Here is a 47,936-nt window from a genome sequence, read left to right as displayed (position 1 = left end):
TATGCCACTTTTGTCTCACAATTATTCTGCTCACTGATTACTGCCTTCTTTGATGAGGGGTAAGACCCCTCATTTATTCGCCAACAGTCTCATGGAATTCGCGGCTACACAGGCAAAGTCCACCTGCGTGGACTAAATTCATACATAATTTTTGGTTTATTTTGGAGTGAGTTCCCAGGTGGGAATAAGTGATTTTTGGCTATGGTGGGTAGCTTGGTTTCTGATGTAATTGGCTATATTATTAATAGCATCGTGACTCACTGTAAAAGCTCCATAGCTGCCTTGCCATTTAAAAAACTCACCTGGCTTGATTTCGTGGGTGATGAAATGGGAAGAACTTCCCTTAATTTGTTTAACTAATTCAGAGATACTGATGGTTGGCGAAAAGCCCGTTAGCAGATGGACATGATCTTCAATACCACCAATAGCAATTACGGTACACTTTAACTGTTCACATTCCCGAATAATTGCCCCGAAAACTTCCTTCTGAATATCAGGTGTAATTATGGGCAATCTATCCCAAGTCGCCCAAACATAATGCACATACAATTGCGTAAAACTTGATCTCATTTTCTTTAACCCACGAAGGTGGGTTTCGTCTGTGTAGCCGCGATTTCCAATCGCCCGGTATTCATCCGGTATTCGCCCGGTATTCTATTATTGTTATGAATCTTTCTTTTTAAATTTCATACTTGCCCAAGTTACCTCTTCATCGCTGTCACCTTCATCGACTTCATTGATTGCTGGAACATCGCCCAAAGTCATCTGCTTGACTTTTGCAACATCACCTTGACTAACTGCTTCGCTTAATTCGCGTTTCAAACGAGCATTTTTAATCGCATCTTCTGGAGAACGGGAACTCGTATTAAAACATTTTTCTAGGGTTTCGTATATCCCTACGCGACGAGTCTTTTTGCGATACTGGCGTTCTGTGTCTAACAATTTCGCCATGAGTTCCAAGTGCATCGCGTCACCATCACAGATTTCTTCTAATACTATCCATTCATCACGGCCTAGTAGGCTATAGTCTGAACCAGGACGAGGGTCTTGAAATTCTTCGCCTGTCACTTCTTGATAAATCCGGGGTAAGCTATCATCAAATTCGTGTTTTTCTTCTAGCCAAATGCGACGAATTTCGCTCATTTCTTCTAGAGTAATTAGGGTGATGTCGCGCATACTTTCTGGCGCTGTACGACGGGTTTTTGTTTGCGCTTCTAATAATCGTCTGAGCCAATGTTCCCGCCAATATTTGGTATAGGGGCCAGGGATTGGTTCAATGGAGGTTTCCCCGTTTTTATTGCGTTCAAATAGTTGGACATCTCCCCAAATTCTTCTAAAATCCCTTTTTTCTCGGTCATCTTTGATATCTAGTTCATTACGGATATCTAATAATGGCTGCATCCATTCTTTTTCTTCATCATTTTGGATCATCGCCTCCATTGATTTATCCTTATTCACTAATGTGCAAACCCAGCAGCCAAATCGGGAATCACCACAGCTAGGAGTAGAAGTATCAACAACTAGTGGACATTCATTATCGGCTGTTGCACCTCGATACATAGCAAATAATTCTTTATTACTTTGTCCCCAAGGATTATCCCACTGATTCAGGTATATCCAGACATCGTTATTACTCCAATCTTCAATAGGGGTATAGATTAAGGAGTTGGGTAGGCTGGCATTAGGACTCAGGCGATCGCGTACTCGATCAATTTGATGCTTTTTCATTGTGGCAGCACGTTTGACGCTTTCTGCTTTGCGAGTACCCAATACAAGAATTGTTTCACCGTTAGCTCTAACTATTTCACGGATGAATTGATTAGCAGGATTAATTTTTAAGCGTGGTGTACACCAGCGAAACTGGTTACGGGGTGCTGGATATCCCTTACCAATAAGATTTACCCAAAATGTGTCTTCAATTACTGGTTGCAGTAGATGTGGATCAATTGGCATCCCCTGTCTTTTAGCAGCTACCTTGAGATTCTGCATGGATTTGCGAACCCAAGCAGACACTACAGGATTTTCCACCAGAGTATCGGTTGTAATTACATAGACTGTTTTAGTTCTTTTTTCTGGAGGAAGAGCAGCGATCGCATTCCATACAAGCTGCAATACTGTACTAGAATCTTTTCCCCAAGACACGCCCAAAACCCAAGGTATCTCATCTAAACAATACAATTCTTGAATTTCAATGTTGAGAGCTTGGATGTAATCCACTAACTCTGCTACAGTACGTGTTTGCTGACCTTTATTTTCTGCTTGTTGTGCTGTAGTCATTTCTCCTTCTCTCTGGAAACACTGGCGTAATATCTGGGCGAATAAAATTCACGTCTAGATAGACAAAACCTACCTCCGTGGGTTGAAGAAAAGTTTTTAAAAACTTCACTACTAATATCCAAATTTTTGGATAATTAAACGACATAATTCTATTCTGTTTTTAAAATTTAACATGAAAGATAGTGCATCTGACCCAACGGCTGACATCGCTAGAGAGTACCTAGAACGAGAAAACAAGGAAAAACAGGTACTAGCTTTACTCCTAGAGAAGTTTTTAGGGAGAAAAGATCAGATTCTCGTTCAGAAAACCGAGATGGGTGGTACTGAGGCTTATGTTAGCTCTGTTACACTGGAATGGTTTGCAGGTCGGGTTCACTTCGCCTCTGGCTTACCTCTGTTTCAAAAAAAGTATAATCCTGAAACTGATAATGTCGAGATTGACGCGGATAGTATTGATGAAATTCAGCAGCGTCCCCTTGATTGGTCACGTCAAGCACCGCTAGTACAGTATTTGGCGGCTAGACAAAATCACAAGTTTCCGCCAGTGCTAGTAGTAATTAATCAACCGTGGGTGGATAATCCTAAAGCTGCTGAGTGGAATAGCGAAGGACGCGCCACAAAGTCTACTACTGATTTTATACCCTTAGATAAAGACGCTAAAGTAGGTCTGCTAAATATTTCTGAAGATGATGTGACTATTTATGCACTAGATGGTCAACACCGATTAATGGGTGTACAGGGGTTGATGGAGTTAATTAAAACTCGCAAACTCCAGCGCTATAAGAAAGATAAAGGTGCTGATGACAGTTTTATTACAGTCAATGATTTGATAGAAAAATACCAAGTAGACCTTGCTTACTTGCAAAATTTACCCAAGGAAAAAATTGGTATTGAGTTCATCTGTGCGGTAGCGGCTGGGGAAACTCGCACCGAGGCGAGGCGGAGGGTGAGATCGATTTTTGTTCATGTCAACCTGATGGCTGCACCGTTGACTAAAGGGCAACTAACACAGTTGAATGAAGATGATGGTTTTGCGATCGTTGCTAGAAAAATTGCAGTTACACATCCACTATTAGAACAACGACAAGAGCGCAATCCTCGTGTTAATTGGAATAGTGCAACAGTCGCTTCCAATTCTACAGTTTTGACGACTTTGCAAGCTCTACAAGATATGTCTGAGCGATATTTAGTTCATAAGTTTCCTCACTGGAAACCTTTAGAAAAAGGTCTAATTCCCATGCGTCCAGAGGATGAAGAAATTGAGCAGGGAATTGAGGAATTTAAAAAGCTATTTGATTCTTTGGCTAGTCTTTCCAGTTATAAAATTTTAGAACACGAGGATACACCAGCTTTACGGCGCTTCAGCTTTGAAAAAGATGGAGGTGAAGGAAATATGCTTTTCCGTCCAGTTGCTCAAGTTGCATTAGCGCAAGCTTTGGGAATTTTGGTTTTTAAAAAAGGTTTTTCCCTGGCAGATATTTTTAAGAAACTGCGGAAGTTTGACCAGCAAGGTGGTTTTAGTGGTATGGAATATCCCCAATCTCTCTGGTATGGGATTTTGTATGACCCAAATAAAAAGCGGGTGCAGGTTGCTGGACGAGATTTAGCGGCGAAATTATTGGTTTACATTCTGGGTGGAATTCAGGAACAGATGGAACGTGCTGAACTTCGTAAGGCTTTGGCGGATGCTAGAACAGTGGAAGATAAAACTATAAGTTTCGATGGTCAGTTTGTTGATCCAAAAGCTGTAGGACTTCCACATATTCTCAACTAGCAAAGTTAAGTAGGGATTTTGCAGTGTGGTTTTTACCGATGCTATAGTCCATAAGGGTTGCATATCATGTTTGCTAACATCTACTAATTTATATTAGGTTTTTATTATATGGCTCAACCGATTGAGGACGACAATAATAGCATTTCTCCTCAGATAAAAGCTCAGTTTAGCTCCTTTATTGAGCCATTCTTTTCACAATATCATCGCGATCGCTGCTATCCGGGGCTGATTTTTCAGCAGGGAAAGCGGACAATGCTGCAAATTAATGTACCTGCGAGTGACTTTTCTGGTCTTCTCCAAGCTAAACCATCCACTGGGAATGATCCTGATTCTGGTAAAAATCGCCCAGTGGTTAAAGGTCATGCTGATGAAATTAAAAAATATATTGTTGAGCGTTCCCGAAAAGAAAAACCTTGGATTGTAGGAACGCTGACTGCTAATGTAGCCCCAAAAGACATAACAATTCTTGAATTGGGGAGGGGCATTTGTCTGGTTGTAATTCCTCGTGGAGTCAAGTTAGATATAACTGATGGACAACATCGTAAACATGCAATTCACCAATTAATAGAAAGTGGTGAAAGCAACTTAATCAGCGATGATGATTTTGGGATCACTCTAGTTTTAGAGGGTAACTTTCAACAGTGTCAGGCAGATTTCAGAGACATGGCTCAAACAAAACAACTAGATAAATCATTATTATTATCATTTGGTGAGTTCTCTGGTCGAGTTGGCATTACTAAAGAGTTAATAAAACGAGTGCCAATGTTTGAGGGTAAGACAGAGAAAATTAAATTGAGTCCTGCTACTAAAGATAAGTTAATCTACACAATTAATTACATAGCTAGGTTTGTAAGTTGCGTTTTTACTAACGATCCAAGTAATCAGCTTCGAGATTATGATGTTTATCAAGCATCTGATGCTTTGGTTATTTGTCTTAATAAATTTTTCTCCGAATGCAGTAATACTGAATATATTTCTGATACGACTGTTGAAGAACTAACACAAGATGAAGTAGGCACATTTAAAGAAGATTGTATTCTAGGTATAAGTGTAGGGCTGGAAGTTTTAGGGCGTTTATTGTACTATATATATGATGCAGAAAACAATTATTTTAATGAAGAAAAAGTTTCACAACTAGCACGGTTAGATTGGTCAAGAGAAAACCAACTTTGGAAGGATAACGTAATTAGAATAGATGCCCAACCTAAAAATCCAGACAAGCCATATAGAATATCTGCTACTGTTAGTGCAGTAACAAATGCAGTCAAAACAGTAAAAAGTACACTGGGGTGGATGTAAAGTTATTGCTTTTAACCATTACTTAAAAATCAAGAGAGGAATTTGGTTAGATCAAATTCCTCATCTTGCTGCTCTGCATTCGTTCTTTCATAACTAAGAATCAATAAAAGTCGCTCTGAATAGTCTACTGCTCCACGCAGTTCATTTTGTATAATCTCTAAACCAGCATTAGCGTACTCTTCAAAAATGTGAATGCGTTGCTCGTCAGCTACATTATCATCATCTATAATTTTAATATTTTCTGTTTCGGTGATAGCCAACAAATTAATTAATAGAGTGAAGCTGCTAGTAAAATAATCTTGTCGCAGTGGAGATAAATCTTTAGAAATTACGTCTAAAGGAATGCGCTTTTTATTTTTAACGCCCAATGCTGCTGCAAACACCATAACTTCTACATAAGTTTGAAAAGGCCCAGTTGTGTCTTTTGATGCGACTAGAGATTTCACTAACTCAGCCTTATCTTTAGCAACCCTGATTCTGTTTGCAGCCATTGTTTTAATATTTACATTGTTGCTATTTTAACCGAAAGTTGGAAGTGATAGTAATTATTATCGCATTATTTTATACTAGTATGTGGGCGATCGCTTAAACAAACAAATTATCCACTAACATAGTCCATCGTGGCACTGCGGGTTCAGCCTCCACCACCTCACCACGGCGATAAACGGTTCTTCAGCATTACTAGCACGATCTAATCTTACCAAAATTAGCGTAGCTTGCCGCCGTAGGCATCGCACCGATATTCCACACTCTGCTAACTTTCTCTTTATAAATCTCGCTACGATGTCCTATTTTAATTACAGTCACTATTAAAACATCATCATTTCATAAACAACTCGATAATCTCCTACTCGAATACGATATGAATTATCATCAGCTTGTAATTTTTTTACCCCGTTTGAACGCGGTTCTATTGCCAAGTCGCTGATTTTAGTTTGTATGCGCTATTGTACGTCTATAGGTAGTTTCCTAAACTGCTTTTTCGCACCCCTTGAAAATTTAACTTCGTAACTCACGCAACATCCTTGTTTATTTCGTTTCTTATTTCGTTTTGAATTTCATCCCAAGACACAGTGCCATTAATGCGTATATCTTCCCTAGCTTCTTTAATGGCTTTTAAGTCTTCTTCATCGTCTATATCATCGATTCTTTTTAATAGTGCGTGAATTTTAACTAAAGTACTGTCATAAGCTTGATGTAGCAGTACGTTGATATCTTTAATTAACTGTTCTCTTTCGTGTGCTTTCATTTTTAATCATCCGAGCGTGGGTTTACTTTTTCTGCCACTGTCTCTAGTTTTCCCTAAACTCAAGTTGGAAACTGAACATCTTCATAAACTAAAGAAATCGGAAAGTTAAAATCAACGCTAGTTAAATTAACCTCATCCCCTTCTTCATAAGGATGTAACTCCCAAATCCCTTTGTCATTGATACGAAAGCAATCTAAACTAATTTTTTCAGCATCAATAAGAACATATTCTTGTAAAGTTTTCATACGGCGGTACTGAATAAATTTACGACCTCTGTCGTAAGCTTCTGTACTGGGGGAGAGAACTTCGACAATTAGACAAGGATACTGAAGAAATTTAATAGCTTGTCTATCTCTTTCATCACAACTCACCACAACATCTGGGTAGTGAAACGGCCCGTTCTCAGTCACTCCTACTTTTGCATCTGCCATAAAAGCCCGACAATAACTTCCTCGGAGGTGACTTTTTAATGCCGAAGCTAAGTTTAAGGCAATACTAGTATGAGGAATTGTCCCCCCAGTCATAGCGAAGACTTCACCATTGATATATTCGTATTTAATATCTTGGTGTTCTTCCCATTCCAGGTATTCCTGGGGAGTCATATACTTTCCGTCTAGACTCGCAACCATAACTTTATCCTTTAAAAATTACGTTCAACCGCAATAATTTCAGTATATTCAAACTCGTTCGGACTTTGTTTCACCAAAGGATATCTTTCTCCACCCAACTCAATATAATCTTGTTCGCAATCTGGCTTAGATGAATAATAAGTAAGTACATATTCTCTACCAATTCTCTGTGTAATCTCTGCTTCTACTTCACCCCGCCACTGAGTCTTAGTAACTAAAACTATCAACTGATTCGCTAATTGGGGAATTGTCTTCGCAATGTGCCGCCGCGAACTTTCATCCAAACTACCAAACGGCGAATCCATGACAATTGGGAAAGTGCTACTGTCGGGAATCATCATCATTTTCCGTTTCTCACTCCATTCCCGCACTTTGTCAATGATGCTGGCAATAAAGGATAAACTGAGAATTTGATTCTCGCCCGTGGATGCTGCAACTGGTGCTTCTATACCTGTAGTATTTTCTATTAATGTAAGTTCATATTTTTCACTAATTTTAGGAATGTATGGAGTTACAGAAATCTCCATGAATATTTCTTGTACTCGCTTTTCTAGTTGCAGACGAAATTGTTGTTCTTGACGATTTCTAACTTCCGTTAAGCGTTCAATTGCATCTTGAGTGGCGTTAATTCGTCGCTGTGCTAAAGTTTGCTTGTCTTCATTCAACTTTTGTTTGGCAATTTGTTTGTTCAAGCCTTCAATTTCAGTTGTGAGTTGAGCAATTTGCTGCTGATTTGCACCCTGTTCTCGATTTAACTCATCAATTTTACTTTCAATTTCATCTAAGCGTTTTTGTAAACTGCTAATTTCTTCATTAGCATCTTTTCTTAACCGTTCTTGAATATTGTCTAAATCGCCTTCAATTTGAGATATGCTTTGCCTTAACTGATTAATCCTAGTTTGTTCTCTATCAACCTCTTCCCAAAAACCTATTGCTTGCTTATCAATTTCATCTACTTGAGCCATCATCCGAATTGCAGTTTCTTCCACTGCCGAGGAACCGGCTTTATTTAACCAAGTACTCACATGAGTATGAGAATGATTACCCTCGTGTAATTCTGCACCACAAATACAGCGCTGAGAATTGAGTAAATCATTCACAAATTCCCGCGAAATTCCTGACGTTAACTCGCCTCTCTGTTTCAAATCATTGATAATTCCTCGAAACTGGGATGTAGTTTCTGAGAGTAAAACGGTATAACCCCGCGCGGAAATAACTTTTTTTAGTGCTTCCTTAGTTTTTTTATATTCTTCTTGATTTGCTGCTTTCTGCGATTCTAAATCCTGCCATCTTTCTTGTAATTCCTTAGCAGCACTCAGTTCTCGCAAACGGTTACTTGTCTCTTTTTTAAAAGTTTGTTGATATTCTAACTCTTCTTTAATTTCAGCTTGCCGTTTGGTAATGCGCTCGCGTTCGCGTTCTATTTTTTCTTGCTGTCGTAATAGTTGTTTAGTTTCAGAATCACCAATCGCTTTTAACTCATTTTCTAGAACTTTTTTAGCATCTCCCAAATGTCTGATGGAACGGTTGATTACTTCTACACCCAAGAAAATCTTTGTAGCTTCGGCAATCTCAGCTTTTTTATCAGAACGGACTATTTCTTCAATTCGCTCGCCGTCAAAGAAAAAATATTGATGTAAAGTAGCAGGTAAAATTTGATTAATTATATCGTCTGGTTGCTGAGTTGGTATATTCCATTTGCCATCATCCGCACCAACCCACATAGTTAATTGAGTTTTGCTAGCGTCAAAATCACCTTCGTTTTTATAACCCCGACAGGCGCGTTTAACTCGATAGCGTTTACCTTCATGTTCCCAGCCAATTTCTACCCAACATTCTACAGCTTGACCTTTTTGAGTTTCTGCGATCGCACGCTTATTCACTAACTGTTCTATCGATGCAAATGCTGCACTAAATTTCTCATATAATACCCAAGTAAAGGCATTCAGTAAACTAGTTTTTCCAGAGCCATTATTGCCATGAATAATCGTCGTGTTGTGAATATCTCCTCCAGCGAGGAGCATCTCTGGTGTTGTACCATAAAAGGAGCGAAAGTTGCATAGCTTGATTGAAGTTAGCTTCATCGCACCTCTTCCTTAATAATGTCCAAAATATTATCATTTATATGGCTGTTAATCTTCTTATCTAGCCTGCCTTTCTCCAGCTTCCATACCCGCTCAATAATTTGCCGCACTTCCGGCGGAGCGCTGGTTATTGGCTCCTGCACATCATCAATATTTGCCTCTTGTGACATATTCGGTTTGAAAATATAGTTTTTTTAAATTTTAACTTTCTCTAGTACTGCATTTACCTCCGTAAAGACACTGTTAGCGTTATCTTTAATTTTGTAAAAACTATTTTTTTAATTTATACTTTATCTTGGAAAAAAGACTTTATTATTAAATTATCTTCTGTTATTATTAATATAATCAATCTAGATGATAATAGGATGTAAGTAAAATTTTTAAACCAACTTACATCCCATTATTATCTAACTCATAATTTTATTATTTCATACTTAATGTTTGTTTTTGCAAAACTCGAAAAATTTTACAAAATCATACAACTATATATAGGACTCCGATTTGATTTCTGAAAACATACTGAGACTGAAAAGCCCGTTTTATCTAGGGTTTTATCTGAAATCTTGTTCAGAAATCAGATATGAGTCCTATAGTTCATCATCAAATATCTAATAAACCATAGCGCTTTTGTAAATCAAGTAACTTCATTCTTGCTTCTCCTGCGTTATCAGCTAAATCAGCAAACTCTACAAAGCGCCGTAATTCCTTTTTCAACAGATTACGCTCAACTTCTATAGTTTCTCTATCTAAATCTGGTGGCAAAACAATCATGTCAAATATAGTGGCGCGTTCCTTACCTGGATGAGGACGTAAAACTCGTCCCCGTCGCTGGATAAACTGGCGGGGATTACCAGAACTTGATAAAATCACCGCAGTTTTAATTGCCGGAATATCGACACCTTCATCTAAACAACGAATTGCGACTAAACCCTGCAACTCACCACTTTCAAATTGATGCCGCAAAATTTCTCTTTCTTGTAAAGTTGTGTGAGCCGTATAGGTACTTACCTTGTACCCTAAATCCACCCCCAGAATTTTAGCAACAGCTTTGAGTTGGCGTAACGATGAACGTTGTCCTAAATCTTGCGAACCATCACTGCAATAAAAAAGAGTGTGAGTAGTGTCGCGGCGAGTTGTCATTAATTCATGCAAAGCGGTTAATTTATTTTCCGCTGCACCAATTAATCTTGCTCTTTTCATCAACAACGACTTTAAGTCTTCATTGTCTTCAAATCCCGCTTCGCCATTTTCTCGTTCTCTATATAGTAGCGATCGCCCAATTCTTTTAGTTAACTTTAAATAGGCAATACTTTCTGCTTCAGTTAACTCCACCAGCACCGGATAATACAAATAATGTACCAAAGCACCTTGAGCGATCGCATCCCTTAAAGTAAACTCTGGCTGGAGAACTGGGCCAAAATAATCAAATAAAGATTGCGTACCAAAATCATCAAAGTACCTCTCCGGTGTGGCAGATAAAGCCAATCTCAACCCAACACTGCGCGGTAAACTTTCTCCTAACTTGGGTGCGCCTAAATTATGCGCCTCATCCCCAATAATTAAAGTTTTGGCGGGAAAATATTTGAGTTGAGACTGAAACCCATCTCCAATTAAAGTGGAGTTTGTAGTAATTACAGTAACAAACCGTTGAGAACCAGAACGCAGATTATAAATTTGCGTAGAAAGTTGACTTTGCCAAGTGCGTAAATTCTCGAAAGCTAAAATGGGTTGCAAATTAAATTTTTCACATTCTCGCGCCCATTGGGTAACGAGATGGCGGTAGGGACATACCACCACCAAAACTTGTAAATTAATCTGTTGGTAGAGTTCACAAGCGATCGCTAATGCGGTAATCGTTTTACCACTACCAGTAGCCATTTTCAGCGTCCCTCTGCCATTGTTGGTAAACCAGCTAGCGATCGCTTGCCGCTGATATTGCCGCAATTGCAGAGACACAGGCATTCTTGGGCATCCTGGTAATGGTTGCGGAGTGTAATAACTGCCCTTACTTTCCCTTGCAAATGGTAATTTCAACCGGAAAGTGGGCAGTTGCTGCACTGAATTTTTCGTCAGGTACATATGTTAAGCACAAAGATGGTAACGAACCCTAATTAATGGGCATTGGGTATTGGGCATTGGTTATTTCTCACTCATCTCCTCCACCCCCTACTCCCTATTCCCCATTCCCCATTACTCAGTTGTAACCGCGCCAAACACCAATGAGTGAACCTTGCACCTGTACTTGCATAGCGCTGACTTCAATGGGATTGTACTTAGGATTTGCTGGTTTGAGGGTAACGCGATCGCCTTGGCGATAAAAACGTTTTAATGTCGTACCAAATCCATCAACTCTGGCGGCGACGATAGTGCCATTTTTTAAATGATTTGGTTCTGCTACTGGACGCAGAAATACCACATCGCCATCAGTAATTAAATCTTCAATCATACTATCGCCAGCTACCCGCAAAGCATAGGTTTGGGGAGGTAAATCGAAATTAGAAAAGTCTAAATGATCTACAGCATCAGTAAACGGTTCTATTAAACCACCAGCAGCGATCGTGCCCAAAATTGGTACACCTTGCTTAACAGGACGCAAAATCCGAATCGTTCGCGCTTGTCCTTCAGTCCATTCTATATATCCTTTAGTGCGTAAATGCTCTAAACGACTTTGAATTGGTGCTGGTGACTTCAGGTTCATCGCTTGCATCATTTGCCGAATAGAAGGCGAATGCTGATGCGATCTGATGTATTCTGCTAACCATTCGTAAAGTTCTTGTTGAGCTTCTGTTAGACGTTCCATAAATTTCCGAGAAGTAATTATAAATGTCTCTAGAACATTAGTACTACAAAAAACTCCCTATAACAAGAGAAAAGTAAAAATATGAAAGGCAAAAGCAAAATTATTTTCTTCTCTTTTGCCTTTTGACAAATAAAGAATATTACAGGTTACAGGTTAGAGCTTACAGGTTATAAGGAAGAAAACTATACCCTATCCCCTGTGCCCTATTCCCTTACTCTGCCCCTAAAAGACTTGCAAGTAAAGCTTTTTGAGCGTGGAGACGATTTTCTGCCTGTTCCCAAACTCGTGATTGGGAACCTTCAATAACTGCCTCGGTAATTTCTTCACCGCGATGGGCTGGTAAGCAGTGTAAAACAATTGCCTCTGGCTCGGCAAGGCTTAACATCTGATCTGAAATTTGGTAAGGCTGGAAAATTGGCATCCGATTATCAGCTTCTGCTTCTTGCCCCATACTTGCCCAAACATCAGTGTAAAGTACAGCAGCTCCCTTAGCCGCTAATTCTGGATCGTGAGTCAGGAGGACTTCAGTTTTGTGATTAGCGATCGCTCTTGCTTGCTCTACAATCCTAGAATCTGGCTCATATCCCGTAGGAGTAGCAATTCTGACATTCATCCCTACCAAAGCACAGCCTAACATCAGAGAATTAGCCACATTATTCCCATCGCCCACGTAGGTTAAAGTTAACCCAGCTAGAGTGCCAAAGCTTTCTTGAATCGTCAATAAATCAGCTAATACCTGACAAGGATGTTCTGCATCGGTAAGTGCATTAATCACCGGAATCTTGGCATAGTGAGCAAAAGTTTCCAAATCCTGCTGGGCAAAAGTGCGAATTGCCAAAATATCCAGATATCGATCTAACACCCGCGCCGTATCCTGCAAAGGTTCCCCACGACTAACTTGAGTGACATTAGGGTTGAGATCGATTACCTGTCCACCCAGTTGGTACATCGCTACTGTAAAACTTACCCGTGTACGAGTTGAAGCTTTGGAGAACAACAACCCCAAAACTTTATTACACTGTAACTTCAACTGCTGTGATTTAAGTTGAGTTGCCAATTGCAGGAGTTCTTGAAGTTCCGTAGAACTGATGTCCGCTAGACTTAATAAATCTCGTCCGAGCAATGCTGCCATGCTTGTAATCTGTAAAAAATAATTATATATTTCTGTTCCTTTATTCAGCTGTGCCAAGAAAATATAGTTTTAGAACTGACTAGATATTTTTGGGTTCAGCCCAGGATTTAAGTTAGCTTTTGCTATAAATTGCTATAAATATTAATTTATCAACCCGATCGGTGATTCAAAATCCCTGATTGTTTCTGGTTGATCGCAATGGCAACGCCAGAACAACCATCTAGGCGTACAAAAGCAGCGATATTGCTAAAATTTCTGGTCTTTTAGCCTAATTTTATGATGAAGCAGATATTTTTTAGAATTTACAGCTAGACAAATAAATGGATTATGGTACAATGATAAATCGTGGTTGCTAATTAAGAGCAATCGTCAAACTTGCCAGCATAGCACAGTGGTAGTGCATCCGACTTGTAATCGGAAGGTCGCGAGTTCAAATCCCGCTGCTGGCTTTTGTAGATTCGCAAATTAGTGTTGCCGAATTGTTTGGAATTAATTTTTCAACATAATATTAACCCAAGTTGCGGATTATAAAATTCTGGATGCTTCGTAACCGTTGATTTAGATAAATGCACATAAAAAGTTTACGATCGCGCTAGAATGCAACCGTAATTTGGAGTGAATTATAAAAGTACAAAAATTAACTGATGAGATCAATGCTTGTTGGAGAGTAAATGCAATCAATTCATGCTTGCAGTTTCAGTAAAAACCCTTTTCAGCTATAAGCATGAATTGATTGCGATCGCCCCGTACTGATATTAATTAAGTGGACGGAGAAGTGTAATTTTGCCCATGCCCGTCTCTTGACTGAGTTGCGCCACGTAGAGATTTCCATTCGTGGGATTCTCTACCAAATCCAATGGACTTGGGTTAAAACCAGTGAAGCCACTAATACCCGTTTGGGAATTTACAATATCCAAGTTTGCGCCACCTGGTGTTAGCACAATGATGTCTTTCCCTAAACTGAAGCGTGTCACCAGCAGTTTGCCTTGCAGCTGACCACCTAAAGCATTACTACGATATTCAATGATGCCATTAGGTGAAAAATGCTCTCCGAAATCGAAGGCAATTCCCTTCCAATTCCGGTCAGGTAGAGTACCAATGGGATATTCATCGATCTGAACTGGGTCTTTACCATCTGTGGGATTTCCTCCACCCAACACCCACTCACAACGCTTCGGATTGGGATGACCATAATAACCATTTTTAACAACGCGAAACAGAAAGTCTCGCTGCGTGCCTAGACTGCTAAGAGCAGGCACAGGTGGAGTAGTATAAGCCCCATTAGTACTCTTATCAATCCGGTTTTGGCAGGCAAGAGGTAAAGGGATAGGTGTATTTGGCGTATTGCCACCAGCCGCCGAACCATTCGTTGGCACATACAACTGACCATTGGTATGCCAAACCAGATCGTAGCCATTACGTATACCACTAGCAAAGATAGTTACAGCTGCTCCCGGATTAAAGGGGTTATAAGTACCCCCATCCTCCGTCTTAACGCTTAAAGGAGGTGAGGTGATTTTGGACAGGTCAACTCGTAATACAGCAGCAGTTAACAACTGCTCAAGACGATTACTCCAGGCAGTGTTTGGTGCGCCCGTACTATTATTACTACCCTGCAACACATACAGCACGTTTGGCTCGTTGGGCTTAAACTCAATGCTATTGGTTAGATGATCCCGACTCGATCGCGGTAAATCAATCACATAGTCTTTTACTGTCTCTAGATTGGTGCCGCTTAAACGAGTAATTTTACCACTCCATTCTGGTGCATCAATAGTTGCATTCCAGTAGTAGTTATTTGTTACCCAGAGAATTAGGTTGTTGGCATTGGTTGATGAGGGATCGAAGTGCATACCAATAATCGTTCGATTACCACCATTTGCAGTCTGCAATGAGGAAATCGTTTGTGGCGTACCCAGAGTACCATCAGCATCGATCGGGAAACGTAAAATCTCACCTAGTAGGGTGGCAGCATAGAGTTTATTGTCAGGCCCAATCAAGACTGTGGTGTAAGATTTGGTAGGTACATTCGCTAGTGAGATTTGCTCGAAACTAATATTGCTTACTGAGTTCACAAAAGTTCCTGTTGTGAAACTGATGCTATAGGGTAAGAATGCAGCACCATTGCTATCTTTAACCCCGTCGGTGATTTGTAACAAATATTTGGTATTGTTCTTGAGACGATTTATCGGAGACACTACAATCACATCTCCACCACCGGAAGTGTTGTAAGTAGCATTGATTTGCGTGTTAGTGCTGCTATCGATCAGCTTGATAGTGGAGGCAGAAATAGTATTAACCGCAATCCCACTGTTGGGGAGATTTAGGTCTGCTGTAATCGAGATATCTGGCGAGAGATTTGTCTGACCATCATTGGGATTGGTCGTTCTGATCGAGGGACGATTACCTGGTGCGATCGCAATATAGTTGAGCTTGGTATTCTTACCACCTTTCGCATCAATTGTGAGCTTGCCATCGGCAACATTAACAATCCGAGTAATTGCGGCAAATTTTTTGGTTGCCGTTGGTACAAAGCCAGAAATAGCAGTCGTCCCTTCTATATTAATCTGGTGCTTACTATTTACAGTATTAGTAGCATCACCGACGCTAACAGTCACATTGTAGGAACCATTAGATAGGGCATATTCCCAAGCCGCAGGTATCTTAACTGCTGTTCCCGAACTGCTAGGAGGATATTGCAGATGAATCAGTCTATTGAGTCGTCGATCGATGCCACTTTGGTTGCGATCGCGTGTATTGAGTTGGATATCAAGGGGAGTGGGTGTACTATTGCCTAAGCTATCTTCACGCACCCAACCAAAGCCTCTAGTATCATTGTAGGCTTGACCGATATCTTTAATATACCCAGATGGTACAGGCGCGTCATTTGGTTGAAAAGCAATCCCTTGAACAATTGCTAATACCAGTATTTTGGGTTTGATCTTGTAAATCATAGTATGCCTTGCCGTTGTGTTCGTAGTTGATACGTGAGTAGTCCATTAACATTGACCAAGTATCTGCAATGATGATTTCTGGCAATCCTTCACTGACTAGAAACGAACGTAATGACCGCAAGTCTCAGGGAACCATTTCTCTAGACTGTATAAAAAATATTTAGTGAATACTTGAAATTACATAAATACTGAACTTCTTTTTAAGAGAATTATAAAGGAACTTTCTAATTCCTCAACTAGCCACAGTATGATTACGGAAAAAGCAATAAATCTTCAAAATTATTACCGGAAACCAATCTTTAATTGGTACTGACAGAGTTCAGTTTTTAATGTGCTGTTAATATACAGTTAAGATAAGTTTTCATAATTAGCTATGATTTCCACGGTCATTGCACCCCACCCACAGCCCCTCCCGAAGAGCGGGGAACTCGGGGCCCCCTCTGGGGATTAGGGGCAGGGAGACAAAGCGTAGCTTTGGCGGGGTGGGGTTCTTGAGGTTTAATAAGTAACCAAGCGGACATGATATAATTTACGATCACATAATATTTAATGGATCTACATCAATAGTTAAACTTACAGAGGAAGGACAAAGCGATCGCACTTCTTCCCAATCTGGTAATCGCGGTAAGGCATCGGGGGCAAATTTAATCAATATCTGCCAGCGATAACGATTAGCTACTCGTAAAATACTCGCTGGTGCTGGGCCCAATATCTCGAATTCTTCTTCCGTACTCAAGGCTGTAGCAATAATTTGCGCCGTATTTTGTACTTGAATCGGGTCGAGACTACTTAAGCGCAACAAAATTAACCGCCCATAAGGAGGATAATTGAGTGCTTGGCGTTGTTCCAATTCAGCTTGAGAGAAAGACTGATAATCGTGCGATCGCACTGCTGCAATTACCTGATGCTCTGTAGTATAAGTCTGCACAATCACTCTACCCGGATCTTCACCTCTACCAGCACGTCCAGCGACTTGAGTCAAGGTTTGAAACGCTCGTTCGCTGGCGCGATAATCTGATAAATTTAGCAATCCATCGGCGGCGACAACGCCCACAAGTGTCACCTGTGGTAAATCCAAACCTTTGGTGAGCATTTGCGTACCGACTAATAAATGCGCTTCGCCGTTGGCAAACTGAGTGAGTAAGGTACGATGTGAGCCTTTATTGCGGGTGGTATCGCTATCAAAACGAATAAATTTTAAGTCACGAAACTGTCGCGCTAGTTCTTGCGTGACTCGTTGAGTACCGCTACCGAAAAATTTCAAGTAAGGGGAACTACAATCAGGGCAAAATTTGGGGTGCGATCGCGCATAATTACAATAATGACACCGCAATAATTCCGGCGCTTTTTCTTCAGTGTGGTGATACGCCAGCGACACATCACAGTGCGGACATTCCAACACATATCCACAACTGCGGCAAGATACAAAAGTACTGTGTCCCCGGCGATGGATAAATAAAATTCCCTGTTGTTTTCTTTCTTGCAACTCTTGCAAAGCTGCTTGCAGCGATCTACTAAATATAGAACGATTTCCCTGTTGCAACTCTTGCCGCATATCAACAATTTCCACCGGCGGTAAAGGGCGAGAGTTGATGCGCTCAGGCAAACTTAAGTAATGATAAGTACTGAGTGAGGAGTTATGAGTTACGAATTCTCCCCCTGCTCCCCTGCCCCTCTGCTCCCCAGCTCCCCTGCCCCCCCGCTCCCCTGCCCCTCTGCTCCCCACGCTTACCCAAGTTTCCAACGAAGGCGTAGCAGAACCCAACACCAAGGGGCAATTTTCTAATTCGGCTCGCCACAGGGCGACGGTGCGGGCGTGGTAAGTCGGTATGGGGGAATCTTGTTTAAAGCTGCTATCGTGTTCTTCATCTAAAATAATTAAACCTAAGTTGGGCAAAGGGGCGAAAACGGCGCTACGAGTCCCAATGACAACTTGAGGTTCTCCGGTGAGCATTTGCCGCCAAGTGTCGTAACGTTCACCATCTGAGAGGGCGCTGTGATAAACGCTGACTTTATTACCAAAACGGGCGCGAAAACGATCGGTTAGCTGCGGTGTAAGTCCAATTTCTGGGACTAACACCAGAGCAGATTTACCTTGATTGAGGAGAGGTGCGATCGCTTGCAAATATACTTCGGTTTTTCCTGAACCTGTCACCCCATGCAATAAAACTTGAGCAAATTCATCTAGTGTCTGGATTGTCTCTAAAGCGCTAGCTTGAGCTGTAGTTAAAGATTTAGCACTATCACCTACTAAAGTCGGGCCTTGTTCAGTTCGCAATACTTCCCGTTCTTCGATGACGATGTAGCCTTTTTCCTCTAGCCCTTTCAGGGTAGAGGTAGTTGTTTTACAAATCTGTAAGAACTCATTTAACCACAACTCCCCACTGTGTCGCCGCAACACTTCTAAAATCTCTCGTTGGCGAGTAGTTAACTCTTGGTCAATTGTACCTGTGAGCGTAACTGCTTTTTGCAACTTTGGTCGAGTTAATCGCGGTGGTTCTAAGTAGCTTTCTACTAAACCAAATCGCAATAACTCCCGAATTCCCCGATAAGCAGATTTGACTTTTTGTTGAAGGTAAACAAAACTGTAGTCCCCCGCCGGCTGCCCTTGCAAAAGTTCCCAAACTTGCCGCGCAGTTGGAGTCAAAAAAGCCAAAGGATCGGCAGATCCCAGTAAATAACGACTCCCCCCTGCCCCCCTGCTCCTCTGCCCCTCCGCTCCTCTGCCCCCCTGCCCCCCTGCCCCTCTCCCTCCAACCAGGCGGATACGACGCTGCGATCGCCCCAGTAACCCTGGTGGCAGAGCAACCCGGATTACTTGAATCAGCGGCGTATAGTAATATGCAGCAACTCGGTTGAGTAATTCCCAATAAGCACTTGGGAAAAATCCAACGCTGACTATATCTTCTACTTCCCGGATTTTTTCTGGTGGTAAATCGATATTTGGTTGTGCCAGTAATCGAATCGCGATCGCTCCTAATTGTTGCGCCCCAAATGGCACACTCAAAATATCCCCTGGTTTTATTTCTAACTGGGCTGGCAATCGATAAGTAAATAGTCCTGTACTTCCTGGACAGTCTACCAATACTTCAACCCACCGATTAACAGTTTCACCTGACTTATATGATTCACTCGGTTCACTCACCACTAAACGAGATAAATTTATGTCATTAATATACATACTTGCTGATTTTATAATTAATTAAATATTTTCCTCACATAGCTGGTCAAAATCAACCTAGCTAACTAAACTTTAGTTTTTTGCTTTCTTAAATTTAAATGGTATTTCTCAATACTGTTATTCTTCATAATACTTGATAATTTTCCTCTTATGTAATCTACTAGACAAATTCGTATCAACTATATATGCAATAAATATTTGGTGCCCACTATACAAATAAAAGCATGTCGGCTATTGCTGCAACAGTTACTCTATCTACTAAATATGGAGTAGCCTTTTTCCGCCTATCGGTAGATATTCAACCCTTTCTGTATATGAGATGCTTTTATACAAAGTAATATCAGATCGAAATTAAGCTCTTACTCTTGTAATTTAGATCGTGTAGGTAACTGTAAATCAAATCAGGAATGCGTAAACCCATTAGTAGGTCTTCCTTTTATACAACAGTTGACTCCAGCGCCTAAAATATTATAAATATTTAGAAAAATATATGAAAGTTTAAGGGATTTGGATGATTAGCTGGAATTTTTATATTTGTTAAGGTTGAGAAAGTTTGAGGGGGTTTGACATATTTGATAATTCAGAAAAAAATGAAGAATATATCTGTTGGGAATCTAAAAAAAAGCTTTATTGGGTGCTAAGGTCAGTTTCGTTATAGGTTGTATATAACTGTAACCTATAGATACTAGGTAGATGCCGATTTTTATTTCTGTAGATAAATTAGCATCAGCCTATATTTCGCTATTCTTTACGGGTGCATCGTCCATTAGGGAAAACTACCAAGCCTCAAACGAGTAGGTGTAAATGAATTATGTACCAAACAAAGCAACAATCCCTAAAGGAAAATATGAATATTGTTGAATTGGGAAAAATGGAAATACTGGAGAATGCTGTTGATATCGAAGAACCATCACTCGATAGTTTAAATGCAGTGGCAGAAGAAGAATCTCCAATTGTAGTAGAAAATCTGGAATCAGACGAACGCGATGGCGATAACATGGCGGCGGCTCGTCCTTCGGGATACAACAAAACCGAACACGATGATGCTGTTGGTGCATTTTTTAAGGAAATGGCGCGTTATCCGCTTTTAAAAGCTGATGAAGAAGTAGAGTTAGCGCGGCGAGTCAGGTTTCTAGAGGAATTTAGAGAAATACAAGCGGCTTTAGGGTTAAAACTGGAACATGAAGCCAGCAAATTAGAAGTGGCTTCCGAGCTAGGAATGACGGAAAAGCAACTAGAAAGTCGCTTGTATCAAGGGAGAGTAGCGAAACGCAAAATGATTCGCTCGAACTTGAGATTGGTAGTTTCTATTGCTAAACGATACTTGAATCGGGGAGTGCCTTTTCTGGATTTAATTCAGGAAGGAGCAATGGGTTTAAATCGCGCTACAGAAAAATTCGATCCCGATAAAGGATATAAGTTTTCTACTTACGCCTATTGGTGGATTAGACAAGCGATTACCAGAGCGATCGCTAATGATGCGCGAACAATTCGACTACCGATTCATATTGTTGAAAAGCTTAACAAGCTAAAAAAAGCTCAACGGGAACTCAAACAAAAACTCTGTCGTAATCCTACCGAAGGAGAAATGGCAGAATATTTAGAGATTAGCGTGCAACAACTACGCCAGCTACAACAGTTACGGCGACAAGCCCTTTCTCTCAACCACCGCGTCGGTAAAGAAGAAGACACGGAATTGATGGATTTGCTAGAAGATGAGGATAACTTGTCTCCAGAAGCAAAAATGAATGAAAACATGATGCGTCAGGAGATTTGGGAAGTCTTGGGTGATGTGTTAACTCCACGAGAGAAAGATGTGATTTCTCTGCGTTATGGTTTGACAACCAGCGAACCATGCACCTTAGAAGAGGTTGGCAATATGTTCAATCTTTCTCGCGAGCGAGTGCGTCAAATTCAAAGCAAAGCCATGCGGAAATTACGCCGTCCTCACATAGCCAAACGCTTAAAAGGTTGGTTGATTTAATTACATTGCTGAAGATAGAGATGCAATCTGGAACTTAATTAGCTTTGCAATTCGCAAAAATCGGGCGTTTTGTAGCTTTTTTTGGCTCTTATTTAGTCAATACTGAAAATAAATTGCCCAGTTGCCTATAGACTATGGACTATGGACTATAAACTATGGACTATAGACTAATGACTTCGGGTAGCAATTTGATTGTACGTTTTGCCCAAGCAGACGATTGCAGCGTACTGTTTAAATTAATTGAGGGACTTGCAGAATATGAAAAATTATCTCACGCTGTTACTGGCAATGCTCTAGCACTTCAGGAGCATTTATTTGGTTCGCGGAGGTATGTAGAGGCAATATTAGCAGAATCTGCGGGACAAGCTGTTGGTTTTGCGCTATTTTTTCATAATTATTCAACATTTCTGACTAAGCCGGGAATTTATCTGGAAGATTTATTTGTTTTACCAGAATATCGCAGGCAAGGTATTGGTAAGGCTCTCCTAACTAAAGTAGCTCAGATAGCTGTAGAACGTGATTGTGGGCGATTAGAGTGGAGTGTCTTAGATTGGAATGAGTCAGCCCAAGCATTCTACCGTAGTATGGGAGCCTCTATATTAGATGATTGGCGTATTTGTCGTGTTACAGAAGATGCGCTTACTCAGTTAGGGTCTGTTAAATTTTGATTGGGGAAAACTGTCAAGCTTGATTGAGATGCTCTTACCTTGACGCCCTAACCCTAATCATAGAACTTTTCACTTTACTGAATTTAACGGTATAGAGAGGGAAAACTCTGCTCCTTTTCCTAGCTCCGATATTACACTTATTCGTCCCCGATGTTTTTCTACAATAGAGTAGCTAATCGATAATCCTAAGCCTGTTCCTGTGCCAATAGGTTTTGTTGTAAAAAATGGGTCAAATAAATGCTGCTTTACCTTTTCAGACATACCAGACCCATTATCTGCAATTTGAATGGTTATTGTATCAGCCTCAGTCATTTTGGTACGAATTTCGATGGTAGGGATTTTTGTTTGTGTATGTTCAGTTGTGAATAATGAATCTAATGCATCAATAGCATTGCTAAGAATATTCATAAATACTTGATTGATCTGACTAGCGTAGCAATTTACTTCCGGCAGTTGGGCATATTCCTTAATCACATTAATTGCGGGGCGGTATGTTTTCTCTTCTATACGGTGCTGTAAAATTAATAAGGTGCTGTCAATACCTTCATGAAGATTGACAGGTTTCATTTCAGCCTCATCCAGGCGCGAGAAATTGCGGAGAGAAAGAACAATCTGGCGGATGCGATCTGCTCCTAATTTCATTGATTGCAGTAATTTTTGGAGGTCAGATTTGAGGAAGTTTAAATCTATACTCTCTAGTTCTTCTTGAATCTCAGCAAATGGTTGAGGATAGTAGTGTTGATATAGATCGACCAAGTGCAGCAAATTTTGACAATATTCATTGGTATAGGTGACGTTGCCATAGATAAAGTTAATCGGGTTGTTAATTTCGTGGGCGATACCTGCCACCATTTGCCCCAATGAAGACATTTTTTCAGTTTGAATTAGTTGGCTTTGGGTGTGTTGCAGTTGTTCTAAAGTTTCCGAGAGATGCTGATTTTTATCATTCAACTCAAAAGTTCTCTGCTCTACCTTTTGCTCCAACGTATGGCTGTAATCCTCTAGTTGGGCTTTTGCTACAGCGAGATTGTTATAAAACATGGCATTTTGCAGCGAGATGGCAGCTTGTGCTGTGAGCAGCCGCAAAACCTCAAGACGGTTTTGGGTAAAGGCTCCAGTCGTCAAACTGTTTTCTAGGTATAGGATGCCAACGATCTGGCCGCGATTGTGAATAGGCGTACATAGTAAGCTTTTAGGTTGCCATTGAATAATGTAGGGATCGTTGGCAAAGGTGGTTTCTTTGCGAGCATCATCTAGCACTAGGGTTTCGGAGGTACGCGAGACATAGTTCACCACCGTTTTAGGAATATCCTGACTGGCTGAAAGAGGTAAGGAGTGCAGATTTACCCCAAGGCTTTCATGCAAAGGCATAGATCGCTCCTTTTCGACGATCGCTTTGCTGCTTCTTTGAGCTGCAACCACCCAATTATCCTCTTGAAGCAGCAAGAGTACTGATTTTTCAGCGCCGGCGTTTTCGCTTACAACCCGCATCAGGGTTGTCAACAGCTTTTCTAACTCAATTTCTTCAGCCAGTGCATGAGAGGCTTTGATCGCCGTTAATAAATCTAACGCTTCAGTCCCACTGGAACTAGTGTGTGTGAATCCGATTGTAGTGGTGAGGCTAAGATTTGCAGAAGCATTTTCCTCCTGCTGAAGGCTCGTAGCCAAGAATTGAGGATATTGGCTCTCCAACTGCTTGACTTTGGCTACAGCTCCCCATTTTAGGTAACTGTAATAGGCATTCATCAAGTAAATTTGAGCCATACCTTCCGTGTGCTTTCCTGGGGAACGGTGTGCGTAGCTTGCTTCTACAAAGTGGTACGCCAACGTTTCTCTGTTCCATTCCAAGTAAAATCGGGCAGCCAATTCATTGGCGAGGGCAACTTCTTGAATGTATCCATTGACTTTTGCCCCAGCGATCGCGCGATCGTAAAGATCCACTGCCTGCGCCATCAATCCCAACACTCGGCATTCTTCGGCTTTCACTAGCTCAAATTTGTGTAAATAATTCATGGGTGCGTGGTACGCCCATATCTTCATTTTTTCCTGGTTTTCTGTCACCCGCTCCAGTAATATTTCTCGGCGAGCGGCCGTAGCTGTAGAATACTCTGCCAGAGCCGTCAGTGAATCATAAAAATAAAATATCTGCACAGTAGCATAGCCCGTGCCTGCAACTAGATAAACTCTAGCTTGAATGGCTGTCTCCACTGCTTGCGAGATGTTTTCAAACAAATAACAGAGAATCAACTTGTGCAGCCAGAAGTAGTGAGGCCCCATCAAGTCATTCGCATTATGCATTTGAGTCAAAAATTTTGCTTCATCAAGTACCTCACCTGTTAAAATACAGGGATTTTCAGCCTTGCCGAGCAAATTCAAAACTGTTTGCCAGAAGACACGGCAGTAGTTGAGAATCATGTCTTGCCTAAAATTTTCTAAAACATGACAGTAAGCTCGGATATCTTCCTCTAAGGATTTCAGTTCTCGTCCCAAAAAATAAGAATACTGACAGATGTCTTTTGTATTGAAGGCAACGTAGTAGACATTTCTAGTTTCCAGAGCAATTTTGTAGCCCTCCTGTATCAGCTGTAAAGATTTTTGTAGTGGAGACTTCAAATAGGTGATAAAAGCACCCGTAACATAAAACACATTAGGTTTAATGTCGGTAATATTAAATTTGTCAGTTAGTGCCAAAGCCAGGTTGCCAAAGAGATAGGCTTTTTCAATATCTTGGAGAATTCCGTTTAATAGAATGCCATAGGCGGCATAACATAAGGCAGAAAATGGAGCATTGCCATACTGAATTGATGCTTTGACTTGTGACAGGATGACTAGGGGAAACAGATTTGGCTCGGCGGTGTAAACGGCTGGAGCAACGTTTGCCACAATTCGGTTAATAGCCAGCTTGTCTTTTGCTGTCATCAGGGGTAAGTCAACCAAGGAAGCAATATCACGTCCGTTAATTAAGGCAGCAGTTTCCTGAAGGGCTTGCTGAATATCTTCGAGGGTGGATGTTTCGGGAAAAACCACGTCGAACAAACTCATTCCCTGGCGAGCGATCGCGATCGCGCCCAGTACATTATTTTGAGTTGTATACGCCTGGATTTTGATTTCGTAAATACTGATTTGATCTAGTGGAGTTTTGGCTTCCTGCATTACTGTTTGAGCCAATTGCTCCATCTGTTCATGGGCACCACAAAGGTAAGCAGCCTCGGCGGCTAATTCGTGCAGTGCTAGAGCCAATTCATACTGAGTGTGCCAACAATCGGATTTCAATAAACGAATCCCGGTAGTTAAATACTCAATTGCTACCTGGTAAGATGTCGAAGACTTAGCTTTTTTCCCTGCCATCAGGTTAAGTTGTGCCAGTCGATCGCGATCGGGCACAGATACAATCAGTTCTCTACCAAGATTCAATTGGTTGACAATTTCAAAAATCAGCAATTCTTGCTCAGTCTCCGGGGTATTACTCAACAGCAATTGCCCAATCTTCAGGTGAGTTGCTGGTTTCTGATTGGCCGGAATTAGTGAATAAGCGGCTTGTTGAACGCGATCGTGGAGAAATTTGTAGGTAATATTTATCGATCCGCGGTCATTTGTCAAATCATCTATGACAACAGACTCATCCTGAAAGAATGTATATCCTTCACCACTGGGCAAAATTAATCCATCCTTGAGAGCTGGCCACAAATCTGCTGCGGTTTGGGCTGGAGATTTTTCATAGACAACCGATAGGGTTTCTAAATCAAACTGATTGCCAACACAGGCAGCCAGTTTGAGAACATCTTGAGTCTGCGATCGCAATTTTTGGAGTTGCAGCACCACAAACTCCACAATATCTTCTGTAAAAGAAAGCGCCCGGATTTGAGCAAGATTGCACTGCCAATCGCCTGTTCTGCTGGCAAAAGCGATCAGCCCATCTTCATGCAGCGATTTGAGAAACTGGTTAGTGAAAAATGGATTACCTTTGGTCTTTTGATACACCAGATTGGCGATCGCAATTGCTTGTTCTGCTGAATATTTCAGCGTATCTGCAATCAGTTGATTTAGGTCGGCTTCGGTCAGGGTAGAAAGGACAATACTGCTAACTGTAATCGCCTCTTGACGCATCTCCTCAATGGTCAACATCAAGGGATGTGCAGAAGAAACCTCATTATCTCGATATGCTCCAATCACTAGCAAATAAGAGTTATTGGCTTCACTCATCAACAGATGCATCAGTTTTAAAGAAGCCAAGTCTGCCCACTGTAAATCATCGAGGAAAATGACCAGGGGATGCTCTTGGGTTGTGAATACTTGAATGAATTTCTGAAATAGCGAATTGAAGCGGCTTTGGACAGCAGTACCCGATAATTCCGGCGCAGAGGGCTGTTTGCCAATGATTCGTTCGAGTTCTGGAATCACCTCAATAATCACTTGACCACTTTCACCCAATGTAGATAAAATTTGGGTCTTCCACTGGTCAATTTGAGCATTACTCTCTGTCAGCAGTTGTGCTATTAAGTCCCGGAATGCTTGCACCAAAGCAAAAAAGGGAATATTACGATTAAATTGATCGAATTTGCCCTTGATAAAGTATCCGCGCTGACGGGCGATCGGTTTGTGAACTTCGTTGACAATTGCCGTTTTTCCAATGCCAGAGGAACCTGCCACCAGGATGATTTCAGAAGTTCCCTGGCGCACCCGTTCAAAGGTTGCTAGTAGCATTGCCACTTCTGCTTCCCGGCCATAGAGTTTTTCGGGAATTGTAAAGCGATCGCAAACGTCCCTATGCCCTAGCTGAAATGGGATAATATTTCCACTCTCCCGCAATTGATCTAAACAAATTTGCAGATCGTGCTTTAGCCCTAATGCATTCTGATAGCGGTCTTCAGCATTCTTCGCCATCAGTTTCATGACGATATCACAGAGAATTTGGGGAATCTCTTTTCTATTCCCTAAAGGTGGTGGTTGTTTCGCTATGTGACAATGCACCAATTCCATCAAATCATCGGATTGAAATGGTAATCGCCCAGTTAAGAGTTCATAGAAAGTGACTCCGAGAGAATAGAAGTCAGTGCGGTAATCAATTCCCCGATTCATTCGTCCGGTTTGTTCGGGGGAGATATAGGCGAGGGTTCCTTCTAAAACAGTCGGGCTGGTTGAAAGTTGGTTAACTCTTGGTAGCAGTGAAGCAATGCTAAAGTCAATGAGTTTAACTTCCTTGGTGGTCGGATTTATCAGGATATTGGCGGGTTTGATATCCTTGTGGATAATTTGGTGATGGTAGAGATCGGCCAGGATATCAGCAAGTGCGATCGCAATCTCTAAAAACTCGCTCAAAAACTCAGGACAAAAGCGTGAGATATTTTCCTCACTTGCTACATTTCTGAATCCCTGTGTCCAAGTGTCAGCATACTCCTTCAAAGAAATTCCGCCAAAGTCTTCTAAGATCAGGGCGGGTCGATTATGGCAATTTTCCAGGCTATAGATCCGAACAACCCCAGGAACATTTAAGATTTTTGTAATGGTGTACTGATTCTTGAATTGAGCCAACTCAATCAGACTGGGATAAGAACTTGTAAGAAGTTTGATCGCAACAGCAGTTTGATCGATCTCTCGCAAAGCTCGATAAACCAGAGTGCGACTGCTGGTGTAAATTCTCTCACCAATTTGGTAGCCGGGAACATCGACTCGATTCTCTAGCATAAAAGTTGCTATTGGATAACCTAAGTTCAGTTTTCCCTAATTAACTCGAATTATCACAATTTATTAGTAAAAAATTGAGAAACCCGATCGAGCTAAATCAACCGACTATACTTGAATCTATCCCATTAATTTCAGAGGATGTTTGAAAAGTATTTTTGGTAACTTCTAAGCCTCGGAAACCTAACCTCCCTACCCCATTCCCTACAAGTAAATGGGGATTTCAAAGCCTCTCTTTGCTTGTCTGACGACAGGCTGATGCCAATGGGCAAAGGTTTGGAGAGGGTTTTCTGGTATACTTTACGACTTTTTAAACATCCTCTAAGGCATCTGCACGAAAAATAAATTTGGGTTCTTGCGGTAGTTTTATGGTAATCAGTATTTACTAATTTCTCATAACTATAATTTAGTGGTATCAATGCGTAAGGCATAAGTTTTTTAAACATTTAATTGTTATAAAATATACTTAAATAACCCCAAAATTATAATCTCTATTATCACATCGGGAAGTTTTAAAAACACTTTCTGCAAACTATTGGAAGTGGCAGTTGGTTGCGGATATCTTAATCATGGAGCGGTGAATCAACGCAGAATTCTTCATGATGCAATTACAGACGTAATTGAAAATTTTTATTAAACAAAACTTAAAAAATTTTTGGGCGAAGTTTGACAGCTTGTCATTTGACTATGGCAGCGGCTCAACTCACAATTATGGAGGATATTGCACCGAATAAGCCGTTATTGCAGAGAGAACACGAAATGAAAAAAATGATTACAGTCATACTGTTAGGCATAGCAATCTTCACATTTGCCTTCAGTAGTCCAGCATTAGCAGCAGATACTGCTAGTGGAGCTAAAGTATTTAGTGCCAATTGTGCCTCTTGTCACGCAGGAGGAAAGAATCTGGTTCAAGCTGACAAAAACCTGAAGAAGGAGGCTTTGCAAAAGAATGGTTTGTACTCAGCAGAGGCAATTATTTCCCAGGTTACAAAAGGTAAAAATGCCATGCCCGCTTTCGGCAAACGTTTGAAATCTAACCAAATTGAAGATGTAGCGGCTTATGTGCTTTCACAAGCAGATAATGGTTGGAAGTAGACTAAAATCTAACTTCAAAAATTAGCAATTAGCGGGGCTTTTTGTCCCGCTAATTTTAGAGTTGCCGCAATTATCAAACAGGATGCATATACCAATTTAGGATTTTGGATTAATAGTCTTTATAAAAAGACTGTTCCAAAAATATCAAACAATACTACCTATCCTCATTTGGTATTATGAGTAATTTCTGGCGCTTATTTTTCAGTATAATTATTGCTTTTCCTCTCACTTTTTTGACTTTATCTGCACATTCTTCACCCATTTTAATTACCCAAATTACAGCGGGTGATTTCTTAGAGTTGGGTGTAGATAAGATGCGGCGCGGTGATTATCAGGAAGCAATAGAAAATTTCAACCAGGCGATGCCTACGGCGGTAAACTACGCACTTGAGAAAGATTTGGCTGTCGCTTATAGCGATCGCTGTCTTGCTTATCTCCAACTACAAGATTACCATCAAGCTGTTACAGATTGTACTCAAGCGATAAATTTTGCACCGGATAACTTTGAGGCTTATCTGTACCGGGGAGTAGCACACTACAGACAAGGGGATTATCCTGCTGCCATTGTCGATCATAACCGAGCGATCGCACTTAAACCCTCCGATTTTCGAGCTTACTACAACCGAGCGCTAGCCCGTGCTGGGGATGGGAAAGACTCGGAGGCAATTCTTGACTTTAATTTAGCCCTAACTCAAATTCCCCGAATCAGTAGCTTACTGCTTGCAGATATCTATAATGACCGAGGTTTAGCGCATTTTATCTTAGAAGATACCCAAGCTGCGATGCTCGACTTTAATTTAGCAATTCGTCTCAATGCTAACGATTATAGAGCTTACTTTAACCGGGGTTGTGCTTGCGGACGAAACGGAGATGACTTTGGTGCAGTGCGTGATTTTTCTCAAGTCATCAGACTTAACCCTAGTAATGCTCAGGCTTACGTTAATCGGGGAGTAGCTCAGTATAGTTTAGGATATCATTTAGCTGCGATCGCTGATCTGCAAAAAGCATCTGAGTACTATGAACAGCAAGGAAAAAAAGTTGCTTACGAAAAAACTCTAGATTTACTGAAGAGTTTGCGACAACAAATTTCATTTGCAACGGAAATCGCTCTTTTCTAACAGTGTAATAACTATACAGGGTATGCACCAGCTTGAAAAATCTGTTCGGCAGTTAAATTTAATTCGGGGAAAAGAGGTGAGATAATGCGTTGTTTACCGCCGCAGGCATCGCTACCTCGAAACTGGCTGACTTGGTATTCTCCCTCAATTAAAGTGTAGAGCGAGACAGTTGGTTGTTTAGGGTTGCCAATAAATCGCCTACCGCCTAAAGCAGCATAGTCTACAATCCAGTATTCCGGGATACCTACAGCCTCATAATCAGCAGCTTTTTTTAAATAATCATCACGCCAATTGCTACTCACTACCTCAACTACTAAAGGTATTGATTCCGCTTGACTTACAGTAGATTCTTTTTTAGCTTATTATCCCTGAAGATATCATCTAAGTGCATTAGATGTAGGTTGGGTGGAGCAACGCGAAACCCAACATTGATCGGAGTGTTGGGTTTTGTTCCTCAACCCAACCTACAAATTTTTTTGCAACTGAAAGTTACTAGTTGGGAATCACTGGCTAATAAATTAAATGCTGCATCTTCCCAAACAAGCATCATACAGAACCAACCTCAATCAAATCAGGGTTTGGCAGACACCAATATAATAAATGGTGAAGATCATTTTAATAATATTGAAAAATTGACGGTTTTTTTAGAACCTGATGTTGCCAAAATGTTTCCCAATTCGCAAGCTGTAAATGAAGCTCTGCGTTTTCTAATTAGAGTTACGAGTAAAAATCGTTGAAGCATTTTATCAAGTTTATAGAAAAATATATTTTTCTATAAACTTGAGTATCTTTTTCTTCTTTTATTGCTAACCGATCAGGCGTAACACCATCAAAGAGCGATCTGTAACTGGTAAAGTTTGAGAACCTGAAACTAATTTCCCTCGATCTAAAAAGCGAGGTTCATTAGTGTCAATTACTATCTCCCATACCTTTTCTTGAAATTCATTGGGTAAAGCAAAGTCAATTAACTCATAGTGAGCGTTAAAAAATATTAGAAAACTTTCATCAATAATCCGCTCACCACGATCGCCTGGAGTAGCAATTCCCTGCCCATTTAAAAAAATCTCCATTACTTTGGCATAACTAACTAGCCACTGCTGCTCAGTCATTTCACTGCCATCAGAATTAAACCAAGCAATATCATTAATACCTAAACCGTGAATGGGGCGACCTTGAAACCACTTACGTCGTCGGAATACTGGATGCTGATGGCGAAAATTAATGAGTTCGCGTGTAAAGTCTAATAAATCCGAGTTCGCTTTATGCAAATCCCAATGCCGCCAAGAAATTTCATTGTCTTGGCAGTAGACATTATTATTTCCCTTTTGACTACAGCCAATTTCATCCCCTTCTAATAGCATTGGGACACCTTGAGATAGCATTAGGGTTGCTAAAAAGTTTCGTCGTTGCCGTTCGCGCAAACGCATTACTTCTGGATCGTCGGTTTCGCCTTCTACACCACAATTCCAGGATCTATTATGGCTTTCACCATCTCTACTGTCTTCCCCGTTTGCCTCGTTATGTTTTTCGTTGTAGCTGACCAAATCATTTAACGTAAAACCATCATGAGCAGTTATGAAATTAATACTTGCATTTGGGTTGCGCCCGTTGGTTTGATACAAGTCAGGGCTACCGGTAAAACAGTAAGCAAATTGTCCTAAACTATCATCTACACCACGCCAAAAATCTCGTACTGTATCCCGATATCTACCATTCCACTCAGACCAACGCAGTGGAAAATTCCCAACTTGATAGCCGCCTTCTCCTAAGTCCCAAGGTTCAGCAATCAGCTTCACATCTGCCAAAATTGGGTCTTGATGAATAATATCAAAGAAAGCTGATAGGTTATCTACTTCATATAATTCCCGCGCCAGCGCCGAGGCCAAATCAAACCGGAAGCCATCTACATGCATTTCTGTCACCCAATAGCGCAGACTATCCATGATTAACTTCAGAACTTGAGCATGACGCACATTCAGAGAGTTACCGCAGCCTGTAAAGTCCATGTAGTAGCGAGGATCTTCCTTTACCAAACGGTAATATACAGAATTATCAATACCTCGCAAAGATAGCGTTGGCCCGAAATGATTTCCTTCGCCGGTGTGGTTATAGACTACATCTAAGATCACTTCAATTCCAGCAAAATGTAGTGCTTTGACCATTTGCTTGAATTCATTGACTTGTTCTCCCCCAGTCCCACTAGCACTGTAACTAGAATAGGGAGCAAAATAATTGATGGAATCGTAGCCCCAGTAATTGCTTAATCCTTTATCTTCTAAATGTCCCGGATGAGATAGAAAGTGATGTACTGGCATCAACTCAACTGCTGTAATTCCTAATTGTAGTAAGTGTTGAATTGCAGCCGGATGTGCTAATCCGGCATAAGTACCGCGCAACTCTTCTGGAATAGCTGGGTGTAGTTTAGTAAAACCTTTGACGTGAGTTTCATAAATAACAGTTTTATACCAAGGTGTAGCAAGCAGTTGATCGCCTTCCCAATCAAAAGATTGATCGACCACAACACACTTGGGCATTATTTTGGCATCATCTAGTTCGGAAAAAACTAGGTCTTTTTCCTCAGCGTCTAGAGAGTAGCCAAATACAGAGGGATCGTTACTAAACTCACCGTCAATTGCCTTAGCGTAGGGGTCAATTAATAATTTATTGGGATTAAATCGATGACCTACCTCCGGTGCCCATATCCCATGCACTCTAAACCCATACTTTTGACCTGGGGCAACTCCTGGTAAGTAACCATGCCAAACAAAATTGTTTTTTTCTGTCAAAGGCACGCGAATTTCTTCGTCATCGTTATCAAATAAACAAAGCTCTACCCCTGTTGCATTTTCCGAAAATAAAGCAAAGTTTGTTCCTTTCCCATCCCAAGTTGCACCTAAAGGATATACATTTCCCGGCCATAAAGCTACATACATAAGTAAATATTGAATAATTAGTTTTTCGGTAGATAATTGATTTCGACGTTTTTGAATAATTAGTTAAACTTTAAAGTTACTAATAATTCCTTACAACTATCAACATTAAAATCTAACTTAATAAATAATGTTATTTACTCTATCATTAGTAATATAAATCTCTATTCCTTTAGTTGGAAGTCCCTAATGCAGAGGGTAACAGGCTGAAAGAAAATCTCTCTCCTAAGAGGCTATGCCTGGATTTCTCACAAGAGAGAAATCCAAAGGGTGTGGGAGGTGTGGGAGGATGGAGAAGAAGTCTTACCCCCCACACTCCCCACACTCCCCACACTCCCCACACTCCCCACACCCCTCTTCCCCTGAAGCCTACACTATGCGTGAGAAATCCGGGTGTACACACATGTCGAATTACCCCCCTTAATCCCCCCGATGCATTGGGGGGAAAAAAGAAATCTTGTTCCCTCCCCAATACATAGGGGGAGGGTTAGGGTGGGGTAAAATCCCGGTTAATCAGCTATTTCATACATGTGTATACACCGTAGCCTAAGAGGAGAGAGACTTTGAATTTTCCGCCTTAGAGCGCCAGGAAGGGGGGGAAGGGGGTTAGGTGAATCGTTAGCTTTTCCACATAACCTGAAAAGTCAGATTGTGTTATGAGGCTCTTTATATGCCTCCAAATCATCCGCGATCAAATTCTCTCCCACCTCCTGACTTCTTTAAATGCGATCGCTCTGCGGTTTAACCCATAGTAAATCGACCAACAGTCGCATCTGAACTGGGGAAATATGACAGCGTGTCTTTTGACACGATTTTACTATTACAGCAACAATACTACGTAGTGACTGTTTTGACTTGGTGTGAAAGAGAACGTGAAAAAGGATTTTTTGTTGCTAACAGTTGCTTTACCTTTACTGATAGCATCTCCTAGTTATGCGGTTGAAAGTGAAATTGAGCAGAGAAATACTAATAAATCAACGGAAGTCATTTCAGATATTCCGAGTTTGAGTGAGATTGAGCTACCCGCTACTAATGCCGAATTATTAACTCAAGAATCTGTACCGATTCAAGTTAATCCAGAAGAAACTCAGCCAGAAACAGAGCCAGATTCTACAGATGATGCAGACATTAATATAGAAGCGATCGCAGAACCAGACAACCTACCTCAATCTACGCCAACTTACGTAATCGATCGAGAAGAAATTAAAAAGCAGGGTGCTGCAAGTTTAGCCGATATTTTGAAAAGAATGCCTGGTTTTGCAATCAATGATGCAGGTCATGGTGCAGATATTCACACAGGTACGTACTACCGGGGAGCCTCAATTAATCAATCTGTATTTTTGATTAATGGTAGACAAATTAATACTAATGTCAACATTTATCATGGTGGAACTGATTTAAATAGCATTCCTGTAGAGGCAATTGAACGAGTGGAATTATATAGCGGCACAGCCTCCGCTTTATTTGGTTCATCAGCTTTTGGAGGAGTTGTCAATATCATCACTAAAGAAGGTTATGGCAAACCTAAATTGAGCGCTAGTGCAGAATTTGGCTCATTGAGTTTAAATAATCAACAAGTAACTTATGGTGGTTCATCTGATAAGGTCAAGTACAACTTTAGCTTTGAAAGATTCTTTACAGATAACCGTTACCGCGTCCCTGTAGGTGCTGCTAATCGTGATAGTCAGGGATTTTTATCGAATGCAGACACAGCGACAAGTACATACTTTGGCAGCATTGGACTAGATTTAGATAAGAAAAATTCTCTAAATTTAGATGTTACTGCACTCAGCAGTCGTCGCGGCTTAATTTATTTTGGGTTCCCTCTGCAAAGAGATAGATTAGACCACGATGGTTTAAATGTTGGCTTATCTTGGAAAACTCGGCTAGGTAATGGCGAAAGCTCTAATATTACAACTTCAATTGGTTATAACCAAGATTATTTCAGCACTTATGGGCCTACAGGATCGTTTTACCGTACAGGAGCTTTAGATACACAACAACTTACAGCCAGGGTAGATCATGAGTGGAAAATTACTGCCAATAATAAATTGCGTTGGGGATTAGATTTGAAAAACACCGACTTAACTGGTGATGTTTTGAGTACAAATCCTATTGCTATTGCCAATAACGAAACTGAAAATAGGAGTTTGTTCAATACAGCTTTATTTGCTGTCAATACTTGGAATATTAGCGATAATTTTCTGATAGATTTAGGGCTAAGACAAAGCTTTGACAGCCAATTTGGAAATTATCTCAACCCTAGTGTTGGGTTACGTTATGCCGTCACACCAATAGTAGCAGTGCGTGGAAGTTGGGCAGGGGGACAACGCAATCCTGGGTTGGATCAGTTGTATGTTTATGATACAGTTCATGGTTGGGCACCTAATCCTGATTTAAGCCCAGAAATTGGCTCAACTTGGACTGCGGGAGTCGATGTTAATTTTTCGGAGAATCTGATTGGACAGTTTACTTACTTTGGTAGTAGTATAGGCGATCGCTTGGGAGTCATCGCCGGAAAATGGGCAAACATTGGATTAGTAGATACCAATGGTTTAGAGGCTGCATTGCAATTCAAAATTGCCACTGGCTGGTCAACTTTCCTCAACTATACTTATACAGATGCCCAAATAAAAACAGGGACAGAGAAAGGTTTACAATTAGGTTTGATTCCCTACTCTGTACTGCAAACTGGTGTGGGTTATCAAAATTCAGGTTGGCAAGCTAACTTGTATGTTACCTACAATAGTGGCGCTCGCAGATCCATATTCGCTAACCCTACTGACAAGCCTACAGATTTTGCACCGTCTTTCGTCAATTTAGATTTGAGTGGGCGTATACCTCTAACTAGCAATTTAGGACTAACAGTTTACTTAGAAAATCTACTGGGTGAGCAATATGAGCGAGTTAATCGCATATATAGCCCTGGATTTACTTTTCGTCTGGGTTTAAGCGCCAATTTTTAGGTATTCAATGTAGAGATTTTCTCATTGCAAAGTCTCTACATTCTTATGTCTTGTCACATGATTTGGAAAACCTCACTTTCCTACCAGGCTAGAATGTTAGGTTTGATAGCATTTTTTTAGTAAAGGCAACGCACTACGATACAACACAGTGCGTTAAGCTAAAGCCATTATGGCCCTACTTAAAATTTATTTTTAATCTAAAATCTAAAATTGTTATGAGAGCCAGAATTGAAAATAAAATACTTTTCATACACCACGAAGATTTACCAGAGTTTAAGAAGGGTGGTTCGGTGGTAAGAAACTCTTATTTTTGGGCACTACGTTCAATTGCTGGTCAAGCTTCACGTTATCGTGATTGGGAATACGAACCAGAGGTTTGGCTAGCGCTTTCACGAATGCTTTTGTCGTTTGCGGAATCTGGATATTTGGGTACTAGAGAAACTTTGCTAGAGTTTCCATTATCTCAAGGAGAAATTCCTAATTTATTGCGAGATATTTCCACTTGGGAGTAGGGATGTATAGCTGTCATTGTTATTAACAAATACTTTACCAACTTCTGGTTAAAATTGATTAAAATTAGAGATATTAAGCTATTGCTAGAAACATTTGTATCTTCTAATTTGTAACCACCGATTTTAATATCTCGAAACATGGCTTCTACATAGATGCGTAGCTGCTGATTGCAGAGTGCGAGCGATCGCTATATATTTCTATTAAGGATTCAAACAAAGAAATGCAAAAAGTGGGAAAAAGGTGGGCTGCTGCCCACCCTAAACCATTATTTACTTAGCAATACTTTAAACAGGTGCTTCAGTCGCAGACTTACCAACTAGCATTGCGGTATTTTCGTCGCTTTCCAGAATACCGAATTCAATCAACAATTCTTCCAGCTCTTCCATCTCAATAGGGGTGGGGACAGTCAGATTCTTGTTGTTGATGATCTTTGTACCTAATGTCCGATATTCATTAGCTTGATTGCTGTCAGGTGCGTACTCGTTAACAGTCATCCGGCGCAATTCTGCGTGTTGAACAATGTTGTCACGAGGTACGTAGTGAATCATTTGGGTGTTCAAACGTTTTGCCAAGGTTTCGATTAAATCGATTTCTCGGTCAACGTTACGGCTGTTACAAATCAGACCACCCAAGCGCACGCCGCCTGTGTGAGCATATTTGAGAACACCACGAGCAATGTTGTTAGCTGCATACATTGCCATCATTTCACCAGAGGTAACGATGTAGATTTCTTGTGCCTTACCTTCACGGATAGGCATAGCGAAACCACCGCATACAACGTCACCCAAAACGTCGTAACTTACAAAATCAACATCTTTGTAAGCACCGTTTTCTTCTAAGAAGTTGATAGCGGTGATAATACCACGACCAGCGCAACCCACACCAGGTTCAGGACCACCAGACTCCACACAACGTACATCGCGGAAACCGGTCAGCATTACTTCTTCGAGTTCAATATCTTCTACAGCACCGCGTTCAGCAGCCAATTGAAGAACACTTGTTTGAGCTTTACTGTGTAGCATCAAACGGGTGGAGTCAGCTTTGGGGTCGCAACCGACAATAAGGACGCGCTGACCCATTTCAGCCATTGCTGCAAGGGTATTTTGAGAAGTGGTAGATTTACCAATACCGCCTTTACCATAGAAAGCTATTTGTCTAATCTTTGGGTCAGTCATGGTTGTGTTTCCTACAATGATTTAGTTAATGGGTCGTAAGCTTGATGTGAAATATTCACCCTTGGTGTCGTAGGGAAGTAGAGCCTGTTGGCAATCGCACCCTGGCAAAAACAACAGTTAAAATCAGAACATATTTACCCACCAAGCGTAGACGCAGAGCGGCTTGTCGTCAGACATGGCTTAAGAGATAGAGAAATCTAATCTCCTAATAACAAAGCCTTTGAAACTATGACTTCAGCATTATTAGTTGTTGTAATGAATCCCAAATGGTTGCTCAAGCCTCAAGAGTGGTTGCAGCAGGAATTCAAATGAACGCAGATTTGTTCCTTGAACCACACAACCAACCAAATTGCAATCCACTCTTAAATGGTCGTTACAACTTTTCTGATTTTGCTGATGTCAAGTAACCAAGAAAATCTATAGCGCTTCTCGTTTCGTGATTGATGCAGCGATAATTCCAGCCTAAAAAGTAGTAGCTACCAGTGCAGTAATATAATAACTGCACAGACAACATCTGATACTTTGGCTTAGATAATATCTTGGTGACTTTTGACAGTTTGGCTAAATTCCTAGAAATTATGGAACGACACCATTCTGCTTGAAGTTTTCGTTCCAAAAGTCAGCAACTGCTTCAACTTAGTTCGCGGTTGGAAATGTTTACTCCCACAAGACTAAGTTAGTAAATATTCTGTATTTCTATTGAATTGTCAGGCTGTACTAAGAGTCTTTCTTCCCAGACTCCAAGAGTAATTGCCTTTGGCGGGTAATGCTCTAGCTAGGTTAGCCAACTCTTATTGGCTCATACCCAGATAAATTTTGATTGACTTCAAGTTGTTACAAAGGCTACTATCCTACTCAATCTAGTTTTAGATTTTCGTTAAAAAAAGATGTAGCGAATTGAAGGGGACTTACCAGAGCAAAAAAAACTTTCTTGAGCTTGCCTCAAACTTGTCTTGAAGTCTTTTTGTGCTTTCACTCGTTTTGATTCCTATAAAAACCATAACATACATCTCACTAATTAATTTGCCGAATCTCAAATTATTTATCTATTTAATAAAAAATTATCCTTAGAACCTTTAATAGTCATAGGTTACACCCTCGCTATTAGCTAGTTAATGAAATTATTTATTATAGCCAATATGTGCATTTAGATACTTTGGAAATTTGATAAAAGTATTTAAAAATAATGTTTGATAAAGAAAAGAGAAATTCTTATTTTTGCAGTCAAAATTATTGTAAATAAAGTAGATTAAATAACTCACAAAATTTCACACAGTAATAAGTAGAAGGGCTTATGTCGAAACCGGCCTTTCTTTTAAAAAACGCTCAAACACTTGATCTAGAAACAGCCTAGTACAACATGGCGGAAATAAACCAATCATTCCAAATCAACGAAACCCTTATGCTGGATTCATTTTTAATTTTTAATTTTTAATTTTTAATTCCGCCTTGCGGTACTAGCTGTTCCCTATCTAGCAACTATATTTTTTCAACTAACTATAACTTGAGGGAAATTACAAGACCTTGAAAGGGCCGATCATATAGAACTAACAGTCTCCCTAGCAGCTTCTCGCAGGCGCTCCACATCGCGCATCGGTGGCGCACCAAAAAGCCGCTTGTACTCTCGGTTGAAGTGCGAGGCATCTTCGTACCCCACTCGATAGGCAGCACTGGTAGCATCAAGCTTTTCCCCCAGCATAAGACGGCGAGCCTCCTGGAGCCGCAGTTGCTTTTGGTACTGCAAGGGACTCATGGCAGTGACAGACTTGAAGTGATGGTGAAAGCCCGAAACACTCATTCCCATTTCTCGTGCGATGTTTTCAATCTTGATCGGCTCGTTAAAGTCTTTACGAAGTCGCTCGACGGCTCTGGCGATGTGGTAGGTGTAGCCACCCAGAACTGCAATATGACGGAGCCGATTACCTTGCTCTCCCATCAGGAGTCGGTAAATGATTTCCCGCTTAATCAGTGGTGCGAGAACATGAGCTTCAGCAGGGGAATCTAAAAGTCTGACAAGTCGCACCACAGCGTCCAACAGATTTGCATTCAATGGACTTACGTCAATCGCTTTCACGTCAGCACCGCTGCGCGATGAGGGATACCCTGCTTCGACCATGACTGAGCCAACGAGGGTGGGGTCGAGATCGAGGCGAAGACTAAGGTACGGTTGCGCCTGGGACGCTTCCAGAATTTGGCTGATAATTGGCAGTTCGACCGTAGCCAGCAGATAATGCATCGGGTCGTACTGATAGCGATCGCTACCCAAAAGAACTTCTTTGCTGCCCTGAGCGATCGCACAAAAGGCAGGAATAGAAACACTATGAAGGCATTCCGAAGGCGAGGAGGCGCGGTTGAAGTGCAAACCTTTGAGCGGCTCAATTGTCCCATCATGAGGAATTGCGTGTGCGATACGCTCTTTCAGTTCGTCTCTGTTGGCTTGCGCTCTGTCTGCCTCGCGCTTTGCCTGCGGGTCGTTCATTAAATCGCGATCGGACTTTTCACTCGTTTTGGCAGGGTTCATTTCTAATTTTGCAGAATTGTACAACGATCTTAGACGATTGTTCTATTACTTGTTCTTCAATCTTCCTAGAATGAAGCTAAAGCAATGAAAAAAGATTTCGGCTTCTTATAAGCATTCTGGATTTTTATTCAAGAGAAAAATCAGTTTTGATTGGGCAAGAGACTCACCTTCTAGCCACCAAAATTGCATCAAGTGAAGGAATTAAAAAAATGGATATCAAAAGAAGTGGCTCACAGCCTTCTGCCAAAGGGCCGGCTGATTATTTTACCGGCACTGTCCGCATCGATCCCCTATTCGAGGCGCACGATCCAGCACGCACGTCTGGAGCCAGTGTCACGTTTGAGCCTGGCGCTCGGACAGCATGGCACACCCACCCATTGGGACAAACTCTGATTGTCACCGCTGGTTGCGGTCTCGTACAACGCTGGGGCGGCGCGATCGAGGAAATTCGACCGGGGGATGTCGTCTGGATCTCGCCAGGTGAGAAGCATTGGCACGGTGCCACACCAACCACGGCGATGACGCACACCGCCATTCAGGAATGGCTCGATGGCAAGCCCGTGGACTGGATGGAACAGATCAGCGACGAACAATACAGCATTTGATTAAGTCCGAGTCAAAGGAAAATAATTATGAACAAAGTCTGGTTTATTACAGGTGCCGGCAGCGGCATTGGCACCGGAATCGCCAAGGCGGCATTGCAGGCTGGCGATCGTGTAGTCGCGACCGGCCGAAACCTCGACAAAGTGCGTAATGCCTTGCGCGATGTTGCAAGCGAGAATCTGGCATTTGTCCAGTTGGACGTTGCGGACGAGGTACAGGCGAAAACAGCCGTCGAGGAGGCGGTGAAGCGGTTCGGTCGGATCGACGTTTTGGTTAACAATGCGGGCTACAGCCTGCTTGGTAATTTTGAAGAGATGACCACAGCCGAGATCGAACGCCAGTTCGCTACGAACTTCTATGGTGTGGTGTATGTCATGCGCGCGGTGCTGCCGGTTATGCGTCAGCAGCGGTCGGGCCACATCATCAACATCAGCTCCGTTGCTGGCGTTGTCGGGTTTAAGCACTGTGCCGCCTACGCCGCATCGAAGTTCGCGGTCGAGGGCATCTCGCTGTCGGTCGCAGTCGAGGTCGAGGGGTTCGGCATCAAGATGACGGTCGTCGAACCTGGCTTCTTCCGCACGGATCTGCTGAACGACCAGAATGTCAGATGGCCCAGCAACGCCATCGAAGACTATGCCGCCGAGGGCAATGTCCAAGAAACGTGGTCGGTCTACAACGGTACGCAGCAGGGCGATCCGGCAAAGTTGGGCGATGCTCTGGTCAAAATCGCCAGAATGGATAATCCGCCGAAGCTGTTCGTTGCCGGCAGCGACGCCCTCGCGGCGATCGCGCCGGCTGTCGAGGAACGCTTGCAGGCGACGCGCGCCCATGAAGAGCTATCGAAATCAACAGACGGTTCCTTCTAGCGATCGCGCAAGAAGCATCTTCATCAAATCTACGGATCTGCAACACTTCACAAATTTGCACTGTCAGAAAAATCCTACATGCAAAACAAAGGTTTTAAGGAGAAAAATAGTGACGACGAACGAGAATGCAAAGTACACAGGAAAAGTTGCGTTTGTAACCGGGGCAGCGAACGGCATCGGTCGAGCTACGGCGCTGGCATTTGCCCGCGAGGGCGCTAATGTAGTGGTCGCCGACGTTTCAGAACAGGGCAATCAAGAAACGGTTCGCACGATCGAAGAACTCGGCGGACGAGCGATCGCCGTCAAGTGCAACGTAACGCAAGCCGAGGACGTGAAGGCAGCTCTTTCCAAGACCATCGAGACCTTCGGGCGGTTGGACTTTGCTTTTAATAACGCTGGTGTGGAGCAGAAAAAGGCAGCAACAGCGGAAATCGAAGAGGAAGAGTGGGATCGGATCGTAGACATCGACCTGCGCGGCGTTTTTCTGTGCATGAAGTATGAAATTCCACTGCTACTCAAACAAGGCGGCGGCGCGATCGTGAACACATCATCAGGTGCCGGGGTCATAGGCATCAAGGGCGGAGCCGCATACACCGCCGCAAAACACGGCGTAATCGGACTCACCAAGTCGGCGGCTCTCGACTATGCCTCGCAGAACATCCGCGTCAACGCCGTTGCCCCCGGTTACATTGACACACCGATGATGGATCGCTTCACTGGCGGCACTGCTGAAGGACGCAAGCAGGTAATCTCGGAGGAGCCGGTCGGACGGATGGGCCAGCCCGAAGAGATTGCCAATGCCGTTGTCTGGCTGTGTTCAGACGCGGCTGCCTTCATCATCGGACACACCTTGGTCGTCGATGGCGGTCAAACGGTGCAGTGATTGTTAGTCGCCAACCGTGACACCGTTGCAGTGAGTGGAGATCCCGCTAGGCAGACGCGTCGAACCGTCGGCGTGCCCTTAGCCGCTGATTGGCAAGTCCGCTGTTGCGGAACTCAATAGTTACTCAACAAAAAGAGGAAAAAGATGATTAAAGACAAAGTTGTGATTATTACCGGCGCATCATCAGGCATTGGTGAAGCAACTGCGAAATTGCTTGCAAGCAAAGGCGCTAAAGTCGTATTGGGCGCGCGGCGCGATCGCCAATTGAAACAACTGGTTGATGAAATTCAAAAAGCAGGCGGACAGGCAGTCTATCAAGTGATGGATGTGGCTAACCCATCTGATAACGCTGCGATCGTCAAGCTTGCCAAGGAAACATTTGGAGGTGTCGATGTTATTTTCTTGAACGCTGGCATCATGCCAAATTCTCCACTCTCTGCATTGAAAACGGATGAATGGAATCAAACAGTTGATATCAATATCAAGGGTGTACTCAATGGTATCGCTGCTGTGTTGCCAACGTTTATTAGCCAAAAGTCTGGGCATGTTATCACAACTTCATCGGTTGCTGGGTTAAAAGCTTATCCAGGTGGTGCAGTGTATGGTGGGACGAAATGGTTCGTGCGCGATTTCATGGAAGTTCTACGCATGGAGTCTGCTCAAGAGGGGACTAACATTCGTACTGCGACAATTTATCCTGCGGCAATTAACACTGAGTTGTTAAATCAGATTACCAGCCAAGATATGGCTGAAAAAATGACCCAGTTGTATGAGCAATATGGCATCTCACCCGATCGAGTAGCCAATATTGTGGCGTTTGCAATTGACCAGCCAGAAGACACAAACGTGAACGAATTTACGATTGGCCCAACCACGCAGCCTTGGTAAAAATAGTGCTGGTGGTAGTGTTACGTTCGAGCTTGGTGCGCTACAACAAAGCATTATCGCCATCGCCACCTTCACCGTCAACAGCGATGACTCATATCGCCACTCAGGAGGTACTCGACGGCAAGCCCGTGGACTGGATAAAAAAGGTCAGCGAGGAACAATACCAGACGTGACCGTGAAGTAAGACAGATTTAACCTTTAAATCAAAGACAGGAGTTCAAAAAATGCAGAAACGCAAACTTGGAAACAGTAATTTGGAAGTCTCGACTATTGGTCTGGGCTGTATGGGAATGAGCTTTTCTTATGGCCCGCCCAAAGACACGCAAGAGATGACCGCTCTTCTGGGGGCCGCTATCGATCGCGGCATTACATTCTTTGACACCGCCGAGGTCTACGGCCCGTTCCTAAACGAAGAGCTTGTAGGTGAAGCCCTCGCTCCCTTCCGCGATCGAGTGGTCATCGCTACCAAATTCGGATTCGATATCAGTCCGAATTCCGATCCCCGTGGCATGAAGGGTTCACCCGGACTGAATAGCCGACCGGAGCATATTAAGGAAGCCGTGGAGGGTTCGCTCAAGCGACTCAAGGTGGAGGCGATCGACTTGCTCTATCAGCACCGGGTTGACGCGAATGTGCCGATCGAAGACGTGGCAGGAGCGGTGAAGGAACTGATTCAGTCAGGTAAGGTGAAGCACTTTGGACTCTCGGAAGCAGGAGTGCAAACGATCCGTCGCGCCCACGCCGTTCAGCCGATCGCTGCTCTCCAGAGCGAGTACTCACTGTGGTGGAGAAAGCCTGAAGCGGAAGTGATACCGACCCTGGAGGAACTTGGCATCGGCTTTGTGCCCTACAGCCCGTTGGGCAAGGGGTTTCTTACGGGCAAGATCGACGAAAGCACAACCTTTGACAGTTCCGACTTCCGCAGCACCCTGCCTCGCTTTACACCGGAGGCTCTCAAGGTGAATCAAGCCCTGATCGATCTGCTCGGCAGCATCGCCGAACGGAAGCAGGCGACACCTGCTCAAATTGCGATCGCCTGGCTGCTGGTCCAGAAGCCGTGGATTGTTCCGATCCCAGGCACCACAAAGTTGCATCGTTTGGACGAAAACATCGGCGCAGTCTCAGTCGAACTCACGCCCGACGATCTGCGTGACATCGATGATGCCGCGTCCAAGATTGCAGTACAAGGCGCTCGTTATCCCGAAAAACTGGAGCAAATGACCGGTCGTTAAACTGGTACTAAGTTAAGCCGTATAGTAGGCAGCGTAAGGGTTGCAGTAAGAGTTTGCAACAAAGCACTTTACTCAAAAGTTCCTCATCCTCTTATTTGCTCCCCTGCTCCCCTGCTCCTCTGCTCCCTTGCTGCCCCGACACATTTACCTTTTCCTAGTGCCATTCTGTGCTGACACCTCTGCAACTAGCGCTTGTGATGATTTCGCATGGATTTATGAATCTTCTTCCATCGTTCTTTCTCAGCTAATTGTGCCCTTTGGTCTTGTTTGCGGTTAAGGTAGTCGAGTTCTTTTTGTAACTTTTGGTAGCTAAGAAATCTAGAATAATCAAGTTCTCCCTCAGCCAAAGCCTGCTGCACGACACAACCCGGTTCGTTATTGTGCTGACAATTGCGGAAATGGCATTCTTGCGCCAAGGTTTCGATGTCTGCAAAAGTTTCTTGCAAACCTTCATCACCTGCCCAAATTTGGATTTCCCGCATTCCTGGAGTATCAATAATTAATCCGCCAGTAGAGAGCAAAATCAACTCACGATTAGTTGTTGTGTGTCTACCTCGGTCATCACCTTGCCGCACTGGTTGAACAACTTGCACAGATGCACCTTGCAGTTGGTTGGTGATGGTGGATTTACCAACACCAGAAGACCCTAACAAAGCAACTGTTTGTCCTGGTTGCAAGTAAGGTTTTAAGGCATCCAATCCTTGATGATTGGTGGCACTTAAAACTACAATTGGTACACCCAAAGCAACTGCTTCTACTTGGGTTAAATACTCTTCTAGAGAATTGCACAAATCTGCTTTGTTTAACACAATTACCGGATTTGCACCACTTTCCCAAGCCAGAATCAGATAACGCTCAACTCTTCTTGGGTTAAAATCGCCATCCAATCCTGAGACTAAGAAGACTGTATCAATATTCGCTGCAACAATTTGTTCTTCTGTTTTACTACCCACCGTCTTGCGAGAAAATTTGCTTTTCCTGGGTAAAATCTCGTTGATAGTGGCTCGTTTTTCAGATTCTCTGACACTAATCGCAACCCAATCTCCAACGGCGGGAAAATCTTGTGCTTGAGAAGCACGATGCCGCAATTTACCTGAAACTTCTGCTGAAAGTTCCCCTTGTTCGCTATAGAGGGTGTAAGTATTTCTGTATTCAATAGCAACCCTACCAACGCTAAATCCTTGTAAGCGATAGGATTCAAAGCTGCGAGCAAAAAAGTCACTCCAGCCTAAATAATCCAAATTCATTGATGTTTCCTCGATGTGTGCTACTTGTTTTGCACAAGGTTCCACAGAGGAAGACACTTCTATGCAGGAGAACTCCCCACACCAGAATGTCTGTGAATTCTAGTTTTCATTCCTGTAAAAAAGAGGACTGAACAGAATCTCTGCGCCTTGTGTTCTTTGAGTTGGGATGGTCAAAGTAACCCGGACTGCTAGCAACTCAGTCATAGTTCGTCCTCCTTATGTACTACAGTAAATAATCTACATTACTACATTAGCCTATTCCAGAAAATTCGTTTAATTTATGCAATTTTAACTTTGATATTTATCGCCTATTGAAAAACCAATGCACAAATTTGTACATTATAAAAACAATTTTGGTAAAAAATATCTGTTCATCTTTCAGCAACCTCTAGCGAAAGAAAGAGTTTGAGGGTGACTATCTCTGTAATCATGAATGCGGATAAGTGTTTACCTGCTAAATAACTGATATGCCGCAATATTTCGGAAAATTACCCACCACAAACCAAGCTTGGACAACTATTAGCAATGTAAAAGCTGTAAGTTGGGAAAACAATATTGTTAATTTTGACTGTGGCGATTCACGCCTGATTATCAGCATACTTACTCCGAATTTAATCCGCGTGCGTTTTGCACCAACTGGGGAATTTATGCCTCGCCGCTCTTGGGCAGTGACGCCAGATGATGCAGAATGGGCAATAACACCTTTTGCAGTGCGGGAAACTGAAGCAACGGTCGAAATTGAAACAGCACAGATTCGTGTGTGCGTTCAGCGGGAAAAATGTCGCATCGCCTGTTTTGACAAAGCTAATCGTCCCTTCGCCCAAGATGCGGATATGGGGATGGGTTGGCGGATGGGTGCAGTTGCAGGGTGGAAGGAAATTGCAGCCGATGAACATTTCTATGGCTTTGGTGAACGTACAGGCTTTCTGGATAAACTCAGCGAAGTAAAAACTAACTGGACAACGGATGCCTTAGATTATGATTCACTCACTGATGAAATGTACCAGGCAATTCCATTTTTTATGGCTTTGCGTCCGCAGGTAGGCTATGGCATCTTTTTCAATACCACTTTTTGGAGTCAGTTCGATATCGGTGCTGAACAACCAGGTATTTGGAAGATGGAAACTCGTGGCGGTGAATTGGATTATTACATTATCTACGGTCCCGAACCAGCCCAAATCCTGGAGACTTACACTCAGCTAACTGGGAGAATGCCATTACCGCCAAAATGGGCGCTAGGTTATCATCAATGCCGTTGGAGTTACGAATCAGAAAACGTTGTGCGGGAACTAGCAAAGGAATTCCGTCAGCGCCGCATTCCTTGCGATGTTATTCACTTGGATATTGACTATATGCGGGGCTATCGAGTGTTTACTTGGAGTCCTCAACGCTTCGCAAATGCGGCAAAACTCATTAGTGATTTAGCACAAGATGGTTTCAAAACAGTCACAATTATCGATCCTGGTGTGAAGTATGAACCAGAAGGTAATTATCATGTTTTTGACGAAGGAGTAGAAAACGACTATTTTGTGCGTAAAGCTGATGGTACGTTGTTTCACGGCTACGTTTGGCCTGAAAAAGCTGTTTTTCCTGATTTTTTACGTCCTGATGTGAGCAACTGGTGGGCTGATTTACACAAAAGCTTAACTGATATTGGTGTGGCAGGAATTTGGAATGATATGAATGAACCTGCCATAAACGATCGCCCTTTCGGCGATGATGGTGAAAAGATTTGGTTTCCTCTAGATGCACCGCAGGGGAGCAGGGGAGCAGGGGAGCAGGGGAGCAGGGGAGCAAAGGGGCAGGGGAGCAGAGGGGCAGAGGAGAATTTAACTACGTCCACTCATATAGAAGTGCATAATTTGTATGGGTTGATGATGGCTAAAGCTTGTTATGAAGGGTTAGGACGGCATCGAAGTTCACAGCGATCTTTTGTGTTAACGCGATCGGGTTATGCTGGTGTGCAACGCTGGTCTTCTGTGTGGATGGGGGATAACCAATCGTTGTGGGAGCATTTAGAAATGTCTCTGCCGATGCTTTGTAACATGGGACTTTCGGGTGTGGGGTTTGTGGGTTGCGATATTGGCGGGTTTGCTGGTAACGCGACAGCTGAATTATTTGCTCGGTGGATGCAGGTAGGAATGCTTTACCCATTGATGCGCGGTCACTCGGCAATGTCTACTGCT

33 protein-coding genes, 1 tRNA gene and 1 pseudogene (1 of these 35 running past the window's edge) are annotated in these 47,936 nt (G+C 42.2%); 16 read left to right on the top strand and 19 right to left on the bottom strand.

Translation table 11 applies throughout. The features are described from left to right. Positions 1–156: 156 nt before the first annotated feature. Together tnpA and dndC are read right to left on the bottom strand one after the other, a co-directional pair. Complete coding sequence (gene tnpA / locus V7K84_RS19280) at positions 157–570, bottom strand: IS200/IS605 family transposase (RefSeq protein WP_334840346.1); 414 nt, start codon at positions 568–570, stop codon at positions 157–159. Between the two features lie 93 nt (positions 571–663). Then, positions 664–2,277 carry a DNA phosphorothioation system sulfurtransferase DndC gene (gene dndC, locus V7K84_RS19275; protein ID WP_334840345.1) on the bottom strand — a complete coding sequence of 538 codons (1,614 nt, stop codon included), beginning with the start codon at positions 2,275–2,277 and terminating at the stop codon, positions 664–666. Positions 2,278–2,449: 172 nt separating this feature from the next. Between dndC and V7K84_RS19270 the strand changes: the two genes are divergently transcribed. Together V7K84_RS19270 and V7K84_RS19265 are read left to right on the top strand one after the other, a co-directional pair. Beyond that, positions 2,450–4,051, top strand: coding sequence for a DGQHR domain-containing protein (locus V7K84_RS19270; protein ID WP_334840343.1), 1,602 nt, complete (start codon positions 2,450–2,452; stop codon positions 4,049–4,051). Positions 4,052–4,159: 108 nt separating this feature from the next. Continuing rightward, complete coding sequence (locus tag V7K84_RS19265; protein ID WP_334840341.1) at positions 4,160–5,350, top strand: DNA sulfur modification protein DndB; 1,191 nt, start codon at positions 4,160–4,162, stop codon at positions 5,348–5,350. 29 nt (positions 5,351–5,379) lie between these two features. On the opposite strand, the gene V7K84_RS19260 is transcribed toward V7K84_RS19265, so the two are convergent. The 8 genes from V7K84_RS19260 to argF all read right to left on the bottom strand — a co-directional run bounded on the left by V7K84_RS19260 (position 5,380) and on the right by argF (position 13,244). Beyond that, positions 5,380–5,841: a DNA phosphorothioation-associated protein 4 gene (locus V7K84_RS19260; RefSeq protein WP_334840340.1), complete on the bottom strand. Its 462-nt coding sequence runs from the start codon at positions 5,839–5,841 to the stop codon at positions 5,380–5,382. Between the two features lie 521 nt (positions 5,842–6,362). After that, positions 6,363–6,599 (bottom strand): hypothetical protein, encoded by a 237-nt coding sequence (locus tag V7K84_RS19255; RefSeq protein WP_334840338.1) that lies wholly within the window; start codon positions 6,597–6,599, stop codon positions 6,363–6,365. Positions 6,600–6,658: 59 nt separating this feature from the next. Next, the gene (locus V7K84_RS19250; protein ID WP_334840336.1) at positions 6,659–7,228 is read right to left on the bottom strand and encodes a Uma2 family endonuclease; all 570 of its coding nucleotides are present in this window, start codon (positions 7,226–7,228) and stop codon (positions 6,659–6,661) included. Between the two features lie 11 nt (positions 7,229–7,239). Beyond that, positions 7,240–9,312 carry an AAA family ATPase gene (locus V7K84_RS19245; RefSeq protein WP_334840334.1) on the bottom strand — a complete coding sequence of 691 codons (2,073 nt, stop codon included), beginning with the start codon at positions 9,310–9,312 and terminating at the stop codon, positions 7,240–7,242. Further along, a complete protein-coding gene (locus V7K84_RS19240) occupies positions 9,309–9,482 on the bottom strand; it encodes a hypothetical protein (RefSeq protein ID WP_180277607.1) in 174 nt (57 codons plus the stop codon). Before V7K84_RS19240 ends, V7K84_RS19245 begins: the two co-directional genes overlap by 4 nt. A 430-nt stretch (positions 9,483–9,912) precedes the next feature. After that, the gene (locus V7K84_RS19235) at positions 9,913–11,391 is read right to left on the bottom strand and encodes a DNA phosphorothioation system restriction enzyme (RefSeq protein WP_334840332.1); all 1,479 of its coding nucleotides are present in this window, start codon (positions 11,389–11,391) and stop codon (positions 9,913–9,915) included. A gap of 115 nt (positions 11,392–11,506) precedes the next feature. Next, on the bottom strand, positions 11,507–12,112 hold the full coding sequence (gene lexA / locus V7K84_RS19230; RefSeq protein ID WP_163929533.1) for a transcriptional repressor LexA: 606 nt from the start codon (positions 12,110–12,112) through the stop codon (positions 11,507–11,509). A gap of 211 nt (positions 12,113–12,323) precedes the next feature. Further along, positions 12,324–13,244, bottom strand: coding sequence for an ornithine carbamoyltransferase (gene argF / locus V7K84_RS19225; RefSeq protein WP_334840330.1), 921 nt, complete (start codon positions 13,242–13,244; stop codon positions 12,324–12,326). Positions 13,245–13,621: 377 nt separating this feature from the next. On the opposite strand from argF, the gene V7K84_RS19220 reads away from it, so the two are divergent. Beyond that, positions 13,622–13,693: transfer RNA gene (locus V7K84_RS19220), tRNA-Thr, on the top strand. 306 nt (positions 13,694–13,999) lie between these two features. Here the strand turns inward: V7K84_RS19220 and V7K84_RS19215 are convergent. Together V7K84_RS19215 and priA are read right to left on the bottom strand one after the other, a co-directional pair. Further along, positions 14,000–16,198 carry an Ig-like domain-containing protein gene (locus V7K84_RS19215; protein WP_334840329.1) on the bottom strand — a complete coding sequence of 733 codons (2,199 nt, stop codon included), beginning with the start codon at positions 16,196–16,198 and terminating at the stop codon, positions 14,000–14,002. A 535-nt stretch (positions 16,199–16,733) separates the two neighbouring features. Further along, on the bottom strand, positions 16,734–19,379 hold the full coding sequence (gene priA, locus V7K84_RS19210; RefSeq protein ID WP_334840327.1) for a primosomal protein N': 2,646 nt from the start codon (positions 19,377–19,379) through the stop codon (positions 16,734–16,736). Between the two features lie 811 nt (positions 19,380–20,190). Between priA and V7K84_RS19205 the strand changes: the two genes are divergently transcribed. Together V7K84_RS19205 and V7K84_RS19200 are read left to right on the top strand one after the other, a co-directional pair. After that, entirely contained in the window at positions 20,191–21,363 is a 1,173-nt protein-coding gene (locus V7K84_RS19205; protein WP_334840326.1) for an RpoD/SigA family RNA polymerase sigma factor, read from the top strand. Positions 21,364–21,533: 170 nt separating this feature from the next. Beyond that, the gene (locus tag V7K84_RS19200) at positions 21,534–22,031 is read left to right on the top strand and encodes a GNAT family N-acetyltransferase (protein WP_334840357.1); all 498 of its coding nucleotides are present in this window, start codon (positions 21,534–21,536) and stop codon (positions 22,029–22,031) included. 69 nt (positions 22,032–22,100) lie between these two features. Here the strand turns inward: V7K84_RS19200 and V7K84_RS19195 are convergent, their stop codons facing one another. Continuing rightward, entirely contained in the window at positions 22,101–27,716 is a 5,616-nt protein-coding gene (locus V7K84_RS19195) for a trifunctional serine/threonine-protein kinase/ATP-binding protein/sensor histidine kinase (protein WP_334840324.1), read from the bottom strand. A 756-nt stretch (positions 27,717–28,472) separates the two neighbouring features. Between V7K84_RS19195 and petJ the strand changes: the two genes are divergently transcribed. Next, positions 28,473–28,808, top strand: a complete 336-nt coding sequence (gene petJ, locus V7K84_RS19190; RefSeq protein ID WP_334840356.1) for a cytochrome c6 PetJ — start codon at positions 28,473–28,475, stop codon at positions 28,806–28,808. A gap of 176 nt (positions 28,809–28,984) precedes the next feature. Further along, complete coding sequence (locus tag V7K84_RS19185; RefSeq protein ID WP_334840322.1) at positions 28,985–29,926, top strand: tetratricopeptide repeat protein; 942 nt, start codon at positions 28,985–28,987, stop codon at positions 29,924–29,926. Positions 29,927–29,937: 11 nt separating this feature from the next. On the opposite strand, the pseudogene V7K84_RS19180 reads toward V7K84_RS19185, so the two are convergent. Next, positions 29,938–30,282, bottom strand: a pseudogene (locus V7K84_RS19180) (Uma2 family endonuclease); the annotation flags it as partial. A gap of 84 nt (positions 30,283–30,366) precedes the next feature. Here V7K84_RS19180 and V7K84_RS19175 point away from each other — a divergent pair. Next, complete coding sequence (locus V7K84_RS19175; RefSeq protein WP_334840321.1) at positions 30,367–30,663, top strand: hypothetical protein; 297 nt, start codon at positions 30,367–30,369, stop codon at positions 30,661–30,663. Between the two features lie 69 nt (positions 30,664–30,732). On the opposite strand, the gene glgX is transcribed toward V7K84_RS19175, so the two are convergent. Then, the gene (gene glgX, locus V7K84_RS19170; protein WP_334840320.1) at positions 30,733–32,859 is read right to left on the bottom strand and encodes a glycogen debranching protein GlgX; all 2,127 of its coding nucleotides are present in this window, start codon (positions 32,857–32,859) and stop codon (positions 30,733–30,735) included. A gap of 869 nt (positions 32,860–33,728) precedes the next feature. Between glgX and V7K84_RS19165 the strand changes: the two genes are divergently transcribed. Continuing rightward, positions 33,729–35,822: a TonB-dependent receptor plug domain-containing protein gene (locus V7K84_RS19165; RefSeq protein WP_334840319.1), complete on the top strand. Its 2,094-nt coding sequence runs from the start codon at positions 33,729–33,731 to the stop codon at positions 35,820–35,822. Between the two features lie 215 nt (positions 35,823–36,037). After that, entirely contained in the window at positions 36,038–36,334 is a 297-nt protein-coding gene (locus V7K84_RS19160; protein WP_334840317.1) for a hypothetical protein, read from the top strand. Positions 36,335–36,619: 285 nt separating this feature from the next. On the opposite strand, the gene nifH is transcribed toward V7K84_RS19160, so the two are convergent. From nifH to V7K84_RS19145, 3 genes are all read right to left on the bottom strand, one after another. Further along, positions 36,620–37,510 (bottom strand): nitrogenase iron protein, encoded by an 891-nt coding sequence (nifH, locus tag V7K84_RS19155; protein WP_292813859.1) that lies wholly within the window; start codon positions 37,508–37,510, stop codon positions 36,620–36,622. Between the two features lie 373 nt (positions 37,511–37,883). Then, positions 37,884–38,126, bottom strand: a complete 243-nt coding sequence (locus tag V7K84_RS19150) for a hypothetical protein (protein ID WP_334840314.1) — start codon at positions 38,124–38,126, stop codon at positions 37,884–37,886. 921 nt (positions 38,127–39,047) lie between these two features. After that, positions 39,048–40,031, bottom strand: coding sequence for an AraC family transcriptional regulator (locus V7K84_RS19145; protein WP_334840312.1), 984 nt, complete (start codon positions 40,029–40,031; stop codon positions 39,048–39,050). A gap of 209 nt (positions 40,032–40,240) precedes the next feature. On the opposite strand from V7K84_RS19145, the gene V7K84_RS19140 reads away from it, so the two are divergent. The 5 genes from V7K84_RS19140 (at position 40,241) to V7K84_RS19120 (ending at position 44,503) form a co-directional block, all read left to right on the top strand. After that, complete coding sequence (locus V7K84_RS19140; RefSeq protein WP_334840310.1) at positions 40,241–40,636, top strand: (R)-mandelonitrile lyase; 396 nt, start codon at positions 40,241–40,243, stop codon at positions 40,634–40,636. Positions 40,637–40,663: 27 nt separating this feature from the next. Then, positions 40,664–41,500: an SDR family NAD(P)-dependent oxidoreductase gene (locus V7K84_RS19135; RefSeq protein ID WP_334840309.1), complete on the top strand. Its 837-nt coding sequence runs from the start codon at positions 40,664–40,666 to the stop codon at positions 41,498–41,500. A gap of 109 nt (positions 41,501–41,609) precedes the next feature. Beyond that, on the top strand, positions 41,610–42,383 hold the full coding sequence (locus V7K84_RS19130) for an SDR family oxidoreductase (RefSeq protein WP_334840307.1): 774 nt from the start codon (positions 41,610–41,612) through the stop codon (positions 42,381–42,383). Between the two features lie 144 nt (positions 42,384–42,527). Then, positions 42,528–43,271: an SDR family oxidoreductase gene (locus V7K84_RS19125; protein WP_334840305.1), complete on the top strand. Its 744-nt coding sequence runs from the start codon at positions 42,528–42,530 to the stop codon at positions 43,269–43,271. Between the two features lie 224 nt (positions 43,272–43,495). Then, positions 43,496–44,503, top strand: coding sequence for an aldo/keto reductase (locus V7K84_RS19120; protein WP_334840304.1), 1,008 nt, complete (start codon positions 43,496–43,498; stop codon positions 44,501–44,503). Between the two features lie 185 nt (positions 44,504–44,688). Here V7K84_RS19120 and rsgA read toward each other — a convergent pair whose 3' ends face one another. Further along, positions 44,689–45,750 carry a ribosome small subunit-dependent GTPase A gene (gene rsgA / locus V7K84_RS19115; RefSeq protein WP_334840303.1) on the bottom strand — a complete coding sequence of 354 codons (1,062 nt, stop codon included), beginning with the start codon at positions 45,748–45,750 and terminating at the stop codon, positions 44,689–44,691. Between the two features lie 467 nt (positions 45,751–46,217). Between rsgA and V7K84_RS19110 the strand changes: the two genes are divergently transcribed. After that, positions 46,218–47,936 carry the 5' portion of a glycoside hydrolase family 31 protein gene (locus tag V7K84_RS19110; protein ID WP_334840302.1) on the top strand. Its footprint extends 681 nt past the window's final position, so the window shows 1,719 of its 2,400 coding nt (coding positions 1–1,719); the start codon lies at positions 46,218–46,220; its stop codon lies beyond the right edge, outside the window.

This window comes from Nostoc sp. (assembly GCF_036917315.1).
In the GTDB taxonomy this organism is placed as follows: domain Bacteria; phylum Cyanobacteriota; class Cyanobacteriia; order Cyanobacteriales; family Nostocaceae; genus Nostoc.
Note: the sequence above shows the minus strand (reverse complement) of the source record. Positions and strands in the feature narration are given on the sequence as shown.

Coding starts and splice junctions, on each gene's coding strand:
- tnpA (WP_334840346.1), bottom strand. CDS start 570: ATGAGATCAAGTTTTACGCAATTGTATGTGCATTATGTTTGGGCGACT.
- dndC (WP_334840345.1), bottom strand. CDS start 2,277: ATGACTACAGCACAACAAGCAGAAAATAAAGGTCAGCAAACACGTACT.
- V7K84_RS19270 (WP_334840343.1), top strand. CDS start 2,450: ATGAAAGATAGTGCATCTGACCCAACGGCTGACATCGCTAGAGAGTAC.
- V7K84_RS19265 (WP_334840341.1), top strand. CDS start 4,160: ATGGCTCAACCGATTGAGGACGACAATAATAGCATTTCTCCTCAGATA.
- V7K84_RS19260 (WP_334840340.1), bottom strand. CDS start 5,841: ATGGCTGCAAACAGAATCAGGGTTGCTAAAGATAAGGCTGAGTTAGTG.
- V7K84_RS19255 (WP_334840338.1), bottom strand. CDS start 6,599: ATGAAAGCACACGAAAGAGAACAGTTAATTAAAGATATCAACGTACTG.
- V7K84_RS19250 (WP_334840336.1), bottom strand. CDS start 7,228: ATGGTTGCGAGTCTAGACGGAAAGTATATGACTCCCCAGGAATACCTG.
- V7K84_RS19245 (WP_334840334.1), bottom strand. CDS start 9,312: ATGAAGCTAACTTCAATCAAGCTATGCAACTTTCGCTCCTTTTATGGT.
- V7K84_RS19240 (WP_180277607.1), bottom strand. CDS start 9,482: ATGTCACAAGAGGCAAATATTGATGATGTGCAGGAGCCAATAACCAGC.
- V7K84_RS19235 (WP_334840332.1), bottom strand. CDS start 11,391: ATGTACCTGACGAAAAATTCAGTGCAGCAACTGCCCACTTTCCGGTTG.
- lexA (WP_163929533.1), bottom strand. CDS start 12,112: ATGGAACGTCTAACAGAAGCTCAACAAGAACTTTACGAATGGTTAGCA.
- argF (WP_334840330.1), bottom strand. CDS start 13,244: ATGGCAGCATTGCTCGGACGAGATTTATTAAGTCTAGCGGACATCAGT.
- V7K84_RS19215 (WP_334840329.1), bottom strand. CDS start 16,198: ATGATTTACAAGATCAAACCCAAAATACTGGTATTAGCAATTGTTCAA.
- priA (WP_334840327.1), bottom strand. CDS start 19,379: ATGTATATTAATGACATAAATTTATCTCGTTTAGTGGTGAGTGAACCG.
- V7K84_RS19205 (WP_334840326.1), top strand. CDS start 20,191: ATGTACCAAACAAAGCAACAATCCCTAAAGGAAAATATGAATATTGTT.
- V7K84_RS19200 (WP_334840357.1), top strand. CDS start 21,534: ATGACTTCGGGTAGCAATTTGATTGTACGTTTTGCCCAAGCAGACGAT.
- V7K84_RS19195 (WP_334840324.1), bottom strand. CDS start 27,716: ATGCTAGAGAATCGAGTCGATGTTCCCGGCTACCAAATTGGTGAGAGA.
- petJ (WP_334840356.1), top strand. CDS start 28,473: ATGAAAAAAATGATTACAGTCATACTGTTAGGCATAGCAATCTTCACA.
- V7K84_RS19185 (WP_334840322.1), top strand. CDS start 28,985: ATGAGTAATTTCTGGCGCTTATTTTTCAGTATAATTATTGCTTTTCCT.
- glgX (WP_334840320.1), bottom strand. CDS start 32,859: ATGTATGTAGCTTTATGGCCGGGAAATGTATATCCTTTAGGTGCAACT.
- V7K84_RS19160 (WP_334840317.1), top strand. CDS start 36,038: ATGAGAGCCAGAATTGAAAATAAAATACTTTTCATACACCACGAAGAT.
- nifH (WP_292813859.1), bottom strand. CDS start 37,510: ATGACTGACCCAAAGATTAGACAAATAGCTTTCTATGGTAAAGGCGGT.
- V7K84_RS19145 (WP_334840312.1), bottom strand. CDS start 40,031: ATGAACCCTGCCAAAACGAGTGAAAAGTCCGATCGCGATTTAATGAAC.
- V7K84_RS19140 (WP_334840310.1), top strand. CDS start 40,241: ATGGATATCAAAAGAAGTGGCTCACAGCCTTCTGCCAAAGGGCCGGCT.
- V7K84_RS19135 (WP_334840309.1), top strand. CDS start 40,664: ATGAACAAAGTCTGGTTTATTACAGGTGCCGGCAGCGGCATTGGCACC.
- V7K84_RS19125 (WP_334840305.1), top strand. CDS start 42,528: ATGATTAAAGACAAAGTTGTGATTATTACCGGCGCATCATCAGGCATT.
- V7K84_RS19120 (WP_334840304.1), top strand. CDS start 43,496: ATGCAGAAACGCAAACTTGGAAACAGTAATTTGGAAGTCTCGACTATT.
- rsgA (WP_334840303.1), bottom strand. CDS start 45,750: ATGAATTTGGATTATTTAGGCTGGAGTGACTTTTTTGCTCGCAGCTTT.